Raw genomic sequence first — 57,671 nt, 5'->3', positions numbered from 1 at the left:
TAAGCGATTAGTTTGGTCTTATGTTTCCACTTATAACCGAGCCAGATTGCCAAAAATAGAGGAATACTGATATAGGTAGATAAAACTCCAAGCCAATCAATTTTTCCACCGAGCACAGCCTCATAGTTTTGACCAAGGATGATGATTGAGCAAAGAATAAATGCAAACCACGGTGCAAATGGGAAGAACTTGGCGCGATAGGCGAGGTCTTCCAGCTTGTAGCCTTGTAAAATATATCCTTTACGGAAACGATAGTGTGAAATCGCAATCCCTAACCAGACAATAAAGCCACACATACCTGACATATTGAGCAACCAGTTAAAGACTTGCTTTTCGCCCATAAAGGTTGTCAAAAAACATAATGCAGCAACGGCAGTTGTCGCATACAGTGCATTCATCGGTACGCCACGACGATCAAGTTTGGAGAAGAGTTTAGGCGCTCTTCCTTCACGTGCCATATTCCATAACATACGAGTCGAAGAATACATGCCTGAGTTGCCAGCAGACAAAATCGCACTGAGAATGACCGCATTCATCAAACTGGCTGCAAAAGCAAAGCCTGCTTTTTCATACAGTAAGGTGAAAGGTGATAACGCAATATCTTCACTTGCAGCAGCTTTTAATAGCATTGGATCATCGTAGCTGACCAGTGTACCAATGATGAAAATACATAGAATATAGAATAAGAGGATACGCCAAAAAATCTGTTTGATTGCCAAAGGAATGGTTTTCTTCGGATCTTTTGATTCACCCGCAGCGACCCCGACCATTTCTGTACCTTGGAAAGAGAATCCCGCAATCATTGCCACACCAATCATGGCTTGCAGACCACCTACAAAGGGCGCGTCTTGATAAGTCCAATTGGAAAAAGCAGCAACATTTGGCGTGAGCATGATTTTAACAATCATGGCAATACCAATGATAATAAAGACGATGATTGCAATCACTTTGATCATGGAGAACCAGAACTCGCTCTCACCAAAGCCTTTAACTGTTAACGAGTTGATCCCAAAAATAATCGCAAGGAAAATCGCACTCCAGTAAAAACCAGGAAGATCAGGGAACCAGAATTTCATGATGAATTGTACAGCGACAAGTTCAAAAGCAACGGTAATGGCCCAGTTATACCAATAATTCCAACCTAAGGCGAAACCAAAGCCATGCTCAACATAACGACTACCATAAGTGAAGAATGCACCTGATGTTGGGGTGTGTGTCGCCAATTCGCCTAAACTGGTCATCAAGAAATAAATCATCAGACCAATCAATGCATAGGCCAGCAATGCACCACCGGGGCCAGCATTTGCAATGGTAGAGCCTGAAGCAAGGAATAAGCCAGTACCAATTGATCCACCAATGGCAATCATATTGAGGTGGCGAGCGCCGAGCTTACGCTGAAGGTGTTGGGGAGCAGATGTATCGCTCATAAAAATTCCTTAAACTTTATATTTCGCACTGGCATATAGAACCTTGAACCCTTGTTGGTCAGTTTTGATGACACATTGACCAAAGCTTTGTTCAATAAGTGGCTGATAATTCAAAAAACGATTTGCGACGATCCACAATTCACCTGAACGTTTTAGGTGTGATTTTGCAAGCTTGCATAGCGTTTCACTGGCATCGTAATCGGTATGAATTCCCTGATGAAAAGGTGGATTGCTAACAATCGCAGCCAAATCTTTGGGTGCATCACCAAAGCCCGTTACAGGCTGAAGGTGTAATTGATCTAAATTCAGCCCATTTCGCTGAAACGTCATTTCAGTTGACCGTAATGCAAATGCATCAATATCAAGCGCAAAAATTTGTTGCTGTGGATTTAGTTTGGCCAAATATGCACTAATAATCCCAGCACCGCAGCCAAAGTCGGCAATCTTACCCGATTTTACTTGATCAAGGTAAGGAACTAATACGGCCGTTCCAATATCCAAATGATCTTGGCTAAATACACCGGGCAGTGCGCAAACTTCTAAACGATCTTGATTCACTTGTACGGTATAGGTTTTTAACCAGTGATCTAGTGGTTTCAATTGTTCAGTTTTTTCAATTTTCATGTGCCAAAGTTGACAGTGACGTGCACTATCTAATTTCTGTGTTTGACCATACTGCTGTAATTGTTTTGCTGCACGTTCAACCCCACCTTTTTTCTCACCAACGAGAAAAACGTGCTGACCTTGCTGTAAATGGCTCACCACCACATGCAGAATATAGTTCAACAATTCCTTTGATTTAGGCACAAAAATAATGACTTGTTCAAAGACAGCTTTGGGAAATTCAACTGAGAAATGTGATGAAATTCCAGCATTTAAAAAGCCTTGATGCTCAGCAAAGTTCCAAGTCCATACAGATGCTTGTGCTTGGCTTGGTAGTTCTTTGGCGAGTTGATCATTCGGGGCATTAATCAATAAGATATGCCCATTTAAATAATCTTGTTGACGTAAGACGACTTCACTACGTGGATCCATATTGATCTCTCATCAAAACAAAACCCAGTCGTGAAACTGGGTAAGTGTCGAGGTTGGATGATTATTTATGCGTTTCAGGTAAAACTATATTTAAAATCAAAGCGGCAATACCGCCTGTTGCGACACCAGAACTAAAAATATTTTTAAATAATTCAGGTAGATGTCCAAGAATCTGTGGAACTTGTGCAACCCCTAGGCCCAAGGCTAGAGAAATTGAAATGATCAATAGTGCACGACGATCCAAATGAATCCCTGACAGGATGTTGATGCCAGAAGCCGCCACAGCACCGAACATGACCATCACAGCGCCGCCTAAAACGGCTTGAGGGACTGCTTGGATCACAGCCGAAACGGCAGGGAATAGCCCTAAAATGACCAGCAGAGCAGCAATCCAAAGACCCACATATCGACTCGCGACACCTGTGAGCTGAATCACCCCATTATTTTGGGCAAAAACTGAACTCGGGAAGGTATTGAAGATACCTGCTAAAAATGAATTTGCACCATTGACCAGTACGCCACCTTTAATTCGTTGCATCCAAATCGGACCATCAACAGGTTGATTTGAAATTTTACTGGTTGCAGTGACATCACCAATCGCTTCAAGTGAAGTGACTAAATAGATAAATGCCATTGGAATAAATAAGCTCCAAGAAAAACTTAAACCAAAATGCATCGGGGTAGGAACTTGCACAAGCGGTGCATCATTTAAAACAGAAAAATCTAAATGCCCCATAAATCCTGCAAGAATATAACCGATCACCAAGGCGATCAAAATTGCTGAACTTTTCACCCAAATAATACGAATACGATTCAATAGGATAATTATGCCAAGTACGGTACATGACATAATTAAATTATCAGCATTGGCGAATGTTTGATTCTGCATCGCGGTATAACCACCACCCATGCTAATCAAACCTTCTTTAATCAAGGTTAAACCAATCAGCAGAACCACGATACCCGTAACCAAAGGCGTAATCAGTTTTTTGACCCAAGGTAAAATGCGTGAAACACCCATTTCGATAAATGAACCTGCAATCACAACCCCGAAAATGGCAGCCATCACTTGTTCAACAGGCGTGCCAGCAGCCACCATTGCACTACCAATACCAATGATTGGACCAATAAAATTAAAACTTGTCCCCTGAACAATTAATAATCCCGCACCGAAAGGTCCTACTTTTTTACACTGTAAAAAAGTAGCAATGCCTGAAATGATGAGAGACATCGATAAAATCATATTGGTGTCTTCACGAGAGACACCAAGTGCGAGACAAATCAGTAATCCGGGGGTAATAATCGGGACTAAAATGGCTAAAAGATGTTGCAAAGCGGCTAAAAATGCAACAAAAGGTTTCGGGCGATCATTCAGCCCGTAAACAAGATCGAGCTGTTGCTGAGGTAGGGGTTTCGACATGGGAGCATAAAAAAGCGATAAGCATTAGTGGAATATTCTAATAGAGTTGGACTATTTTACCAACGATTCGATTGCAATTCGTCAGAAAAAAAGTTGTCTGTCAATAAACTGTCACTACTAAAGCGTAATATTTTTCTGTATAATTTGCCCTCAAATTTAAAGCGTATTGAATTATACATGTCAGATATTAAAACTCTCCGTAACATTGCCATTATTGCGCACGTCGATCATGGTAAAACGACTCTTGTAGACAAACTTTTACAACAATCAGGTGCTCTTGGTGATCGCGCAGGCGAGATTGAACGTGTTATGGATTCTAACGCGCTTGAGTCTGAACGTGGTATTACCATTCTTGCAAAAAATACTGCAATCAAATGGTTAGATGCCCGTACAAACACTGAGTATCGCATTAACATCGTCGACACCCCGGGACACGCCGATTTCGGTGGTGAAGTAGAACGTGTTTTGTCGATGGTCGATTGCGTATTACTTTTAGTTGATGCTCAAGAAGGTCCAATGCCGCAAACTCGTTTTGTGACACAAAAAGCCTTTGCGCGTGGTTTGAAACCAATCGTAATCATCAACAAAGTGGACAAGCCAAGTGCACGTTGTGACTGGGTTATTGATCAAGTATTTGATTTATTTGATAACCTTGGCGCAACTGATGAGCAGTTGGATTTCCCAATTGTTTATGCATCTGGTTTACGTGGTGTTGCAGGTCCTGCACCTGAAGAACTTGCAGATGACATGACACCATTATTTGAAACGATTGTAGACATCGTAGAACCACCAAAAGTTGATGCTGATGGTCCATTCCAAATGCAAATTTCATCACTTGACTATAATAGTTTCGTGGGTGTAATTGGTGTTGGTCGTATTCAACGTGGTTCAGTAAAATTAAACACGCAAGTGACTGTGATCGATAAAGAAGGTAAGACGCGTAATGGTCGTATCTTAAAGATCATGGGTTATCACGGTTTAGAGCGTGTTGATGTAGAAGATGCTTCTGCTGGTGATATTATTTGTATTACAGGTATTGATGCTTTAAATATTTCTGACACTATTTGTGATCCGAAAAATGTTGAAGCTTTACCGCCATTGTCTGTCGATGAGCCGACTGTTTCGATGACATTCCAAGTAAACAACTCACCGTTTGCGGGTAAAGAAGGTAAATTTGTAACTTCACGTAACATTCGTGAACGTCTTGACCGTGAGTTGATTCACAACGTAGCACTTCGTGTAGAAGATACTGACAGCCCAGATCGTTTCAAAGTATCTGGTCGTGGTGAGCTTCATCTTTCTGTATTGATTGAAAATATGCGTCGTGAAGGCTTTGAAATGGGCGTTTCACGTCCACAAGTCATCATGAAAGAAATCGATGGTGTGAAACAAGAGCCATTTGAAAACGTGACATTTGACGTTGAAGAACAGCATCAAGGTTCTGTAATGGAGCAAATGGGCTTCCGTAAAGGCGAAATGACCAATATGGAAGTTGACGGCAAAGGTCGTATCCGTATTGAAGCAACTGTACCTTCACGTGGCTTAATTGGTTTCCGTTCTGAATTCCTGACCATGACTTCTGGTACGGGTATCATGACATCTAGCTTCTCGCATTATGGTCCTGCAAAACAAGGTACTGTTGCGAAACGTCAAAATGGTGTATTGATCTCGATGGTTCAAGGAACTTGCTTAGGTTATGCACTATTTACACTTCAAGATCGTGGTCGTTTATTTGCTAAACCACAGTTAGAAGTTTATGAAGGTATGATCATCGGTATTAACTCTCGTTCTGATGATATGGTGGTTAACCCAACTAAAGCAAAACAGTTAACTAACGTACGTGCATCTGGTACAGATGAAGCGTTAACGTTAACACCTGCAATGGAATACACGCTTGAACAAGCGCTTGAATTCATTGAAGATGATGAATTAGTTGAAGTAACACCTAAATCGATTCGTATTCGTAAGCGTTACTTAACTGAAAATGAACGTAAGCGTAACCGTGGTAAATAATTTTTCTTAAGTGAAAAATGAAAAAACCGCTAAATTTATTTAGCGGTTTTTTATTGGATGAAAGAAAACCTATATCATCCTGAAATTCATCTTTTTATTAAAAATAAAATATGTTGTTAAAGTGTGAAATGACTTTCATTTTTTTGAAAAAATATTAAATTATCAACTATATGGCTAGTCGCTTCCTCTGTGTAATAAACAATGCAAAAACAGAACGCGACAAAATTCAACTCTGGAGAGTTATAGATGAGTATTATTCAAGAATTTAAAGAATTTGCAGTAAAAGGTAACGTGATGGATCTCGCCATTGGTGTGATCATCGGTGGGGCTTTTGGTAAAATCATTGACTCATTAGTGAAAGATATTTTAATGCCAATCATTAACTTTGTGATTGGTGGCGAAGTCAATTTCAGTAATAAATTTATTGTATTACGTGGCGAATCAGAAAATATTACGACCTTGGTTCAGGCTCAAGAAGCGGGGCTCACTGTACTATCTTATGGTAATTTTTTAACGATTCTGATTAATTTCTTAATCTTGGCATGGGTGGTTTTCTTATTAGTGAAGGTGATGAACCGTTTACGCAAACAAGAAGAAGCTGCACCAGCAGAGCCAGCTCCAACACCGGAAGATGTTCAATTGTTACGTGAAATTCGTGATGAACTAAAAAAGCAGGGTTAAATTAGCCTTAAACAAAAAACGGCATTTAAGATGCCGTTTTTTATGGCTGATTGTTCAAAAGGCAATAAACATTTAATGGTCGTTTATGCATCTAGAAAAATAGCCAGCTTCATTTTAAGATGCTATACACATTTGAGGGGGGGAGACAAAAAATGAATCGATTGTTCGTCTACGGTACATTATGTCCAAATCGAGAAAATGCGCATATTCTCGGTGAAATTGGGGGAGACTGGCAGCAAGCCTTTGTACATGGCACAGTACATATTTTGGATTGGGGGCCTGATAAAGGCTTACCAGCAATCGTATTAAACCAAAAAGATGCCTTGGTAGAAGGCTACTTATTTAGCACTGAAAAATTACAAGAAAATTGGCAAATGCTGGACGATTTTGAAGGAATGCAATACCAACGGGTACAGACTGAAGTATATCTAATTTCGGGTGAAAAAATACTGACATGGACCTATGTAATGAAAGCGCAAGACTGAAAATGATTTCAGTCTAAACACAATGGAAAATTATTTCAGTTTCTGGGTGCTTAAATTTAAGCCCAATTCTGATTACCTCACCCCATCCATACGGAATTTGATTTCGATCAAGTGGAAACCAAACTGGCTTTTGATGGGTCAATGTAAAATACGTTCCGCAGCAGTAAAAACGAGTTTATCGATCACAGGGACAAGCTGTCCTTTTTTGACTTCGCGGAGCTCACCGCCACGCTTTGCAGAGTTGCAGGTCGAGTATTGTTTGGCAATTTTTGAAAATCAGCACCAGAATGGATACGTTTTTTCAATTGTTCAGCCATGTCTTTATCTTTGACTAAGATATGTCGAATAATAGTTGTTTGTATGTGGTTGAGAGTGCGCCAATATACTTGAAAAATCATCTAGTTTGCTGATCTACATAATATAAAAATTTTTCTAAGAAAAATGGGCTATTTTTTACGTTATAACATTTCAAATTTAATAATAAATTTTTTTGTAACTTTGAGCATTTAAATCAAAGAAAGAAAATCTTTTGTGAGGGCATTCACATTAATAATTTATGCCATATCTAGACAATAAATGGCAGTCGCTGTTTAATTTTTAACTATTGATTGTGTACGGATTGTAAACGCAATTTAATTCAAGCAAATAAATAGAAGTGAACAGAGCTATGAATAATAAGATGAAAGTTATCTTAAGTATTGTCATTGTGTTTGGTTTGGTGATTGCACTGGTTGTTTATTTTAAACCAACTAACGAAACGTCAGTTTCGGTCAATATGTATCCAACAGATACAACATCGCAAAGTGCTCCAAACGATCAAAATGCCTTCGAAAGTCATCCAACTCAGTTAGCTTCTAATGTTGAACAGGCTGCCACTAGTACTTCGGGTGACAATGAATTGGTTGATACTAAAAGTGATATGAGCATTCAACCGATTGATCCAGAAACCGATGTAGGCAACCAAATTATTGAACCAAATTGATCAACATAATTTGTTAAAACAAGCAAAAAAAAAGGAAAATGTTCATGATTTACAAAAAGATTCTGTTAGCGCTATGCATGGGGTTATCCTTTGGGGCTAGTAATGTACAAGCGCAAATTTCACCGCAGGCTGCAAATGCGCAATTGAGTAATGCTGCTAAACAAAAAATTCAACAGGGTAAAATTGACATCAATGCATTATTACAAAATGCATCGAATGACCTGATTATTGAATATTATAACGATGCCGACCAAAATTTGACTGCGGCACAGTTAAGGAAGTATTTCCAACAACAAAAACAAATGATATCTAATCAATTTGCCCAACAAAACTCGGGTGTTCAGTTGTTGCGTGATTACAATGCCTTACCTATTAGTTTTTATCGTATACAAAATCGTAATGCGTTGGTGAATTTATTAAATAATCCAAATGTCAAAGCGGTCTATCCGAACCGTGTATCCAAAGCCACATTGTCACAGAGTTTAAACCAAATTGGTCAACCTGTAGCCAAAAGTAAAGGCTTTACAGGTGCGGGTACAACAGTTGCAGTTTTAGATACAGGTGCAAATTATAGACATCCCGATCTAGGAAGTTGTACTGCACCTGGCACGCCAGCTAGTTGTCGAGTCAGCTATGCACTTGATTTTGCACCAGAAGATAACTCATTGGATGACAATGGTCATGGTTCAAATGTATCTTCAATTGTTGCTGGTGTTGCATCTGAGGCTAAAATTGTTGCTCTTGATGTATTTCGTGGCGGAAGTGCCTATGATAGCGATATTATTTCGGCTTTAAACTGGGTGACGAATCAAGCGGAAACTCTTAATATCAAGTCGGCTAACTTGAGTTTGGGTAATTCAACAAGATATTCATCAACTTGTACTTCTTCATCGTTGACTAATTCATTCCAAAAATTACGTAATGTGGGCGTAATCCCTGTGGTTGCTTCTGGTAATGATGCTTATACCAATGGTATCTCATATCCAGCATGCACAGCTGGTGCAGTCAGTGTTGGCGCTGTTTATGATGCGAATGTTGGAGGGCGGGGTTATCAAAATTGCTCAGATCAGTCGACCTATATGGATAAAGTGACTTGCTTCAGTAATAGTGCATCAAACTTAACCTTATTAGCACCAGGAGCACCGATTACGGCAGGAGGGTATACCCAAAGTGGTACATCCATGGCAGCTCCACATGTTGCGGGCGCAGTTGCTGTGTTGCTTGCAAATAATGCCTTACCAAATGCTAGCTTAGATGACATTGTAAACCGTTTGAAGAATACAGGAACATTGGTGACCGATCATCGTACGAATCAACGTTTTCCACGTCTGAACTTGAGTGCAGCAGTTGATGGTTTAACATCTTCAACACCAACACCAACACCAACACCAACACCAACACCAACACCAACACCAACACCAGCACCAAAGCAGGTGTGTACTAACTATTTCTTCTTTACAATCTGCCAGTATGTATAAATTGAACGAAGTGAAATAGTTGAATGAGTGGCAACTGATATTTTATAAGTTGCCATTTTTTATAGATTCTGGTATCAACTTTTACACGTTCTTTAAACTTGCTTTGAATCGATTGCTTATGGCGATACTACTACAATTGTTCTTTCGGTTAGCCGAGAGTAAAGCATTATACAAGCCTGTGTGTTTTTAGGATTGGTATTGGTTATTGACTCACATTCTAAATTTGATTTCGATCAAGTGGAAACCAAACTGACTTTTAATCGGACCATGTAAGACGCGTTCAGCAGCACTGAAAACCAGTTTATCGATCACAGGAACAAGCTGTCCTTTTTTGACTTCGCCTAACTCGCCACCACGTTTGGCTGAATTACAGGTTGAATATTGCTTCGCAATTTTTGAAAAATCAGCACCAGAATGGATACGTTTTTTCAATTGTTCAGCCATGTCTTTATCTTTGACTAAGATATGTCGAACAATAGCAGTTTTCATGCGCTGTTCTCCTTTAAAAAACTATGCTTTTTTCAGTTTCAATGGTTGGCATTGTGGGCAAAAAACACTTGCACGCTGTCCCAGTTTTAGGTTCTCTAAGATCGTCTCACAGTTAACACACATCTCGCCAGCTCGACCATAGGCCAATAAGGTTTGTTGGAAATAACCGTTTTCACCCATCGCATTGCTATAGTCACGTAAAGTCGAACCGCCTAAATCAATGGCTTGTTGCAAGATTCGTTTGACTTCAACCACCAACTTTTCCACTTGTACTTTGGTTAAGGTTGACGCAGGTTGTGCTGGATGAACGCCGATATTAAATAGGCTTTCAGTCGCATAAATATTGCCTACACCGACCACGATATGATTATCCATTAAAGCAATTTTAATGCCGACATTTTTTTTACTTAGTTTTTCCAAAAGATATGACGAATTAAAATCATCACTTAATGGCTCAGGGCCAAGTGTGTCAATGAGCTTAGTTTGATTGTTTTGATCTAACCAAAGAATACAGCCAAAGCGACGAGGATCATGATAGCGGAGCTGAAAATCTTCAAAATCAATCACCAGATGGTCGTGTTTTCTTAGTTCATCGCTTGGCTGACACAAACGAAAACTTCCAGACATACCGAGATGCCAAAGCATTTGATCATGTTCAAACTCAGCTAAAATATACTTAGAACGACGTGAAAGGTGTATTAGGCGTTGGCCAACCAGCTTATCAATATCATCAGGTATCGTCCAACGTAAACTGGCATTCCAGATTTTCACGGCTTGGACGCGCTGTTCCAATAAAGGTAACAGGCTGGTTTTGGTGGTTTCAACTTCAGGAAGTTCGGGCATAATAAGTTCAAATTGTTTCAACAACAATACAATGAGGGTAAATGTTTAACTTACAATTATGTCGATATTTAATTTTATTTGCCAATATAGATCAGTAACAACTTTGACTGATTTAGCTAAAATTAATGTTTTCAGATAATTATAAAATAAATAGCGGCTTACTTTTAAAAATCATCGTTTCAATTTTTTGAGAAATAAGGAATCTTCATGCCTTTCTGGAAAATTAACCTGTTATACGGTTGTGTCGCAATGAGTATGGGGCTAAACAGCTCCTTACTATGGGCAGCCGAGCCTGATACTCAGCAACCTGTGCAACTCCCAACGATTAAAGTCGAAGCTACACGTACAGATACAAGCTATCTACAGACACCTGCTTCGGTATTTCGTGTTGATGCACCTGAGCAAATACAGTCTACTCAGGTCAATTTAACTGAGCTCGTGAAAGGAATTCCAAGCTTACAGCTAAATAATCGTGAGAACTATGCGCAAGATTTACAGCTTTCAATGCGTGGTTTTGGTGCGCGTTCTAGTTTTGGTGTGCGAGGAATTCGTCTTTATGTCGATGGTATTCCCGCAACGATGCCTGATGGACAGGGGCAAACCTCGAATATTGATTTAAGTAGTTTAGATCACCTTGAAGTTTTGACGGGACCATTTTCCTCACTCTATGGGAACTCCTCTGGTGGGACGATTTTAACCACAAGCAAAGAGGGACAGGGTAAAGATTCAATCGAAATGAGCTATGCGGGTGGTAGTCACAATAAAAATCGTGCAGGTATCGTTCTCCAAGGTGGTTCAAAACATGCCAATGAACCGAGTTATGTGATTAGCTCATCATATTTTGTTACTGATGGCTATCGTGATCATAGTGATGCACGTAAGGTGTTCAACAATGCCAAACTGACATGGGATCTTGACGATGGTTCGAAGATTAATTGGATCACCAATTACGTCAAAATTCATGCAAACGACCCTCAAGGTTTAACGCGTGAACTATGGGATGAAAATCCTAAGCAACAAGTTCCATTTCTTAAGCAATTTGATGTACGTAAAAATATTGAACAAACTCAAACTGGGGTGACATGGTCAAAGCCAATTAATGATCAGCATGAGTTATATTTGATGGGATATTGGGGAAATCGTCAGGTAACACAATATCAGTCTATACCTGCATCAGCTCAGGCCAATCCACGTCATGCGGGTGGAGTGATTGATTTCGATCGTAATTATTATGGTGCTGATTTCCGTTGGACAGGTAAAGAGTTACTACCAAATACGACCTTAAGTGCTGGCGTGGCGCTTGATATGATGGATGAAGATCGTAAGGGCTATGAAAACTTTGTCTTAATGAGTAATCAGCCAAGTTATGGTGTGAAAGGTAATTTACGTCGTAATGAAGACAATAGCTTATGGAATATCGATCCTTATTTACAAGCATCGTGGCAGTTTTTACCGACATGGCGAGTCGATACGGGTCTTCGTTATAGTAATGTACATTACAAATCTAAAGACCATTACATTTCTGGTGTAAACGGTGATGATAGTGGCAAACATGATTATTCTAAGCTACTTCCATCCATTGCATTAAGTTGGCAAGTTATTCCTGAACTTTTGGCTTATGTCAGTTATGCCAAAGGTTTTGAAACACCTACATTTACTGAAATGGCTTATCGCCCTGATGGTGTAGGCGGTTTTAATTTTGATCTTGATGCATCGAGCAGTGATACCTATGAGCTTGGCTTAAAATCACAAAATCAACTTGGTGATTTTACTTTGGCTGTTTTCCAAACCAAGACCAAAGACGACATTGTCTCCGCAGGCGCAAGCAATGGACGCACGACCTTTCGTAACGCTGATAAGACCTTGCGTGAAGGTGTAGAGTTGACATGGAACAAAGCACTTTGGCGTGATTTGGTGGCTAATGCCAGTTATGGTTATTTAGATGCAACTTTTGATTCAACGGTTCCTGCTGTTGGCTCTGTAGCAGAAATTGCCTCAGGAAATCTGATTCCTGGTATTGCGAAGCAACGTGCTTATGCAGCGGTGGCATGGAAACCAAACACTGGTTTTTATGGTGGGGTCGATGCGCAGTATAATGACAAAATTTATGTGAATGATACCAACACTGAAGCAGCGCTAAGTTATACCACTGTTTCAGCCTACACAGGCTATCTCTGGACATTGAATGATTGGAACGTCAATGCGTATGCGCGAGTCGATAATATGTTGGATAAAAATTACGTCGGTTCAGTGATTGTAAATGATGGCAATGGACGCTTCTATGAACCTGCGGATGGGCGCAATTGGGGTGCTGGGATTAAAGTCACTAAACAGTTTTAATCTGTTGACTACCACCAAATATCTGCTAGAAAAGTCGATATTTGGTGGTTACGGGTAAAATAAAATACTACGGTTTTGAAGCTTTGGCTTGTTGTTCTTTGGCTTTTATAATCTGTTCTACTTTTGCCAAAGATTCTTTGGCTTGAGGGATGTCCTGTCTCGCCAGTTCTGTAAAAATCTTTTTCGCCTCTGGTAAGTTTTGTTGAAGAATATCGCCATTCGCCAGCATATTACCTAGTGCCATTAATGATGGTGCATAGCCTTTTTCGGCAAGGGATTGAATCATTTTGATTGCTTGTTGACGCATCGCAGGATTCTTGTTTTTATCACTTTGCGCTAAATCATATAAAGCCCTAATGTGCATAGCAGGATAGTAGTTTTTTTGAATCAATGGTCTGAGTTGGCGAATCGCAATTTGGTCTATTTCTGGTTTGCCTTGGGCAAATAATAGTGTTGCGATTTCCACGATTGCTTCGTCAGAACCTTGTTTTGATGCTCTATCTAAATACTCTTTGAATTTTGACGTATTCGGTGTAATACCCAATCCACCATGACGATAAAGTTGCGCTAAGGTAAAACTAGCTTTGCCGTAGCCTTTATTTGAAGCATCTTGGTAATATTGCAAAGCTCTTTTTTCATCTTTAGTCGTTCCTTGTCCATTTTGGGTCATGTAGCCAAGATTGTAGATGGCTTGAGCATTCCCTGACTCTGCGAGACGTTGCATTTCTGCGAATGCAGCAGGGTAGTTTTTTGCTTCATAGAGTTGGGTTGCTTTTGCAAAAACATCTGTTTTGGCTGAAGCTTTGCTGTCTGCTGCTAGTGTGGCGTGGCTTGCAACAATCATTAAACTAGCTATAAGCAACTTTTTCATTTTTCTTTCCCTTCGCATCGATCTGCTTTAATCCGTTGTATAGCAGAATATTTCGTTGATGTGCACATCATAAAAGTTTGGTAAAAAATGTAAATGATGATTTTGTATATATCATGCCCGAATAATACCTTTAATTTTTGACTGTTGTTAAATAAAAGTTTATGGAAACAATGGGATATATTTTTATTTTGCAGAATTCTTGTGGAGGATTTATGGAGAGAAAGTGAATGAGGTAATAAACGCTAACGTTATGTTATATAACGTTGCATCGTGAGTTGTAGCAATTCAATTAGATCAGAATCCATATATTGATAATTATCAGGGATATCTAAAACAAACACTTTCTTATTCATGAGCTGTTTAGAGAATTTCTCTTTAATTTGTTGCTTATGTCGTATTTCCATCACAAAGATTTGATCAGCCCAAAGTATATCTTTGAGCGAAATTGTATGTTTAGCGTGGCGGCTGGTACCAGCTGATCGGGTATGGAGACCATACCCTTGTGCAAAGATGCGTTCAGCAGTTGGACTACGCCATTGATTACGACTACAGATGAATAAAAAGTTCAGAGTTATAGTGTCCAATAATTAAAACGAGCTTCAATTAAGTTCTTTATTTTAGAAACTCGAGGATATTCAATTCCTAATTTTTTTGAGCGAGCGAGTTTATCTTGACGGGTACACAAGTACTTCCATTTTTTCTGGGGTTTCCACAAAAGAGAAGTATGCCGACAGTCTCGACCTCTGAAATGAAACTTTTTCTTGCGTCTCCAAGCTCGCGTGCGTTGTTGCAGTAAATCATCCATTATTAAAAAACTCATGGGTTAATCGGGTTCAGCAGCCGCGATAACACATGAGTTTTGAATTTTAACTTACAGTCCTGTTTTTAACAATAGATTAACTTGGTCTCGCCACATCACCACTTAGCGCTTCTGGCAAGTCCAACACTGTCAAGTCAAGATCTTCTAGAGCAGTTGGTTTTGCCACCACAAGTGCGATATAGCCATCTTCAATGGCAACACTATTGACCACTTCTATATCTTTACTCAGTTGAGTTGTAGGAGAGGGAGCTTCACCTTTTCCTTGAATTAAATGTAACCAGTGTTTAGGTTTTGCTTTAAACCAAAGACGTGCCACAATTTCCTGTCCCAAGTAACAACCCTTATCAAAATGTACGCCGTCACGTTGATGTAGGCGTAATTCTTGTGGTTGAAACACATGTTCTGTTGTCTGAGTAATCCAAGCTTGTCCAGACTGAATGGCCTGTAATTGCCAAGTCTTCATATCGGTTTCGGTCAGAGAAAACTCAGTGTTATTTCCAACGACCTGTGGGAAAACTGGACCAATTTCTTCTAATTTCATTTTTGAAAAAGCTCCAAACTTTCTGATATGTTTAGAAAATTCTTCTGCTTGATCTTGTGTGGTGACAAGTTCAAAACTTTCTGGATTTAATCTTTTAATCCATAAACCAAAATGAATACGTCCTTTTAAATCACAAATAGCAGTGTATCGACTTTCATTCTCTGGTAAACGTTCAGTGTGAACAGTTACCTGACCCTGTAAAAATTTTTGTGCATCTATACCATTTAAGCTAAAAGCAGTAAAAGCAAGCTGACTCATAGATCGATCCTAAAGCTGCGTTTTGGTCACTAAAATATGGACTATTATTTTGCGCCATTTTTCACAAAAAAGCAGCTTTTGATTGTTGATATTCATGTTGAAATAAAGAGATTGGAAAGATCGCAATGATGATTAAATTGTGATGCTCAATCCATAAATAAAAGAATAGTCTCAAGGGAGAATAACAATGCCAGGTACAGTACGATTACATCGCGTATTTAATGCGCCCCCTGAACGTGTTTTTAACGCTTTTTTAGATCCAGATGCTTTGGTCAAATGGATGGCACCTCATGGATTTACCGCTAAAGTGCATCATTTAGATCCACAAGTTGGCGGAACTTATAAAATGTCGTTTACGAATTTTTCTACAGGGAGCATGCACTCATTTAGTGGAAAGTATATCGAAATTGTTCAAAATGAACTGCTTCGCTATACGGATCAGTTCGATGATCCTCATCTGACAGGTGAGATCCAAATGACCATTCAACTCAAACCTGTGCTTGTGGGTACAGAGGTGAATATTACCCAAGAGGGACTACCAGATGTGATCCCTGTTGAAGCTTGTTATTTGGGGTGGCAAGAGTCACTTCATTTGTTGGGTTTGTTGATTCAAGCTGAAATCCCAGATCAATAAGTGGTTTAATTTTGAAAAATGGTCTCTATCGCTCATAATAAGACTTTTGAGATTTTTTATGTCTTTTCCAAATTGCCCACAATGCCAATCAGAATATACTTACCAAGATGGCGAACTCCTTATTTGTCCTGAATGTTCACATGAATGGAAAGAAGGTGATAGTCTAGCTTCAGAAGCACAAGAAATTATTAAAGATGCCAACGGTAATGTTTTGGTTGACGGTGATAGCGTTACGGTCATTAAAGATTTAAAAATTAAAGGTTCATCATCAGTTGTTAAAGTTGGTACAAAGGTTAAATCAATTCGTCTGGTCGCTGATGCGAGTGATGGCCATAATATTGATTGTAAAATTGATGGTGTTGGTGCAATGAAGCTTAAATCTGAGTTTGTTAAAAAGGTTTAATTCCAACCATCTTATCTAGGAGCATGCAAATGCTCCTTTTTTATGTCAAAAGTGAATTTTAAGCTACCAAAATTGAACAAAAAACAATCTATTTAAACCGTTGTGACTGATTTATATTATGGAAGAAATAAAACAATATGAATTCCAATAATAGAGGTTATTTATGGCTGGATGGTTTGAGGTGAGTCGGGCAAGCGATGGGCAATATCGTTTTGTCTTGAAAGCGGGAAATGGTGAAGTCATTTTAAATAGTGAATTATACAAGACCAAGGCATCGGCATTGAATGGGATTGCATCAGTGCAAAAGAATAGCCCAGATGATGCTCATTATGAGCGATTAATGTCAAAAAATGATAAAGCTTATTTTAATTTAAAGGCTGCAAATCATCAGGTGATTGGAACCAGTCAGCTTTATGCCAGTGAGCAATCTCGTGATAAAGGCATCGATTCAGTCAAAAATAATGGTCCATCAGAAAAACTTAAAGACTTAACGGTTTAAATTTCCCAATAAAGAAGCCGTTTCAATGAAACGGCTTCTTTGATTTCTATGGACTAATATTAGCGTGTCAGTTTAGCCAATAAATCATCTTTACTCAGATTACTTGCTTCTGCATCACGACGACCTTTGTACTCGAAGATACCTGCATCTAAGCCTTTTTCACCAATCACGATACGATGAGGGATACCCATCAATTCAAGATCAGAGAATTTAACCCCTGGGCGTTCATTACGATCATCAAGCAGTACATCATAACCTTGTGCTTGTAACTCTGCATAAAGTGCTTCAGCGGCTTCTACGGTGCGCGGTGATTTATGTGCATTCATTGGAACGATTGCGATGTCAAAAGGTGCAATCGCTTGAGGCCAAATGATGCCTTTGTCATCGTAATTCTGCTCAATGGCAGCAGCAATCACACGTGTAACCCCTATGCCATAACAACCCATGGTGACGGTAAATGGTTTGCCATCTTCACCAAGCACTTTACAGCCTAAAGCTTCTGAATATTTTGTACCGAGTTGGAAGATATGACCGACTTCAATACCGCGTTTGATTTGCAGTGTGCCTTTACCATCTGGAGATGGATCACCCTCTACGACATTACGAAGGTCAAATACTTCAGTGAATTTCGCGTCACGATCCCAGTTCACGCCAGTGGCATGTTTATCCACTTCATTTGCACCAGCAACAAAGTCAGCCAGTATAGATGCAGCACGATCTACAATCACCGTTAAACCTTTTTCAACTAAGCCTTGAGGACCACAGAAACCTGCGGTTAAACCGTGTTGCTGTAGTTGTTCGTCAGTTGCAAAAGTCAAAGGTGCAGCAATAAGTGGATGCTTTTCAGCCTTAATATCATTTAGTTCGTGATCGCCACGTAAGAACAAGGCAACAACAGGTGTATTGCCTTTCTCATCTGCAATCCCTTGTACCAGTAATGCTTTTACCGATTGTTTCGCATCAGCATTTAAGAATGCACAAACATCTGCAATGGTTTTTTGATCTGGTGTATCGACCAATGCAAAAGCTTGCGTAGCAGGTGCGCGTTCACCAACTAAAACAGCTTCAGCCATTTCTACGTTAGCTGCATAGTCTGACTCAGTTGAGAATGCAATATCGTCTTCACCACTGGCTGCAAGTACATGGAACTCATGAGATGCTGAGCCACCAATCGAACCGGTATCCGCTTGTACTGGACGGAAGTCCAAACCAAGACGAGTGAAGATGCGAGTATAAGTGTCATACATCACGTCATACGTTTCTTGCAAAGATGCTTGATTTGCATGGAAAGAGTAAGCATCTTTCATGATGAATTCACGTGAACGCATCACACCGAAACGTGGACGAATTTCATCACGGAATTTGGTTTGAATTTGATAAAAATTCAATGGTAGTTGCTTATAACTTTTTAATTCATTCCGCGCTAAATCGGTGATGACTTCTTCATGCGTAGGGCCTAAAACAAAATCATTGTTATGACGATCTTTGAAACGCAATAATTCTGGGCCGTATTGTTCAAAGCGACCTGATTCTTCCCAAAGTGCGGCAGGTTGCGTCACAGGCATATAAACTTCTAATGCGCCTGAACGGTTCATTTCTTCACGAACAATCGCATCGACTTTCTTTAGTACACGCGTTCCCATGGGCAACCAAGAGTATAAACCAGAAGCTAATTTACGAATCATCCCCGCACGTAACATGAGCTGGTGTGAAATGACTTCAGCATCATTTGGGGTTTCTCTTAACGTTGCAAATAAAAAGCGGCTTGCGCGCATGGAAACTGTCCTAAAGTTAAGTGTTATAAAAAAAGCCAAGTAAGAATGGATGAAATAATACACCCACTTTTCAGCCGTTTGGCATTATGACATGAATCATTCAATTTGGCGCAGTATAACCTATTGTAGAAGGCTTAAATATTGAAGAAATATAAAAGTTAGCCTGCAGTTTTATCGAGATATAGTACTGCTTAAATAATTTTTTACATTGATTTTATTCAAGTTTTTTTAGGCGTTGAATGATGTCCGTATATTCAGTTTCAGTTTTTTGATAAGCGTTGCGTAGACTTTCAACCGTTCTTTTGACGTTATCAATATTTTGGGTATTGTTTGTAAGATTGCTTTTGAGTTGTGCTGGAATCGCTTGTCCTTTGCGATGATATTCCATTTCTTGGCGTTTAAATCTAATTTTATCCGTTTGTAATTGTTGTAATTGTTCCTGTTGATAGCTGAGTTGTTTTTTTAGATTTGCTAAAATTTGATCCCTTTTTACGGTTGCAATCTGAACACTGCCATAAGCGCGTTTCAAGCGCAAATCTTGTTCACGTTGACGTGCAAGCGATTCTCGTTGTGAAGATTGTTGCGCATCTGCTAGAGCGTTGAAAGGTCGATTCCGTTTAATGACTTGCATATTTCGATCAAGCGCTTCATAACCGTAACGGATATGGTCAGGAGACACAGAGGTACTGACGTTGGCAATCCCATTTTTATCATAATAGCGATACCAGACCGCCTTTGCTTGATCGGCTGCTGCGAAAGATGAAGCGTAAGGGGATAACAATAAAAAAAATGAGCAAATGTAAATGCGTGCAATCGTTTTAAAGTGTCTAACGCGGAAACCGCACTTTAACGAATCAGTCATTACATCTCCCGTAAAAAGTCAACTAAATCACTTATTTTTAAATAATAATCAATTGTATATTAGTGGTTATTTATACAATTAAAAATAGTCAGCATGCAAAAAAAATATGAATTTAATTAAAAGTGTGAGCTAATAGCGGTTGTTTGGAAAAACTGATAGATCGGTTCAAAAAACTTCATTGATAATGCAAGTAAAGATATGTTAAAAATATCAAACTGTATAAAATAAATTAAACCAACCATATAGTGTGTATTGAGTGAATGGGGCGGAACAATTAAATGGAAGATAAATTTCAAAACTTAAAGGTGATGGTGATTGACGATTCAAAAACAATTCGTCGTACAGCAGAGACCTTATTGCAACGGGAAGGTTGTGAGGTAATTACTGCGGTTGACGGTTTTGAGGCATTATCAAAAATTGCTGAAGCCAATCCTGATATCGTTTTTGTTGACATTATGATGCCACGTTTAGACGGTTATCAAACCTGTGCATTGATCAAGAATTCATTAAATTATCAAAATATTCCTGTGATTATGCTTTCAAGTAAAGATGGTTTGTTTGATCAGGCGAAAGGGCGTGTTGTGGGGTCTGACGAATATTTGACTAAGCCGTTTAGTAAGGATGAGCTGTTAAGTGCGATCCGTAACCATGTTAGCGCATAAAATTTAAAAATTGAGGACAAAATGGCTCGTATACTTATTGTAGATGATTCACCTACTGAAACATTTCGCTTTAGAGAAATTTTAACGAAGCACGGTTATGATGTATTAGAAGCAACCAATGGTGCGGATGGGGTTACGATGGCACAAGCAGAATTGCCTGACTTGGTGCTTATGGACGTTGTTATGCCAGGGATGAATGGCTTTCAAGCAACACGCCAAATTAGTAAAGCGAAAGAAACACAGCATATTCCTGTTGTGATTGTCAGCACCAAAGATCAAGCAACAGATCGAGTGTGGGGAAAGCGTCAAGGTGCAAGCGATTATTTGACGAAGCCAGTTGATGAACAACAACTTATTGACGTAATCAAAGAATTATTAAGTTAATTGATTGTTGCTCAATATGGTCTTCGCATTACTCAGCTTTTCATGACTCAATATGGGATAGAGTATGGCAGCAAATGGATTTATCGAGTTGCTTCGCTTATCCAAGCGAGGCAATAAACAATATACTTCAAGTCAAAATGAAGTCAGCCGTTGGTCTGGTATCGCATTTGAAATGTTCGGGCAATATTTTGTTGCACCATTGGGGGAAATTTCTGAGGTGATTTATCCTCCGAAATATACGCCGGTACCAAATACTCAAGCATGGGTGCGTGGTCTAGCAAATATCCGCGGACGCTTGCTTTCAGTTTCTGATTTAACTCATTTTATTTCGGGGCAACGAAGTCAATTCTCTCCAATGCAAAAAGTGATTTGTATTAGTCATCAAGACCATTATGTGGGGTTGGTCGTAGATCAGGTCTTGGGAATTCAGCACTTCAATAAAAAGAGTTTTTTCTCTCAAACGGATGAGCTTGACAATAAATTAAAAGACTATTGTCAGGGGTATTTCCACCAACATAATCAGCAATGGCATGTGTTCTTACTGAGTCGATTATTAAAAAATCCGCAGTACATGAATGCATCAATAAAGTTTATAAACTAATTTAATACGCTGTGGAAAATTAACAGGTATTTCGGGGAGAAGCTGGTATGGGCTTTAAACTTAAAAAGAAGAATGGTAGTGATAGTGCGGGATTGAAACGGGGCGGAACTTTTGTAGAAAAAATTCGGACTCAAGTGGATCAGTTTTCTCGTTTATTTGGTGAGACTGAGAAATCAAAACCAATTATCTATTATTCCTTAATTGCTCTGGTCCTTGCAGTTATCCTCTTAATCTATTTATTCGTGAGTCTGCCGCGTTCTAATCAGTTGACTCGAAGTTTAGGTGAGTTGCGTTTGTTGTCGCAGATGATTTCGCGTCAAGCAACTGAGGCAACCGCATCAGGCACATCAGAATCAATGAAAAGTTTGGTTGAGTCGGAAAAGCGATTTGCTGAGAATCTTGAAATTGTAGGTAATCGTTATAATACCAATTCGGATGAATATAAAAAAGTTGATCAGCTTTGGGGGAATGTCGCAAAACATATTGATTTGATTGTGTCTCAAGAAGACGTCATTAATCAACTCTATGAAACCAACATTTCAATCAGTGAAACGATTCCTGAGATTCAGGCTGAATATAACCTGATGGTTGATCAAATGGTTCGTGAAAACATGCCAAGTAGTCAGGTAATTATCACTAAAAACCAAGTGTTCATTGCGGAGCGTATTTTACGTTCTATTAACTCCGTGTTAGTGGGTACAGACAACTCAAATGCTTCTGCCAATGACTTTGGTGCAGATATTGATACCTTTGGTATTTATTTAAATGCGCAATTAAATGGTAGCTCTGAGCTGGGTGTAGATCGTATTGGTTCTCCTGATTTGCGTGAGTCAGTCGATAGCATCAAATCAGACTATGATTCAGTTTTAAGATTAGCCGCAGATACAGTCTTGAAAAATGCCAATCAGATCGTGCATGTACGTCAAGCATCTTCTGAAATTTTCACTCAATCTGATGCACTCCTTTCATCTTTAACGACTTTATCAGATAAAGCTGAAGGTGGTTGGGATAACATTTTTGCGAGTATTGTGCTGATTCTATCTTTAGCGGCGTTGGTATTCTTTGTATTAAAACTCTTAATGTTACGTAGTAACACAGATAAAGAACGTGTGACACGCTTACAAGATGAGTATGACCGTAACCAAAATGCGATTTTGCGTTTACTCGATGAAATTGCTGATTTGGCGGACGGTGATTTACGCTCTTATGCGACGGTATCTGAAGACTTTACAGGGGCAATTGCGGACTCGATTAACTTTGCGATCGATCAGTTACGTGACCTCGTTTCTCGAATTACCGACACCTCGCAAGAAGTTGCACGATATACACAGAATACGCAAAATATTACCAACCAATTGGCTGAGGCATCTGAGCATCAAGCACAAGAGATCGCGGGTGCATCAGCGGCGATGAACGAAATGGCATTGTCGATCGACCAAGTATCGGCCAATGCATCTGAATCAGCTGAGGTTGCACACCGTTCTGTGAAAATTGCGACCAATGGTGCACATGTTGTAAACCGTTCGATTCAAGGTATGGATCATATCCGTGAGCAGATTCAGGAAACCTCAAAACGTATTAAACGTTTGGGTGAATCATCTCAGGAGATCGGTAACATCGTCTCGTTGATTAATGATATTGCCGATCAAACCAACATTTTGGCATTGAATGCTGCGATTCAGGCATCGATGGCAGGAGAGGCAGGTCGTGGTTTCGCAGTTGTAGCAGATGAGGTACAACGTCTTGCAGAACGTTCTGCATCAGCAACCAAGCAGATTGAAAGCTTAGTAAAAACCATTCAAACAGATACCAACGAAGCCGTGATTTCAATGGAACAAACGACTTCCGAGGTTGTGCGTGGTGCGAACTTGGCCAAAGATGCAGGGATTGCACTGGATGAGATTCAGACCGTATCTGGTGACTTGGCGAAACTGATTGCGAGCATTTCTGATGCTGCGAAGCTTCAGTCTGCTTCAGCAAGTCATATTGCGACGACGATGAATGTTGTACAGGAAATTACGTCACAAACAACAACAGCAACGTTTGATACAGCGCGTTCAGTTTCTGAATTGGCAAACATGGCTGAATCTTTACGTGAATCGGTAACTGACTTTAAGTTGCCAGATTAAGCCGGATTGGAAAGACAGATGGGGGTGTCTGTCTTTCCATTTTTTTAGAGATGTAGGATATCTCAACAAGGTGATGGCAAAATGGAACGACATCTTGTGTGATAGATACACGTATTTTTTAGCCACAACTGGTGGATAAAAACGAAAGAAGCCGCTATGAAACAAATATTAAAAACGTTAGTTGAAACGATGACGCTTCCTGAAGACAGTTATCTTGAACAAGATGCAGAAATTCTTGAGATTTTTATTGAAGAATTAGATGAAATCTTTGTTGAGTTAGAGCCATTATTAGTTCAATGGATTGAACAGTCGAGTCAGCAGAATGTGCTCACGGATATTCGTCGACATTTCCATACCCTTAAAGGTTCTGGAAGAATGGTCGGGGCAAAATCTTCTGGGGAGTTAGGTTGGACGGTTGAAGACCTGCTCAATCGTGTCTTAGCTGGAACGATTCCGTTCGATACGGAAATCCAACGGTATGTACAGGCCATTTTTAATGTTTATCGCTTTAAGCTTATTCATGACTTTAAAGCGGTGAAAGCGCATATTATCGATTTAAGGCCACTGGTTTTACTCGGTCAACAATTGCAACAACAGAAAAAACCTGATTCTGTATTGACTGATTTATTGAATCTTGCCAATCAATTAAAGCATGATGATGATCTGACAGGGCTAGAATTGCTTGGTGATTCAGTGAGTGATGACGTACTGGCATTAGAACAGCGCGAATCAGATGCTGAGCTGGTATTCACCAAAGCTGAAATGGAATCAGCCCAAGATGAGATGTTTGCCAAAGAGACATTAGCAATTTTCTTGGAAGAAGCAGAAGAGCATCTGGCAACCATTGATCATTTTTTACAGGATGATCGCCAAACAAATGAACAATACAATACTTTGATTCGAGCTTTGCATACGCTTCGTGGTAGCTCTGCGATGGCGCATGTGGATCACATTTTTGAAGCAAGCTCTAAAGTTGAAAACCTATTTAAAACATTATTACAAGATGAGCTAGATTCAAGTTCAAATGAAACTGCTTTACTAACGCATTATGCTCAATTCGTTCGTGATTATTTGCATAGTTTAAGACAACAAGATACACCGCAGAAATCTGATGAAATCTATGCCACATTCAATGCGGCATGGGATAGCTATGACTTCCAATTAGAAGAACAACATAATGGTTCGGTGCGACCACAAGGTCTGGTTTCTCAGTTGTTGGAACTCAATATCCATGATTTGCTTGATGTGGAATCTGATTTTGAGAAACGAGCACGTGCAGAATTTCCTCAATATCTACAGTTGCTTAGTCAACAAGCTGAAATATTGTTGCAACATACCCATCATCACGCAACGATTGGGATGTATCAATATACAAGTTTGTTGCGTTCAAGCTATCAAGATTTAATTTTTAAGCCAAACTTACTTCATTTAGATTATGCATTTGAGTTATATCACCAAGTCCATCAACAATTTACTCAATTATTTGATACCTTGGCAGCGGGACAGCGTGTCACTTTAACCAAAGTGCATGAGCGTGTTTTAAATGAGCTCAGTTCATTTACCCAACAGAATGTTGAGTCGCTAGATCAGCCTGTTCTAGACATATCTGAAGACTCAACACCAACACCACTCGCGCTAACTGATGATGATAAAGATAATTTACCTACTCAGATGGCTACAACTGATTTAACGGCTCAATTTGCTTTAGACAAACAGCAATTACAATCAGTTGAAGCAAATCGCGATTTTGATCCTGATCTCTTGGATATTTTCCTAGAAGAAGCGGATGAGTTATTGGCTGGGATCGATACAGATCTCAATACTTGGACAGTAGACGGTCAAAATCTCAATGCATTAAAAAACCTGATGCGTTATTTGCACACCTTGAAAGGTGGCGCAAATATGATACAAGCCCCTCATATTGGTCTGATTGCGCATGAGCTAGAAACCATTTATGAAAAGCTTATTAATCAGCAGCTCCAAGTAACACCGACCTTGGTTGCGATGATTCGCTCAGTCCAAGATGATATTTCAGATCGTATTCAAACGATTCGAGATCAGCAAATAGATTATCCTTCGACCCATGTCGTAGACGCTCTCATACAGTTAACAGCATCGACAGCGAAGACTGATGCTGAAAGCAAGGTAGCTACGCAAATTGTTAGCGAACAGAGCGCCGATGAAGAAACAACAGTGCCTGCTACAGATGTTGCTGTTCGGACAGTATCTACTCATGCTGCCGTAGATGTAACCGATCTCGCTGCTCAACTGGTACTGGATAAACAACAATTACAATCCGCAGCCTCCAATCGAAACTTTGATCCAGATTTGCTGGATATTTTCTTAGAAGAAGCCGATGAGTTATTGGTGGGGATCGATGCTGATCTAAATACATGGACGGTTGATCAGCAGAATCTAAATGCACTGAAAAATTTGATGCGCTATTTGCACACCTTAAAAGGGGGTTCAAATATGATTCAAGCCCCTTATATTGGTTTGATTGCGCATGAATTAGAAACGATTTATGAAAAACTCATCAATCAACAACTACAAGCAACACCTCAGCTCATAGCATTGATTCGTTTGGTACAAGATGATATTTCTGATCGTATTCAGACGATTCGTGATCAACACGTTGACTACCCATCAACGCATGTTGTGCAGTTACTCCAGCAAGCAGAGCAATCTGATGGTGGCGTAAGTCATGCGCCAAGCGTTGACGCGGTTGAATCTGTAGTTCAAGTTGAAGACATGCTGCCTGATACACATGAGACGATTGAACAGCAGTCTGCGACAGACGACATTGAGCGAACAACTGAAGAATTGAGTTCAGTTGAGACAGAAGTTGCTGTTGAAGCGGAGTTGCCTGATCAAATCGTAGCGTTGGTTGATGAAGAAACTGCCGAGGATGATGTTCGTTCACTGGTGGAACAGACCTTCCTTGAAGAAGCAGAAGAGTTGTTAGAACAGGCTCAACAGTTATTAAAACAATGGTTCGAGCAACGTAGTAATCGTAGTGTGTTATTACAACTACAACGTAATGCCCATAGTTTAAAGGGCGGCGCGCGGATGGCTGAGCTAGATGCAGTTGCCGTCATTGCCTATCATTTAGAAAATGCGTTTGAACAATTTGGTGTGCATCATTTTAATTCAAATGTATACGACAACTTACTCAATACCGCGCTTGCATGGCTCAATGATGCTGTCTTTAAACGTCAATATGCGAATTTTGATGGTTTAAAACATAATTTAGAAAAAATGGACTTTGTTGACGTTTCAGCACAACTGCCACAAAAACTGTCTGCACGAGATATTTTTACACCTGAATACACCATGGAGTTTGTTCAGGGTGATGGAACTGAGCCACCATCTATGCAAGGTGAGTGGGAAACAACTGAGCGGGTAGAACAGAATAATGAGATGATACGTGTTTCTGCTGAGGTCATCGAGAAGATGATTGATTTATCAGGAGAAAATGCGATTAACCGTTCACGTATCGAGATGGACTTAGGTCAGTTGGGCGGTACGTTGACGGAAATGGAGCTTGCGATTAAGCGTTTGGCGGATCAATTGCGTCGAATGGAAGGTGAGTTAGAAAGTCAAATTATTGCACGACATGGTGGCGAAGATGCGCGTTATGCTGATTTTGACCCTTTAGAGATGGATCAATATTCATCTTTAAATCAGTTGTCAAAATCTCTTGCAGAGTCAGCATCTGACTTGGTTGACTTTAAAACGACACTCTCTGAGAAGATCCGTGATACTGAAGGTCTATTGTTACAACAGTCACGTATCCAAGCAGAAATTCAAGAAAGTTTGATGCGTACCCGTTTGGTTCCATTTTCACGGCTGTTGCCACGTTTACAACGTATTGTTCGTCAAACGGCCTCAACCTTGAACCGACCGACGGAACTGGTTGTTAACAATACCGAAGGTGAATTAGACCGTAGTATTTTGGAGCGTCTAGTTTCACCATTTGAGCATATGTTACGAAATGCGATTGATCATGGTATTGAAGACCGTGAGCAACGCTTACAAGCGAAAAAGCCTGAAACAGGACATATTGTTTTAAATATCGGTCGTCAAGGGACAGATGTTGTTGTTAGCTTTAGTGATGATGGTAAAGGTATTGATGTAAATCGTATTAAAGATAAGGCGATTCAAACGGGGTTAATGACCAAAGAACAAAAACTTGATCAAGATGAGATTTTACAGTTTATCTTCCATCCTGGTTTTAGTACCGCGGCGCAAGTGACTCAGATTTCTGGGCGTGGTGTTGGTTTAGACGTTGTTCAAAGTGATATTAAAGCTTTGGGTGGTCATGTCAGTGTTAGTTCTGTTTTCGGTAAAGGCACAACCTTTACCATTCGAGTACCGACGACAGTGACCGTCAGCGATGCACTTATGGTGAAAGCGGGCGACCAACAATTTGCTTTCCCACTGGCACAAATTGATCGTATTGTGCGTATTTCACCGATGGCGTTAGAGCAATACTTTGATAGCCAAGAAGACTACTTCGATATTGATCAAGAGCGCTATCGTTTGCGTTATTTATCCGAGTTTGTGGCAGGGCAGCCGATTCCACGCTTAAGCGGTATTGTGCATTCTCTGCCTGTATTGTTGATTAAAGGGGCACAAGGTCAAACAACCGCATTATTGATCGACCAGCTCATTGGTTCACGTGGTCAAATTGTTGTAAAACCAGTTGGGCAACAATTCTCCAGTATTGGTGTGATTGCTGGGGCAACCATTCTCGGTGATGGTCAGGTCTGCTTGATTTTAGATGGTCAAAATATTGCTCGCCAAGCTCAGTCAACGCCACGTGCGAAACAAGCAGATGAGACATACACCAAACAGCGTTATGACGAACGTCGTTTGATTATGATTGTGGATGACTCAGTCACCGTACGTAAGGTTACGTCACGCTTGTTGGAACGTCAGGGCTATGATGTTGTGACAGCGAAAGACGGTGTAGATGCGATAGAGCAACTGGAAACCATTAAACCTGATTTAATGTTACTGGATATCGAAATGCCGCGAATGGATGGTTTTGAAGTCACGAATCTGATTCGACATCATGAAATCCATCGAAATCTACCGATCATAATGATTACTTCGCGGACAGGTGAGAAGCATCGTGAACGTGCCCTATCATTAGGGGTAAACCAATACATGGGTAAACCATTCCAAGAGGAAACACTTTTGGAAAATATAGATAGCTTACTTGTTGTGCGCTGAGGAGTGAATAATTATGGTGAAAAAAGGCGCAAACGCGATATTGGGTCAAATTGACCAGCAAGAGTTGCAGCATTTAATTACGGTTTCGACAGGATTTATTGACGCATACATTATCGAATGTCATCAAAAAGTTCCAATGCTGCTACCGCAAAATATCGTGTTATCTGCGATGGATACACAGACACGGGTTGATCATATTGAGTGGCATGATTTAAAACTGCCGATTTATGCGGTAAATGATCCAACCCAGAAACAGGGTGTTGCCTTGGTGGTTGAAGGTGATGATGTTTCAGAACGCTTTGCTTTGATCTGTAATGAAATGCCTTCATCGATTCGTTTACGTATCTCAGAGATCGTTGATGATGAATGTGAAATTGATGATGCCAATGTTTTTAAGTATGTGAAAATTGGCGGCAATACATTTTATGTTCCCAATTTGCAGAATATACAAACCCAATTGGGTTTATAAAGAACATAAAAAGGAGGAACTCAGTCGATGATTGAGTTCCTCCTTTTTTGTCTGTGTCGTTATCACTTTGCTAGCAGTTGTTCTAGAATCTGCTCGTAGATCTCTGCCAAAGGTTCAAGGTCAGCAACATTTACATGCTCATTAATTTGATGAATCGTCGCATTTAACACGCCAAGCTCCAATACTTGAGCGCCAGTCGGGGCGATAAAGCGTCCGTCAGATGTTCCGCCACTGGTTGAAAGTTTGGTTTCTACACCTGTTACATTTTTAATGGCGACTTTTGCGGCATTGACCAATTCCCCGACTGGGGTTAGAAATGGTAAGCCTGAAAAGGTCCACTGAATGCTGTAATTTAGTTGATGCTTATCTAAGATGTCGAGAACACGTTGTTGAAGGATTTCGGCAGTAACTTCTGTTGAATAACGGAAGTTAAATGTCACTTTCAATGAACCAGGAATGACATTGGTCGCACCTGTACCTGCTTGGATATTTGAAATTTGGAAAGAGGTCGCAGGGAAGTATTCATTGCCATTGTCCCAAACGGTTTCACATAACTCATTGAGCGCTTTAGATGAGGCGTGAATTGGGTTTTCTGCAAGATGAGGGTAAGCAACATGCCCCTGCTTACCATGAACAGTTAAAACAGCATTTAACGAACCACGACGCCCATTTTTTACAATATCACCCAGTTGATGGGTACTCGAAGGTTCGCCAACCAAACACCACGTCATTTTCTCTTGACGTGCTTCTAGGGTTTCCACAACTTTAACTGTACCGTTAATCGATGGACCTTCTTCATCAGAGGTAATCAAAAAGGCTATAGAACCTTTATGGTTAGGATGCTTTGCAACAAAGCGTTCAGAAGCAACCACCATCGCGGCTAAAGCTGTTTTCATATCAGCAGTACCACGACCATATAATTTACCATCTCTGATCGATGGTAAAAATGGATCTGAATTCCAAGCATCTAGTTGTCCAGTAGGAACAACATCTGTATGTCCTGCAAAACAAAAAACTGGACTTTCCGTGCCACGACGAGCCCACAAGTTATCAACATCTTCAAAACGTAAGTTTTCGATATTAAAACCAATCTTTGCCAATCGTTCAGCCATGATATTCTGGCAATCATGGTCAACAGGGGTAACAGACGGTTGGCGGAGGAGTTGTAAACTAAGTTCAAGCGTATCGGAATGGTTCATGCGAGATGTAGATAAATCTGGTGAAATTTGAACCGATATAATAGGGGAATATTGCCAAGAAAGGTATGTTAAAAAAAACCTTATCTTTTCAAAGATAAGGTTTTATGGTCTATTTTTTTACAAATTACATTTTATCTTGGGTTTTTTCAGCAGACTGCGTTACTTTTTCTCCAGCTTTAGATACATCTTTACCGAAACCTTTGAAGGTATTACAGCCAGTTAAAACAAAAGTGGCCATGATAGACGCAACTAAGATTTTTTTCATGCTTGTCTCCGACTCAATTTAATTATGGTGTATGTAAGAGGCTAAAGAAATAAGATGAAAATGAACATAATTGTTTGACGGTAGAAGTGTTATAAAGTGTTACTTACTGAAATTTAATGAAATCAGCGCCGCTTAAATAGCAGAGAAGGCTGACGAAACATATAGAAGAAGGGTTCGGCTGTTGTATTGTGGTACAGGCCATCAGTCCACCAATCCGCTGTTGATGAAGATGCAAGTTGGTTTGGGCAAAGCCATTCTTGGCGCTGTAAACGATAATAAGAAAGTTGTGGAATGTGAGTTCCCCATTGCCCTAAACGTCTAGAGGCATTCACCCATGTTGGGAGTGTTAATTCATCTTGTGAGCTAGGCAAAAAAAGCTGCCCTTTCATCACTGCAAATTTACGCTGGATTTGAATATTATTCGCTTCTGAAAACTGAAATTGGCGTTCGGTAAAATGCTTTAATTTTCGATGTAAGGTATCTTCTCGATTCAGCCCGAACCATTGTGACAAACTTAATTCGCTCTCACCTAGATAATATTTGAGAGCAACTTCCCAATGTTCAACTTCCTGCGTTTGTTGATTGAGCACAAGGAAATCGATTTCGCCTAAAGTGATTGCCCCTGAAATTTTTTGGATACTATGTCCAAGCAATTGATAGGGATGGTAAGCATCATCCAACAGCCAAAACCACAATAAATTTTCAAAACGTAAGCCTAAACGAGTGCTTTTAAGGCGTGCGAGAAAATCAAGTAGAGGTTGTGGTTGCTGATCAAGTTGTTTCAATCGTGGTTCATATTGCTGGTACAACGTTTGCCAAGTCTGGTCGTTGTGAATGCTGAATTTATTTTTCAGATTTAGTTCATTTGGGATTTGAGCCAAAATATTGGGACTGGCAATGGAAAAAGCCAACTGTCGTACAATAGGATGCTTAAACTGTAACCACGGTTCAAATAAAGCGGGGCGGGTCATTATTTTAAGCATGAAGCAAACTCAATCATGGAAATAATACGCTAAGTTTAAGAAACGACAATGAAAACACTTTATACTAGCACGGTTGTTTTGACGCGTTGGTTAAATACGAAATGAAAATATTGTTTTGGCGTAGTTTAGTCATCATTTTTATTACCTTAGGGATAATTGGTGCGATTCTACCGGGTATGCCAACGACGGTATTTTTGATTATCGCGGCGTGGGCAGCATCGAAAGGATGGCCGCAAATGGATGCATGGTTACTCAATCATCCTAAATATGGCCCAACATTGCGTAACTGGCGTGAAAATGGCACTGTACCACGTAAGGCAAAATGGCTTGCCAGTATCATGATGTTGATTAGCGGTATCATCATGCTCTTTACCAATGCGCCGTTTTTAGTCAAAGTTTTTACCAATGTCACCATGTTTACGGTCGCTGTTTGGCTATGGCTCCGCCCTGAACCTGAGCAGCGTTAATAAAAGCGGAGCTTTTTAGCTGCGCAAGACGAGAGCTATGCTCGAGTGGCGGGTTAATAAAAGCGAAGCTCTTGCGGAATATATTCCTCATGCGCAAGACCTTACGGAACGTTGTTCCTCATACGCTCGAGTGGCGAGTTAATAAAAGCAACGCTTTGCCCTGAGAAGCGTTTAAAGCTTCGCAAGAAGAAGAGCACCTACGCTCGAGTGGCGAGTTAAAAAAAGCGAAGCTCATACGGATCCCCCTACTTTAAACACTGCTTTAAGGATTTCCTTGAGAAACGTCTAAAGCTTCGCAAGAACACGAAGGCTATACGCGTGAGGTATAGAATAATTAAAGTCACTCGATGCACAGGTCGTGGTGAACACTCGAAAAATTGAAAATCATCTTTCACTACAAATCAAAACTACAGAAATCGCAGCATTTTTATGTTGAAATAAAGCAATAGAATGAAAGATAGAGATTGAAAATGCCCTATACACTTGAACAGGCTGATATTTTAATTGATTTGGCACAGCAAACTTTACGACTGCCAAAACATAACAAATTTTATGTTATTTCTTCAGGCAAGAATGGAATCGGCGAACAAGAAAATAGTGGCAAAACGCCAAGAGGGTGGCATCAAGTCGCACAAAAGATTGGTGCTGATGCAGAAAGAAATACGGTATTTATTGGTAGACAGCCGACAGGTGAAGTCTATGATCAACAACTTGCACAACAATTCCCACAACGGGATTGGATTTTATCGCGAATCTTATGGCTAGATGGTTTAGAAGCTGGATTTAATCAGGGTGAGGGCTGCGATACTTTTAAGCGTTATATTTATATTCATGGCACACCGGAGACAGAACCAATGGGCATTCCAATGTCGCATGGTTGTATCCGAATGAAGAATGATGAAATTATCGAGCTGTTTGAGCTGATCTCAGAACAGGCTTTGGTTTATATTTCAGAGCAGACTTTAGAAAACCAAGATTTAAAATGTGAATAAGTGTTTAAATAAAATACGAAAATACCGCATTTATCAAAGAATTACTTATTTTTTAATCACTCACACGGTTTTTTCGGGAAAGTGTGTCAAAAGCGTTTGACACGCTGTAAAGATTCTCTATAATGCACCTCACAAACGATAAAGACGTTAAGGGCGCTTAGCTCAGTTGGTAGAGCGTCTGCCTTACAAGCAGAATGTCGGCGGTTCGATCCCGTCAGCGCCCACCAAGCCTTTACGTTAAAACTTCAAGTGCAGCGGTAGTTCAGTTGGTTAGAATATCGGCCTGTCACGCCGAGGGTCGCGGGTTCGAGCCCCGTCCGCTGCGCCACTTAAGTTTTAACATCGTTTTACCCATAATTGCAAAATTATAGTGCAGCGGTAGTTCAGTTGGTTAGAATATCGGCCTGTCACGCCGAGGGTCGCGGGTTCGAGTCCCGTCCGCTGCGCCACTTTAAATTTGTGAGGTTGGGAATAGTATGAAGTTGGATAATTTTTTTATCTACTTCACTGAAACGAGAGTTAATTAGAAAAATCAAAGATTTTTCTCTTGCACTCGGACAAAGCTTCGCTTTGTTTGGCCTCGTTCAGGGCGCTTAGCTCAGTTGGTAGAGCGTCTGCCTTACAAGCAGAATGTCGGCGGTTCGATCCCGTCAGCGCCCACCATAGTTTGTGATACTTACTTCGTAAAGAAGTATACCGATGCAGCGGTAGTTCAGTTGGTTAGAATATCGGCCTGTCACGCCGAGGGTCGCGGGTTCGAGCCCCGTCCGCTGCGCCATTCTCTTGATATCGCTTTAAGGGAATAATTGTTTTGACAAGTATTTTATACTTGATCTCTGAAACGAGAGTTAATTAGAAAAATCAAAGATTTTTCTCTTGCACTCGGACAAAGCTTCGCTTTGTCTTGTGTCATAAAAATTGATTATCAATCAATTTTACCTTGCGCTTCGTAAAAAGTGATACTTTTTACTTGCTCAGGGCGCTTAGCTCAGTTGGTAGAGCGTCTGCCTTACAAGCAGAATGTCGGCGGTTCGATCCCGTCAGCGCCCACCATATCTCCTTTCTAGACACTCAAATCATTGTAATCAATATCCAATTATTTTATGATTAGCCTCAATAATGATTCTAATATTGAAGTAATTTATGAGAAATCCTTATCAACGTAAGGCCGCGTCGAAATCTCAAACAACAACATCTAACTCTTCATCCAAAGATGCTTATCGCCAATTTATTCAAAATATTATTCTGCAACGTGAAGTGATTGCGCTATATCACGATGGTTGGGCTTTGTGTTCTACACCTTCGGGTCAGCATGCGCTGTCGGTTTGGCAGAATAAAGGTCTAGCAAAATTATTAATTAAAGACAATTGGGCGCAATATAGTATTCAAGAAGTCTCGTTAAAGGATTTCATTGAAAAGATGATTCCATTTCTAAAAGAAAATAATACGATTTTATCTTTAGACTTAACCCCAGAGGGGAATAATCTGTTGGTGACGCCAGATACATTATTATTGGATATCAAGAACTTTTTATACCAAATCTATTTGCAACGTCCTGATATTTTTGAAGAGCTAAATTTGCCATTACCGCGTGACATCCGAATCCATCAATAAGTAGGGTCTGTTGAGATTTACAGACCCATAATTTTATACTTGATGGATGGGGTAAACCTTAATCAGTATTCATTGAGTAGCCAACCACTGACATAAGCAAAATACTCTCTTAACCATGCGTTATATCGCGTGGCTAATGGTGTTGTTGAGCCGACCATCGTGAAATTTGTGTAGCCTTGTTTTTTCGCAATTGCCGCGGCGCGTGGGGTATGGAAATCACTTGTGACAATAACTATTGGCTGTTGAATCGTAATATTCTGTGCCTTTAACAGCGGTTGGCTATTCTTTAGATTTAGTTCGGTGCTGGTGCTTCGATCTTCTAAGATAATTTGTGCTGTGGGAATGTGATAGGTCTGTTGCAAATAACGTGACATGACCAAAGCTTCACTCTCAGTTTCACCAAAATCCAATCCACCTGAAAGGATTAATTTTGCATTGGGTTGAGCTAAAGCGACTGGCGCTGCACGATCTAAACGTTTGGCAAGTGTGGCAGATGGTTGTCCATTTTCAACACCACTACCTAAAACAATGATTGCAGCCACAGGTGATGTGTCTTGTATGTTCGTTGTATTGTTTGCAAGATAATGGAAGAAATAGCCTAAGCTGACCAACCAGACCCAAAAGCATAACCAGCCGAATCGCCAGATTGAATGTAAGCGGAAATGATAAAAAAAGAAGCGTTCAATATGGTAATAAAAGAGCGAATATAAACAGAAAAAAAGACCAAGTAGAAGAGGGAGTACCGTCCCAATATGAATCTTTTTAAATGCGATCAATATTGCACCATCTAAAAATAACAGAATACCAATAACGGCAAAAAAAATACGAAGCCATAAACTCAGTTGCATAATCTTAATCGAAGTCGATTTGAATCAGCTCAGTGTATGTAAAATGAATTGAAAGGCAAACTTTTTTTAATCATCAAATTTAATCTTCAAACAATAAAACGAGTGATTCAACACCCGTTTTATTGCTTTGGATTTAGTACACATCTCGACGGTAACGCCCAGTTTGACGTAATTCATCAACCTGATCTTCACCCAATATCTCGATGAGAGCTTGATCCACACCTGCTGCCATACCATCAATGCTACCGCAGACGTAAATCACAGCCCCTTGCTTGATCCAGTTGATTAACTCATCAGCATTGTCGCGCAAGATATCTTGTACATAGATCCTTTGTTCTTGATCTCTAGAAAAGGCGAGGTCTAGGCGTTGTAGTGTGCCCATGTTTTTCCAAGCTTGAAGGGTTTCTTGGTAAAAGAAATCATGGTCGCGCTGACGTTCTCCAAAAATAAGCCAATTCGCTGAATAATCTTGACGATTGCGCTGCTGCAATAAACTCATTAAACCTGCGATACCAGTACCATTGCCGATACAAATAATAGGGCGGTTGTCATCAATGAGATGGAATGATTCGTTGGTACGGATGCGCAAAGCAATATCTTGTTTAAGCTGTGCAAACGTCGTTAACCAGCCTGATCCTAAGCCGTGTTGCCCCTGTTCATCTAACTGCTGACGCACCACAAGTCTTAATACTTGTTGCGATGGAATACTGGCAATTGAGTATTCACGAGTCGGTAGAGTGGGTAATTGTTCTAGCAATTGTTCGAGATCACTAAAAGGCTGAATTTCAACCCGCAAGTTTTTGTCCCAAAGTGCGTGCTCGATATTTTGATTACGTGATTTTATGATTGCTTGTGCTGGAATTTGCTGTTTGTCTAAGAAGGCTTGAATCTCAACCAAACTATTGGCAGGTTGAATCTCTGCGATATCACCTGCATGCCAAGTCATATCATGTGTTGCAGTGAGTTCGATATTATAAGCCGCTTGTCCCAGACTATTTGGGTTCAGCACATTACGTTGGCTTAATGTCCATTGATCAAAGGTTTTTTCGATATTCATTGCATGCAATTCATGCTGAGTCACAACCGATAAAGCTTGATTCCAGCGTTGAATATCATGAGGATTTGCATTATCCACTTCGATCAATTCAAACAATGGCTGTGCGTGGCATTGCTGTAACCATGTATTCACTGCATGACCAAAGCTGCAATAACTGTCTACATATTCTTTAGAGCCAAGTGCGAGAACTGCATATTGCATTTGACTAAGATCAAGGCGTTGTTGCATCAGCTTTTTGTTAAAGCCTGTCGCCAAGTCTGGTGCTTCACCTGTACCGTAGGTACTCACAACAAATAAAACCTGTTGAGTGTGTTGCAGATCTTGTTCTGTCAGCTGTTGAATGGGTTTCACAGTTGTTGGTTGTTGTGCCTCTTGTAAGCTTGTTGCAGTACGCCAAGCCAGTTGTTCAGCCACGCCCGTTTGCGATGCATAAGTAATGAGCCAGGGCGTTGCATTTGGATCAATCTGTTGGCCGATCAGAGATTGGCGAGCTGCGAGTGTTAATCTCTTTTGTTTACGTCGTTTAAGGTAAAGCATCCAGCCTGTCACAAAAAATAATGGCATCGCCAATGATGCAAGCATAGCAATGAATTGATAGGTTGATCCAAAAAAGCTACCCCGATGTACAGGCAGCATGCTGCTCATGATTTTTTCATTGAGCTTTTTATCTTCGTATAATTCAAACTTTTCGAATTTGTGCTCTTGGTAGTTGTATACCGCTTGGTTACGTGCGCGTTCATGTTGTGCAATTGCATCAACAAATGTTAGCTCAACTTTTTGATCGTCCTGTTTCGGTATATTTAGCGTCAAACTCGAGTATTCGCGTCCGATGTTGGCGTTCACACCTGTCCAAGTTTGGGTCAGAACCATGTCGATCTGTTGATTGGATAAATCTGGTTGTTCATTTTTATGTTGTTCAGGGTTGTGTTGATTACGTTGTGGTTGTTCTACCCCCATGACTTTGAACATACCTGAACGCCACCAATCATAAGACCAGTACAAGCCCGTACATGCAAACAAGAGGTAAAAAACAATCACCCATGTGCCCACGACCGCATGTAAGTCCCAAATAAAATTACGGCCTTTCAATTTAGGTTTGATCAAGAACCATTGCTTGAAGGTATGTTTCTTTGGAAAGCGTAGATAAATACCACTTAATACAAAGAAAATAAGGATCAGTGTTGATGCACCTGTGATTTGTGCACCATATTCTCCAGCCGTTAGGTTGCGATGTAATCGCTGGATAAACTGGAAAAACTCACGTCCTTTTACTTCGGGTAGCACCTCAGCCGTATAGGGATTTACCATCATGTTATAGCCACGACGTGCGCCTTCTTTTTTAATATTGACGGTGGAGGATGCTGTCGGGTCAGTCGCAATGGTAATGCTATTGATTTCAATCTCGGGTTGCTGTTGATTGAAATGTAAGTAGAGCTGAGCAGGGGTTAATTTGGTTACAACCGCAGCTTCGACGACATAGCTATCATGGTTGATCCATTTTAGAATTTGTTGATCGTATGAGTAAATTGCGCCTGTAACACCCATTAAAGACAGGATGAGACCAGCGGTGATCCCTAAAAACCAATGGATCTGAAAGAAAGCTTTTTTAAACATGGCTTTGACGGTATGCAGGTGGGAGAACAAATATGGGCAAATTATAGCGGAAGGCATTCGTTTTGATAAGAATAATATTGATTTTCATTCTCATTTGATTCTTGCAGGCGTAAAAAACCTCTCATAAAGAGAGGTTGGTTACATCAATATTCATATTAAATAGGTTTTGCCGCACCAACAGTTTCATTCAAGTGTTTACGAATTGTTTTGAATGCAAAGTTTTTAGAATCCATGCGTTTTGGCAGGATATAAGCACCTTGTTGTTGTTCACCTTTTGGTGTTTTCACTTTGAAGTTTACAAGAATAAAGTCTGGTGAGTTATACCACTCGTAAATATCTTTCCAACCAATCGTAGCAGTACCTTCTTGCAGGCCTACTTTTTGACGCATCACGATACCGTGAGGCTGTACACCTAAACGGATTCCTTTAATATCTTGGACAGGGAACTCTTTCATTTTACGTTTTACGTACCATTCAAGACCGAATCTTTTAATGATGTAGAAAAGCGCAACCCCGATAATCACAACCCAACAAATCACTGTTGAGTAAGTAGAATAATACTTGATGAGTCCTGCAGAAACTAAAGAAAGTACCACAAGTGCGATCATGATGATCCATGCTTTGCGGCTGAACTTGTTGGTACTGCGCCAAATCATAAGTTGAGCTTGACGTTGTTCAACTTCAGAAACTTCGTAAGGAACAGGTTGTAGCGTATAAGCGTATAAATTTTTGGCGGTCATAGTTTAAAAATTGAGTCTAGAACTGGATTAAGTTTAGCATTAATTAGAGCGTGTTGGCACGACATAAACGCTCTCAATCAAAGATATATAGGCGTAATAGGCGATTGGCATTGCCCCACACTTGGTTACAGTGACGCAAACTCGGTACCATCCTCATTAGGTTCATGTCTCAGACTTTGTTTGAGCATACTTAAACGTGTCAGAATACTGAACATGAGTGAGAGTTGCTGCAAAATGATCAATGACTTTGGATCATTATCTTCATCACGATTCAAGCGTTGTCGGATGTTTTGCAGCATATTTTGTGCTGATAAATCAGGCACTTCATCTCTGAGTAGCGCACCTTGAATATCATCGAGAGCTTGATCAAGCAGCGTTAAAATATCTTGATCCTGAATTTGTTCGCGGTGTGCGCCCAACGCGGCGATATAGCTCAAAAAGGTATGGCTGAGGCATAAAAACTCAAAAGCCTGTGTTTTTCGCGTGCTATCAATATTCGGTTCTGTGGCGAGTGTGGAAATCAATGAAGCGACTTCTGCATCGGTATTGTGTGCGGTACGTCGAACCACACGATAGTTCAATGCATTATTGCGACCTTGGTGATATTGTTCAACCACTTCGGCTAAATATTTGCATTGTGCTTGTAACGAACGTTGAATCGAGCGAGGCAGTCTACGAAACTTCCAATCTGGCCAAATGAAGCTGACCCCAAACCACGCCAAGGCACAGCCAATAACGGTATCAATCAAGCGAGGCAGACCTGCGGCAAATGCAGAACCATCTAAGTTAAAGTTGATTAACGCCAGAATCGTAATGAACGCGGTGGCTTGTGCATATTGTTTACTCCGCAGCTCGAAAAATAAAATTCCACTGAGTATCAACATGACCAATTGTCCTTCGATTGAAGGAATAAAATAGATGATTGCTAGACCAACAATAATCCCCACTAAAGTACCGACAATCCGTAAGTATAAGCGTCGTTTAGTGGCATTAAAGTTAGGCTGGCAGACAAACAATGCGGTCATCAGAATCCAATAACCATATTCAATATTGGTGAGTTGAATAAATAGATAACCGATAAAGAGAACGATAGATAAGCGGACAGCATGACGGAATAAAACAGATTCAGGACTTAGATGCTGTTTTACACGCACGACCATGTCATTTATACCTTTAAGGTCATCATCTTTGAGTTGGTTCTCGAGTTGTTGGGTATTGTCTAATTGAAGATTTCGTTCTGTCTCTAGATTTTGTAATTGTGCATCAATCGATTTTAGATTTTGATAAAGCGCAAATAAGGCATTAATCCGTACCTGATCATAAATGCCATCTTCACGCATTTTTTCTAAGGATAGTCTTAAATTTTCAAAGCTATGTTTAAAGCGTTTGTTATGTACATAACGTGTGCGGCTTAAAATAGATTGTGCCAAGTCCTGACAAGCCTTACCTTGGATCGACAAAATCCGTTGGAAGCGGAACAAGATATCGCTGTGTTGGAAAACTTTTGCCAGTTTTTGATAGTCAATGTGGGCGGAGTCTGCACGTTCGTGAATATCTTGAACCACAAAATAATACTGTAGACTGCGCCGCGTATCTTTTTGCCCTCGGTCACCTTTGAGCCGAGTCAGTAATGCCACGCGTAAATTATTAAAAATCGCAATCAGTTTGCTATTTTCCATCGACAAATCAATCATGCTTTGCTGATAACTTGAAGGCGTCATATCGACATCAAACAAATTTGATTTGGCATATAAGAAACTTCCTAATGCGCTATATGAGGCTGAGAGTTGATCTTGTAACTGTCGAACAGGAAATAACAGAAAACTAATTGTTGAAATGAGACCATACCAAGCTGCGCCAGCCACTAATAAAGCGGGCTGTAGATACCATTGCTCAAATAGATGCACTCCTAACATGGTGTATACGGAAATAACCAAACATCCGTAAGCAATCGTGGCATAACGACGACCGAGCGAACCCAACAGAATCCAGCCAATGCATGAGGCAATCAGTCCAATCGCAAAAACCATTGGATAGGGGAATAACAATTGAACCGAGGCAGCGGTGATAAAGAAACCAATATAGGTATATATCAGGTTCATGATGCGAACGGAAAAGCGATCATCAATGTCACTAATTCCCGCCGCAACCACACCTAAAGTCAATGGAATCGTAGCAAGTTGGTAACCCATCAAATAAGGAACAAATGCTGTTCCCGTAAAAGCGATTAACATACGCACGTTGTACATAAACGTGGTGTTATAGGTTGCTTGTTTTAAACGTTTGAACCAAGGATTCAAGAGCTGTCCTTTTTGTATTGTGCCGTCGATTTTATTCTTCATATTATGCACAAATTAAGGTGAGGATGCTAAGCTTACAATCTCATTAAACATGAAAAGTACAGCATTATGCAGGCGGAGCAATCTCAAAAGCGTCAGTATTCCACAGCATGGATTATGTTACTTGCCCTATTAACGGCATTGGGGCCGCTTTCGATCGACATGTATTTACCTGCATTGCCGCAAATGGCAGACGAGTTCGGGGTCAGCACGCAAATGGTGGCCAACAGTTTGCCTGCATATTTCTTGGGGCTTGCCATCGGTCAACTTTTTTATGGACCGATCAGTGATCGTATTGGGCGTAAGACACCGTTATATTTTGGGCTGGCTTTATATGCTATTGCCAGTTTGGCTTGCGTTTTTGTCACCAATGAATGGAGCTTAATAGCCGCGCGTATTTTTCAAGCTTTAGGTGGTTGCGTGGGGGTGGTGATTGCTAGAGCAGCGATTCGAGATCGTTTGGATGTCGCAGGTTCAGCACAGGCTTTTTCTAGCATGATGATCGTGATGGGACTGGCACCGATTTTGTCACCGATCTTTGGCGCTTGGATTTTAATTTTCTTTCCTTGGCAGGTTATTTTTGTCTGCTTAGCCATCATTGGTGTGATTTGTTGGTTGTGCGTGCACTTTTTCTTTAAAGAGTCGTTGCCTGTAGAGCGTCGTTTAAAACTATCGGTTTATCAAGTCACTACGCTCTATGCTGCAATTTTAAAAGATGAAAGCTTTAGAGTGCCGATGTTGGCAGGTTGTCTGACAGGCGCTGCATTATTTTGTTATATCAGCTCAGCTTCTGCTGTTTTTATGGGGCAATATGGACTGTCTCAACAGCAATTCTCATACGCATTTGCACTAAATGCAGCGGGCATTATGTTGATGTCGTCATTGAATAAGCATTTGAATACGCGAATGGGTATTTTTCCGCGCTTACGTTTAGGTGGTTCTATTCAATGCTTTGGTGCTTTGATTGTGGTGAGTGCAGGCTTGATGGTAAATGCACCTTTGTGGTTTTTAATGGTTGGCTTGTTCTTAGTGGTATCAGGTATCGGTTTAACAGGTCCAAATGCGATGGCACTGGCAATGTCTCAGCAAGGTGCACGAGCGGGAACTGCGAGCGCAATCATGGGCAGTACCCAGTTTGCATTTGGTTTACTCGGTGGTGTGATTCTCAATTTCTTGATTTGGAAAGCATCGCTTAATATGGGCTTGATGATGTTGATGTTTACCAGTGTCGGTTTATTCACAATTTTTAAGGTCGGGAAACAGCAAAACAGTATCTCCGTTTAGAGATACTGCTGAAAGTTTGAATTATTCATCTACAAATACAGTGAAGTTTTCTACGGGTTCACGCGGCGTAATAAACGTATTCACTATATGGTCTGGGTCGGCATAGCCCAATGCGACGGCACAGACCAGATCTTCATCTTCAGGCGCGCCAAGCACTTCTAAAACGATGGGGTGAAAATGGTTCCAAGCCGCTTGTGGACACGTATCTAAACCACGTGCTTTTGCTGCAATCATGACGTTTTGGATCATCATGGAAATATCCATTTTTGCACCGATGCCCATGATTTTATTTACAGTAAAGTATAAAGCGACAGGCGCATCGAACAATTGAAAGTTCCGTAATTGTTGTGCAGCCATTCGGTCTTTTTCACCTTTTTGAATGCCAAGTAAGCCATACAGTCCCCAGCCATTTTCACGGCGACGATCAATAAAGGGTGAAATCCACGTTTCAGGATAGTAAGCAAAAGTCTCTTGATAGTGTTGTGCCAGCTCTGGTTTTTGAAAAAGCTCAACTTGCGCCGTACAAACACGGTCAATCATTTCCGCTCGTTTTTTCCCTGTGACCACATAGACTTTCCATGGTTGTGTGTTTGTACCAGATGGGGCACGACTGGCTACAGCGAGAATGTCTTTAATGGTTTGGGTATCAACAGGGGTGTCCAAAAATGCACGTACTGAATGACGTGATGTAATGGCGTCATCAACGTAGCGGACTTGATCCATGTTCATAAAATTTCCTCATGTTTCTTTGATCTTTCTCATATGATGAGACTATAAAGCAATCATGACCTTTTGCGGATGATTTTTAAACCACCAATCAAGATTTGTTTGAAAAATAATCGACCGCGTTGGGGTTGGTGAAAATAGAATCAGTTTTTTTCTATTCGATTTCTTTTTGTGAAAAAGAAATTTATTTATAACACAATGAAATAGAAATAATATTTAGATAGATATGTTCCAAGTATTCTTGTTCTTCTCATAAAAAAATACACACAATATTCTAAATTTATGCATAATACGCCCTTTTTAAAAATTGATTAGGCTTTCCTTGCTGATAAAGGTGAGGGGGATTTTCCATGTTAAGTGTATTAAATTTACCCAATTTTATACTTATGGAAAATGTTGAAATATACACCAGACAAAGGAGCTTCTTATGAGTTCAACTCTCATCCGCAAGCCGTTCGCAGTGCAAGGTTTGGCAATGATCGTTGCAGCCTTGATGATGAACAATGCACACGCAAGCAGTGAGCAAGAGCAGATTCAACAGCTTCGCGCTGAAGTAAATGAGTTAAGGGCTTTATTAGAACAATATCTACCTCCAATAAAACAACAAAGTGATGCCCCAAAAGTTGTAGAAACACCAACTACAGTTATCGCAAATAATGACAATGCTCAGACGGTTACAACAGAGGCGACGCAAAAATCTCCTCTAGGCTTTAGAACTGCTTCAGGTGCTCAAGTGCAACTTTATGGTTTCCTACGTGGTGATGCTTCCTATCAAGTAAAAGGTGGTGATGGCATATTCAACCGTATTAACAAAGTTGATTTGGAAGGCCAAGAAAAAAATAGCGATCGTTTTTATAGCACAGCTACCGTGACCCGATTTGGTCTTGATTTTAAAGCACCTGTCGAAGGCGCAAAAGTTGGTGCTAAGTTAGAAGTCGATTTTCGTGGTGGTAGTAGTAATGATACGATACGGATTCGGCATGCGTATTTGACTTATAACGACTGGTTATTTGGTCAAACCACTTCAACGTTCTTGGCAACTGATGTACAGCCAGAAATGCTGGATTTTAACTCACCATTAGGTATTGGAACCTTCCGCACCCCGATGGTACGCTACAGCGGTAAATTGGATTCAGATATAAGTTATGCCATTGCTTTGGAAAAGAGCAATGATGATAATCGAGTACCCGCATTCACCTCTAAACTGAAATATGACTTTGCAGAAGGTAAAGGTACCAGCTCAGCACGCGTTTTATTGACTGAAGCACGCAGCAAGGCCGCTTTTAACAAAGATCATAAACAAATCAGTGCCAATGATTCAGACTTGGGTTGGGGTGTTGCTGTTGGTGCAAAATATAAGTTCACTGATGCATTACAGGCAATGATTGACTATTCACATGTCAAAGGTGACAGCAAGTTTTTGCTGTATAGCAATAATGCCTTTAATGTAAATCCAAATAATTTGGATATACATCTCAATGAGTTTGATGCATTTACAGCGGGTGTAAGCTATCAAATTACGCCGAAACTGCGTAGTACTTTAGCTTATGGCGCAATGTTTGCAGATGATAGCAATGAATTTGCTAAACAGGCTGTGACCGATGCAACACAAAACAAAACTTTGCAACAAGGTTGGTGGAACGTCATGTATTCACCAGTAACACCAATTACGTTTGGTTTAGAGTATATCTATGGTGAACGTAAGACCTTTGATGGACAAAAAGGTAAGGATAGCCGTGTAGGAGCGATGGCGCGCTATAACTTCTAACCTATCCTGCGGTGTAATCATCCGTGAAAATGAGTTGATTTGATAAACGCAGGGTTCTTACAAAGAACTGTATGCTTTTTATTAAGTTGATTGAGTTTTCACTCATTTTGAGAGTTACTATTTCATTGTTTTATTAGATGGAAAAACGTCGAAAAAACGAATGAAATAAACGGAAGAAGATATGGAATTTACTTTTAATGGTTTTTATACCTTAATTTCGGCGGTTATCGTTTTGTTATTAGGGCGTCTGCTCGTTAATAAAATTGATTTTTTAAGACGTTATAACATTCCAGAGCCAGTCGCTGGTGGTTTGGTTGCAGCAGTATTGTCATTACTGGTTCATTCTTTTTTAGGATACAGTATTATTTTTAGTAGCCAATTACAGACCAGCTTCATGTTGATCTTCTTTGCTTCGATTGGTTTAAGTGCCAATTTTATGAAGCTAAAAGAAGGCGGTATTGGACTGGTATTGTTCTTAGGCTGTATCGCTGCCTATATCGTCGTTCAAAATGCCGTGGGTATGAGCTTGGCTTCATTGCTTGGTGTTGATCCTTTGATTGGTTTGATTGCAGGTTCTGTGACCTTGACCGGTGGTCATGGTACTGCGGGTGCTTGGGGTGAAATCCTAGAAACTCAATATGGTATCCAAGGTGCATTGACCTTAGGTATGGCAAGTGCGACTTTCGGTTTGATTATCGGTGGGATCGTCGGTGGTCCGTTAGCCAAGTTATTGATCAACCGTCATAGTTTGGCACGTGCCAAGACACCTGCTCAAATCCAAGATCGTGATACTCATCCAGATCCGCACCCTGATGATTTGGCACCCTTTGAAAACCCACACCAAGTTCGTTTGATTACTGCTGATAACGCGATTACGACCTTAGGTATGTTTGCGGCTTGTCTTGCATTTGCAGAATTTATGACAGGGTATAGCAAAGGCACATGGTTTGAGTTGCCAACGTTCGTATGGGCACTTGGCGGCGGTGTGATCTTACGTAATATCTTAGAAAGTGTGTTGAAGGTCGATATCTTTGATCGTGCAATCGATGTATTTGGTAATGCGTCGCTTTCGTTATATTTAGCAATGGCACTGTTATCACTGAAACTGTGGCAATTGGCAGATTTGGCTGGTCCATTGGTTATCATTTTAACCGCACAAACATTGGTTATGGCATTGTATGCTGCATTTATCACCTTCCGCGTCATGGGCAAAAACTATGATGCTGCGGTACTGGCAGCAGGTCATTGTGGCTTCGGTATGGGGGCAACACCAACCGCTGTTGCAAACATGCAGGCGATTACCAATATGTATGGACCGTCACATAAAGCATTCTTAATTGTTCCTTTGTGTGGTGCGTTCTTTGTTGATTTAATTAACGCAACAGTGATTCAAGTGATCTTGAAATTCTTTGCCTAAGTCGAATTAAAAAGCCCCTTGTGGGGCTTTTTTGATTTATCCATTGTTAATCGGCTATGTCCATTGATACATAGCATCTGCAAAAGCGAATAAGTGATGAATGAAAAATTAAATGCCACGCTGATGTCGTGGGTACAATTCTTGAATGATCCACTTTGGAATTTCTTGGTTATTTTACTGGTTGCTGTTGGACTGTTTTATACCTTAATTACAGGTGCAGTTCAGCTACGGTTATTCTTGCAAAGTATCCGTGTGATGAAGGGTAGCCGTAAAGAGTGCAAAGATGATCATGGAATTACCCCTTTTCAGGCTTTTGTAACTGGACTCGCCAGTCGTGTTGGCGTGGGGAATATTGCAGGTGTTGCGATTGCGATTGCGATTGGTGGACCGGGTGCTGTTTTTTGGATGTGGTTGACTGCCTTTTTGGGGATGAGTTCAGCATTTGTTGAGTCATCATTGGCCCAGCTGTTCAAAGTCCGAGATCATCAAAATAAGCAATTCCGTGGTGGACCTGCATACTATATTACTCAGGGTTTAAAGCAAAAATGGCTCGGGGTAGTGTTTGCACTTTCACTTATTCTCGCTTATGGCTTTGTCTTTAACGCTGTTCAAGCAAATGCAATTATCGGTGCGACTTCCCACGCTTGGGGATGGGATAAAGCCAATGTTATCTTGGGTTTAGGTGGTCTTGATTTAGAGGTTTCTTGGCTCGGGATCGTGCTGGTGATCATGACTGCGCTGGTGATTTTTGGTGGTATTAAGCGTATTGCGAAGGTTGCAGAGAAGATTGTGCCTTTCATGGCACTTTTATACATCGGGGTTGCTTTGTACATCGCGATGATTAATTTCCCAATGCTACCTGAAATTTTTAAATTGATTTTCACCAAAGCATTCGAGTTTGAAGCAGCGGCAGGTGGTTTCTTTGGTGCCATGATCTCTATGGCGATGATGTTGGGAATTAAACGTGGTTTGTTCTCAAACGAAGCAGGTATGGGTTCTGCACCAAATGCCGCAGCTGCATCTGATGTGAAGCATCCTGTAAACCAAGGTTTGGTGCAAATGCTCGGTGTATTTGTTGATACCTTTGTGGTCTGCTCGTGTACAGCTATTATTATTATGGTTTCAGGTTTGTACCATGAAGCTGGTTTTGAAGGTGTGACCTTAACTCAAAAAGCATTAGAAAGTCAGATCGGTGCTTGGGGTGGTGGTTTCCTTGCAGTTTTACTTTTCTTGTTTGCCTTCTCATCAATCATTGGTAACTATGCTTATGCAGAAAGTAACGTCAGATTTATCAATAACAATGCAAAACTGATGTTTATTTTCCGTGTCATGGTGTTAATGATGGTCTACTTCGGCGCGATCACCAGTGTACCATTGGTGTGGTCGATGGCTGATTTGTCGATGGGCTTGATGGCAACCATTAACTTGATTGCGATTGTGTTATTGACACCAATCTTCTTGATCCTATTGAAAGATTATACCGCTCAACTTAAAAAAGGTATTAAAGATCCTGAATTTAAGATTGATAACTATCCTGAGTTGAAGAAGAAAGTCGATTCAGATATTTGGTAATGTTTAGGGGCTGTTGACATTTCAGCCATGCATTGCGTTATAGGCAAAAACGACTCAAACAAGGCATGAAACGCAGGCAATGGCGATCCCCTTGTCAAGTTTCGTAACGAAGTTTGGGGAAGTTTTAGCCATAACCCTATGGGACAGGGACATTTTTTGCTGTTACTACGTTATGTCTTTCTCATTTAGAATGACTAAATTTCGAAAAACATGTCTTGTACCATCTAAAAAAATGTCCACTGTCGCAAGCATCTGTGAAATGTCAACAGACCCTAAGCTCAAATAGCCCCTTTCGAGGGGCTTTTTTATGAAGTTTTATTGAGAAAATACAAAAAAATGCTACATCTTTTTTTCAATGCAGTCGTTAGAATCCGACCAGAAATTAAATAAAGATGGCAAATGTCGCGTATGAAACAACTTGGGTTATGGACACTTGGACTTTCAGTCATGATGTTAACGGGCTGTCAAACCACCAAACATCTATCGCCAATTGTTGAAGATGCTCAGGCGCATGTGGTCAGTCAACCTTTCGCTCAGATCAAAAAGCAAAAACGCCCTGTGATTGCATTGGTGCTGGGGAGTGGCGGTGCGCGTGGCTATGCGCATATTGGTGTGATTGAAGTTTTAGAGCAGCAGGGGATTCGTCCCGATTTTATTGTGGGCACAAGTGCTGGGAGTATTGTCGGTTCAATCTATGCCAGTGGAAAAAGTGCAGCTGAATTGCGTGATATTGCTTTGAAGTTGAAAGCCAATGATGTACGCGATGTCAGTGTTAGCCTAAAGGGTTTTTTTGATGGGAAAAAGGTCGAAGATTATGTCAATGAGCAAGTGCATAATACCCCACTTCAAAAACTTAAGATTCCAATGTATGTGGTTGCAACAGAATTAAAAGAAGGCGGTAAGACGGTCTTTAATTATGGCAATACAGGGCAGGCGGTACGAGCGTCGGCTTCTATTCCAAGTATGTTTGTCCCGATCAAAATTGGTCATAGTGAATATGTCGATGGGGGACTAGTCAGTCCAGTGCCTGTACAGGTCGCACGTGATTTGGGTGCCGATGTGGTGATTGCCGTTGATATTTTGGCACAACCTGTACATACCGAAACCACCAATGTTTGGGGGCTATTCAATCAAAACATTAATATTATGCAAGGGCGTTTGGCGGAAGAAGAACTTAAATATGCGGATATCGTGATTCAGCCTGATCTCCGTGAAAAGGTGCATATCTTTGATGTCAAAGGACGTGAAATGACCATGCAGGCAGGCGCGGACGCTGCCAAAGAAAAGCTCTCAGATATTCAGTTAGCGATTCAAACCAAGATGCGTCCTAGTTCTAAAACTCAGCAAAACCTCACTTTAAAGTTGAATGACTTAGCGCCATAACTTTGATTGTTTTTAGCAAAGGATTGCTTTTATCTAAACAAATAAAAAATGTCTTACAAAATGCTATGAAAAGTTTGAAAAAACAGGTAAATAACTACATTAGCAATCCATCAGACTAATTTAAGTTTGAGGTTATGGCATACAACCATCCGTCTATTGCAGTACCACAAGGATCGTTCAGTAAGATGTTTAAATCTTTTTTCCCAAATCCACGTTATTTTTTTGCTTCATTGTTATTGTGGGTCATCATTAACATGTTGTTATGGTATTCAGGTGGAAAAGAATGGGGGACATATCTTGGCTTTTCAGAGGGATACCATGAGACAGCTTTACCCATTGATGTGAGCCGTTTTTGGTCTCCAACATTTCTATGGTTCTACCTTTGGTTTTTTGCGGCAACAGCATTATTTGCGATTTTTTGGCGATTTTTCTCCGACAATAAATGGCAGCGTTGGTCAGTTTGGGGTTCAGCATTTATTCTGTTTAATATCTGGTTTGGGGTACAAGTCAGTGTCGTGATTAATGCGTGGTATAACCCATTTTATAATCTCATCCAAACCATGCTATCTAGTGGCGGTGGCGATGTACAAGATCTCTATTCAGGTGTCATGACCTTCCTATACATAGCGATGGTCTACGTGACTTTTGCTGTGTTTAACTTGTTCTTTGTGAGCCATTATGTTTTTCGTTGGCGTACAGCCATGAATGATTTTTATACATCACATTGGGAGCGATTAAGACATATTGAGGGAGCTTCACAGCGTATTCAAGAGGATACGATGCGTTTTGCGAAGACGACGGAAACACTTGGGGTTAACCTCGTCGAAGCACTTTTAACCTTGATTGCTTTTTTGCCCATCTTGGTACAATTATCGGTACATGTAAAAGAATTACCTATAGTAGGTGAAATTCCACACGCCCTTATGATTGCTGCAATTGGTTGGGCAGTGTTGGGTACAGTTGTATTGATGGTTGTTGGTTATAAGTTGCCGGGATTGGAGTTTAATAATCAAAAAGTAGAAGCGGCCTTCCGTAAAGAATTAGTTTATGGCGAAGATCAGCATGATAGGGCACAACCACAAACACTTAAGCAGCTTTTTTCCCAAGTACGCCAAAATTATTTTCGTTTATATTTTCATTATGCCTACTTTAATTTAGTGCGTATTTGGTATTTGCAGTTAGATAATATTTATGGGCTTTTTATTTTATTCCCATCGATTGCTGCGGGTGCTATTACCTTAGGATTGATGATGCAAATCTTAAATGTCTTTAATCAGGTACGTAGTTCATTCCAATATCTGATTAGTTCATGGCCAACGATTATTGAGTTAATGTCGATTCATAAACGTTTAAGAGCATTTGAAAAAACGCTGGGCTAAATCAGACCTTACACAAAATAGAGCTGTATCTTGAAAGCTAGAGAATCTAACTTTTGGGATACAGTTCAAATCGCGGTAGTGGATAAGATCTTATTATAAAAAACAGATCCCTAATCCAGCGCCAAAAGTCATGACCCATAATGGATGTATTTTCTTAAATAAGCCCAGTATTGCGGTCAAAATTACAATCAAAACCAGCAAAACGTTTTGAGTAGAAGCATCGGCGATTAGCCACGCACTGACCAAAACTAAGCCGACTGTGATGGGTTTAAGTGCTTTTTCAAAACGAGCACGTAAAGGGTGATGTTTGAATCGTTGCCAAAACTTGAGCGCATAAATGGTAATAATAGATGATGGTCCAAACTTAGCGATGGATGTCACAATGAGTCCCGCTGGACCTGCAACATGCCACCCAACTAATGGAACGACCATCATATTGGGTCCAGGAGCCGCCTGTGCCATCGCAAACAATGAACTAAACTGTTCGGCTGTCATCCATTGATGTACCGTTACAACTTGATGCTGCATTTCAGGCAAGATCGCATTGCCTCCACCAAAAGCAACCAGCGACAATTGTGTGAATACCATTGCAAGCGTGAGCAATATCATGATTTTTTCACTCCCAATACCAACATATTTATCGCCAGTAAAATAATCAAGATCAGCAGCAACGGCAGCTTGAGCCACAACATAAAGATAAAGGTCAGCAAAATCGTGACAATGGTTAAACGTTTCTTAAAAATAGGTTTCAACATTTTTATGCCTGTTGCAAAAAGTAAGCCTGCAGCGGCAGCGGCTAAACCTTGGATCAGATGCTTAACGCTCGATAAATGTTGAAAATGCACGTAGGTCTGATAGATCAGTAACACAATGATGGTTGGAGCAGAGATCAAACCAAGTACAGAACTGACTGCACCTTTAATACCTTGAAACTCCATGCCGATCGCTACTGCCATATTGATAATATTGCCACCGGGTAGCACCTGACAAATCCCCAGCAGATCTGTGAATTTAGCCTCATCTAACCATTTTTGTTCTTCTACGATGACGCGATATGCCAGTGGCAAAACACCGCCAAAGCCAATCAATCCCAATTTCATAAACCCCATAAACAGCGCCTTACTATCAGGTGTTGTAGATGATGATTCATGTGCTATTGAAATGGCTTGAGCTTTCATTAGGAGTTTTTCCTCATTGACCTTACTGGTAATAGGATGGTGGAATAGTGGTATATTTACAAATGCTTTATTTTTCATTATCTATACTTTTAAGGTATGTATGATCGACATCCATAAACTCAAAGCCTTTATTGCAGTTGTTGAGGAAAGCAATATTTCCAAGGCAGCTGTTCGCTTGCATATACAACAACCGCCACTGACGCGTCTGATTAAAAGTCTAGAGAAAGATTTAGATACCGTGTTGTTAAAACGATTGCCGCGTGGTGTTGAAGTGACTGAAGCAGGCAAGGCCTTATACCAAGAGGCGCTGACGATTTTGGATCATGCGGAATCTATTCCCCGAAGAGTGCGTAATATTGCGCAAGGAAAGGAAGGTCAGATTAATATTGGATTTACCCACTCTATTGGTTTGCACCCTTTTTTACCTGCTTTATTGCGCCAATATCGAGAGCAATTTTCTGCTGTTGCCATTCACTTAGAAGAGGACAGTAGTAGTGCTTTGGTGGATGCGGTGATCAATGAAAAATTAGATATTGCCTTTCTGCGAAAACCAGCACCGATACACGCCGATTTGCACAGTTTGTATGTCTTAGATGAACCTTTAATGGTGGCTTTGCCGAGCAACCATCCTTTGGTCGAGCAGCAAGGAGCAATTCATTTACCTGACTTAGAAGCTTATGAGTTCGTGTTATATCGCCGTCTAGGCGGGCAAGACTTATTTGATAATATTTTGGCAAATTGCTATCAGGCAGGCTTTAGTCCAAATATTGTCCAAGAGGCGCCACGTTTAACCTCAAGTCTTAATCTGATTGCAGCAGGGATTGGGCTCTCGATCGTACCAGCCTCTATTCAAGAGTTTTGGAACAAGCAGATTGTCTATCGTCCTTTAGAAGCGGCTCAACCATGTATTGCACCCATTTATGCAATTTACCGAATGAAAGAAAAGAGTGTGCGAGTTAATCATTTTCTGAGGTTATTAAATACGAGTAGGTTAAGTGCTTAAGCATCAGCTTCGATTGTAATTAGAAAAAGCGTTAAACTGCTGTTGAGATGAATAATAAATAAACCAAATAGAGAAAAGCCATGAAAAATTTGCTGTCAGGTTGTTGTTTAGTTGCGATGAGCTCCGTTGCTGTTGCCCAAGAGATAAAAGGAATTGCTTTTTTCCATCAAAATTGGGAAATGTATTGCAGCAATACAGGTACTTGTCGTGCGGCTGGCTATCAAGCAGATGCGGCTGGTGATAACCCAGCGTCATTACTTTTGACACGCCAAGCAGGTGCGAAGCAAGCGGTGACAGCCAAGTTTGCTTTAGCGCTATATGATGAACAAAGTATTCCAGCCAATAAACTGAAAAATATTCGATTCTATCTCAATGGAAAAGACTTGGGACAGGTGACGGTAGATGGCAATGAATCGCCCTTAATGGGAAAACTATCTGCATCGCAAGTCACGGCTTTATTGCAACAGGCGCAACAAAAATCGGAAATTGTAATTAAAAATGCGTCTTTCCAATGGCAAATCTCGGACGCTGGTATGACGGCGACTTTATTGAAAATGGATGATTTTCAGAAGCGTGTCGGAACGGTAGGCGCATTGGTGAAAAAAGGTAAGGGTGATGAATCCAAAGTCTTAAAGGCTCAGCCTAAGCGAGTGATCAAGCGGGTCAACACCGCAACTGAGCCTTATTTGACCTTACAACCGAGTAACAAGCAGTACCCATCTATTTATCAGCGTTTAATGGCAGCACAACCGACTCCAAAAGAGGAGGGTTTCTGTGAAGGGATTTATGATTATGCTCGTGATGGTGCACAATCTCAGCCGATCCAACTTTATAAGTTAAGTAATCATAAAGTGTTAGCGATGAGCTTATGCTGGCGTGCTGCTTATAACGAAGGTTATGGTGCGTGGGTGATGGATGAGTCATTAAAGGGTAAAGCGACTTTTGTGACTGAACATGCTTCTGATTTTGGTGCTGGCGTGATTGGTAGTGCGCAAAAAGGTCGAGGAATTGGTGATTGTTGGTCAAGTTCGGAGTGGGTTTGGGATGGTCAAAAGTTTGTTCAAAGTAGAGACATGTGGACGGGAATGTGTAAAGGTTTAGCTGCTGGTGGTGTGTGGGAATTAGATTTGATCGAAGCAGTTGTGAAATGATACCTGTGGTTACACAGTCTCACAGATGATTGTATTGGCTCTATGGTACAAAGAGACAGATTGCATTTTGGAACTGCGCTTATGTCTCGTGTTTATATTTCTCCTCGTCGTAAATTTTCTCATTTGAGTCGTTCTATATTGATGGCTGCGGCTGTGCTAGGAACAACTCAAGTGGCAATGGCAGGACCTACAGTTGATCAACTCAGTGATTGTTTAGTTAAAGCGACCACGGCCGCCGATAAAACCACGGTATTGCAATGGACCTATAGTGCTTTAGCGGCACATCCTGATTTAAAAACGTTTAGTAGTGTCACGCCTGAGCAGAAAACTCAGCTTGATCAAAAGTTGGCACAAGTTTTACAGCGTGTGATTGTGGAGCAGTGTTCGGCTCAGACTAAAGCGGTGATTCAGGCAGAGGGGATTCAGGCAGTTGGTGAGGCTTTTCAGCAGTTAGGTCAGAGCGCGGGTGAGGATATTGTCAAAGATCCTGCGGTCAGACAGCAGTTGCAAGGTACATTGCGTTATATTGATTTAAATAAATTGGTCACGACTTTTTTAACACCTGATATTTGGAATAAGTTGGGTGTGTTAAGAGGGGAGTGATTTTTATAACCTTGTTTAATTTGTATTTGAGCCTTTACTTTAAAATTCTCTTAAAAATGGGGGTAATCATTTAGTCTAGAGCTAAATAAGAATTTCATTATTTTAATAGACTGTGGCAGCTTGTGAGGTGGAAGCTATCGGGGAGATTTTATAAATGCAAGTGATAATAAGAAATTAATTTATTGTAATAAAATTCTTTTTTGTTAGAATTCTAAAAAAACTAACATTAAGAGGGTGTTATGGAGTGGTATTACTGGGCGTTTTCAGGCATTGGTGGTGTGGTATTAACCTTATATTTTACTTTTTTTAGAAGTCCAAAAGATGCAGTAACTCAACAAAATACCAATAAGAATGGTACTCAAACTAATAACAATGGGAGTAACAATACTACTCAAGTTGTTAATATAGGGGCGGTTCAAGTGAAAGATGTAGAGGAAGAAAAACAAGTTCAGAAAATGGATATTAGTACATTGAAGTCCAAAGTTAGAATATTGTTTATTGATGATCAGGACTTTCCAGTTATTAAGAATTTAAAAAGATCAGGTTGGAGTGTTGATCATCTTTATAAGGTTGATGATATTGATCACCCTTATATTATAGCAAGTCATATTCTTTTTGTGGATATTAATGGTGTAGCTAAAGATTTATCAGATGAAGATGGAATTGGATTGGTTAAAGCTTTAAAGAAAAAATATGCAAGTGAAAAAAAAGTTATTATTTACTCTGCTGAATCTGATGGAGATAGATTTAATGAGGCTTTTAGATTGTGTGATGATTTTTTGCCCAAGCAATCTGACTATTTTGAATTTTCGGGGATAGTTGAGAAATATTCGCAAGAGATTATTAAGTGAAAGATATAGTTTTTTATACGTATTGTAAAAATAGTCATGATAATGTTTTAATTAATACATTAGACTTCCGTCATAAATCAAAAAACGTACAATTTATTTGATCTTAAATTAATCAGCAAAATTATTTAATTCAAGAGATAATCCTTGGATGAAATTCAAAGATATTCAAAAATTATCAAACGTTAAGTTTCGTAGGCTTACCGGTGTTAGTTGGGCTACATTTAACCTCATGTTGGCCGAGCTAAATAAGCATTTACCTCGTCATATTGGTAAAGGACGACCGCATAAATTACCGTTGGAAGATCGTTTGCTCTTATGTATAGAATATTGGAGAGAATATCGAACATTTTTCCATCTTGGTATGAGTTACGGTGTATCTGAAACGAGTGCAATTCGTATCACACGTGTTATTGAAGATACCTTAATCCGTTCTGGAAAATTCAACTTGCCAAAACAACTTCCTAATCGAGATGAAGTGGATTGGGAAGTTGTTGTGATTGATGCCACTGAAATATTAGTTCAACGTCCAAAAAAAACAGAAGAAATGGTATAGCGGTAAAAAAAAGCGACATACCTTTAAATTTCAGCTATCTATGCACTATATAACAGGTGAAATACTGAGTGTATGTGGAAGTCATGGAAGCATGCATGATTTTAAAATATTTAAAAAAAGCATGAGGAAATTAAAATTTAAGCCCTTTTTTATCGTTGATAAGGGTTATTTAGGGATAAAGAAATTGGGTTTTGGATGCCTCATGCCATCTAAAGCAAAGAAAACTGAAAAACTAGATTCTGAATTAAAAAAGTTAAATAAAGAGATTGGTCGTAGACGAATTCAAGTAGAGCATGTATTTGGAAGGATGAAATGTTTTAAGATTTTATCTTGTGTATATAGAAATCGTCGTAAAAGATTAAACCTGCGGTTTAATTTACTTGCTGGCATATACAATTTAGATTGGGTGAAAGATAAACAATTAAATTGATTGAAAAATGATTTATGAAGGAAGTCTATTACCTTGCAGTGAAATGGATAGGCTTAATACATATTTGGTCACTGGAAATGATAATGATTTAAAATGTATTAATTCAAAATATAAAATTATTGATATAGAAGGCTATTTTATTTATGTAGTTGCAAAAAATAAAGGAAGATTTCCAGTTTCTAGAAACTCTTTGGATTTATATTTAGAATTATTGATTGAAGTTTTGTCTAATATTGATGAGGCTGTGGATAAAATTAAAAATGATACAAGACGTATTTTACATAATGTTGTTTCATTAAATAGTTTTAATAATCAAGAGTTTGATAGTATTTTTTCTCCAGAGGAAATGGTTGGGTTATCTCATAAGAAAACGATAACTTTCATGGAAGATGAAGTTAAGAAAAAGCCAAAAAGTGTGGCAAAATCTATTCTTAAGATTAATAAAAATAGTAGTGAAATAAATTATGAGCTAGATATTTTTAAATATATTTTAAACCCAAATTATGTCTTAAGAAAAAGTAATCAAAATATTCATCGTGTTACGAAAAGAATATTGGATACTTTTTTCTTGGATTTTTTGGATAAAGGGGTTGTTGTTGAACTTAATACGGAAAATGATGAGAAAATTGAGTGTGAATTGAATTTTGATTGTCTTCGTTATGCTATTTATAATATATTTCATAATTCTTTAAAGTATTCAAAAAAAGATAGTAGTATTGCTGTTGATATTTATAAGGAACTAGATTCAATATGTATTGAATTTAATATGATTAGTCTTAAAATAAAAGATAATGAAGTGGATAGAATATTTTATGATGGATATTGAACCGTACCAGGTTTGTCGGAGACTCAATATTCTGAGAGACTATTCCGATGAAAAAACCAAACTATACCCCCGAAATTAGAGAAAGAGCGG

General features: G+C 40.0%; 51 protein-coding genes, 6 tRNA genes and 2 pseudogenes (1 of these 59 cut by a window edge). 37 read left to right on the top strand and 22 right to left on the bottom strand.

Features of this window, described 5'->3' with window-relative positions; translation table 11 throughout:
* The 3 genes from F991_RS05005 to F991_RS04995 form a co-directional block, all read right to left on the bottom strand.
* Positions 1 to 1,427: the 5' portion of an amino acid permease gene (locus F991_RS05005; protein ID WP_004669468.1), read on the bottom strand. The gene continues 31 nt to the left of window position 1, outside the view; only the first 1,427 of its 1,458 coding nucleotides appear in the window; it begins with the start codon at positions 1,425 to 1,427; the stop codon falls past the left edge of the window.
* Between the two features lie 9 nt (positions 1,428 to 1,436).
* Positions 1,437 to 2,462, bottom strand: a complete 1,026-nt coding sequence (locus tag F991_RS05000; RefSeq protein WP_004669466.1) for a methyltransferase — start codon at positions 2,460 to 2,462, stop codon at positions 1,437 to 1,439.
* A gap of 61 nt (positions 2,463 to 2,523) precedes the next feature.
* The gene (locus F991_RS04995) at positions 2,524 to 3,882 is read right to left on the bottom strand and encodes a uracil-xanthine permease family protein (protein ID WP_004669464.1); all 1,359 of its coding nucleotides are present in this window, start codon (positions 3,880 to 3,882) and stop codon (positions 2,524 to 2,526) included.
* A gap of 177 nt (positions 3,883 to 4,059) precedes the next feature.
* Here F991_RS04995 and typA point away from each other — a divergent pair, with 177 nt between their 5' ends.
* The 3 genes from typA (at position 4,060) to F991_RS04980 (ending at position 7,061) form a co-directional block, all read left to right on the top strand.
* Positions 4,060 to 5,895, top strand: coding sequence for a translational GTPase TypA (gene typA / locus F991_RS04990; protein ID WP_004669462.1), 1,836 nt, complete (start codon positions 4,060 to 4,062; stop codon positions 5,893 to 5,895).
* A 246-nt stretch (positions 5,896 to 6,141) separates the two neighbouring features.
* A complete protein-coding gene (gene mscL / locus F991_RS04985; RefSeq protein WP_004669460.1) occupies positions 6,142 to 6,576 on the top strand; it encodes a large conductance mechanosensitive channel protein MscL in 435 nt (144 codons plus the stop codon).
* A 152-nt stretch (positions 6,577 to 6,728) separates the two neighbouring features.
* Positions 6,729 to 7,061, top strand: a complete 333-nt coding sequence (locus F991_RS04980; RefSeq protein ID WP_004669458.1) for a gamma-glutamylcyclotransferase family protein — start codon at positions 6,729 to 6,731, stop codon at positions 7,059 to 7,061.
* A gap of 72 nt (positions 7,062 to 7,133) precedes the next feature.
* On the opposite strand, the pseudogene F991_RS17090 reads toward F991_RS04980, so the two are convergent.
* Positions 7,134 to 7,423: pseudogene (locus F991_RS17090) on the bottom strand (peptidylprolyl isomerase).
* 317 nt (positions 7,424 to 7,740) lie between these two features.
* Between F991_RS17090 and F991_RS04975 the strand changes: the two are divergent.
* Complete coding sequence (locus F991_RS04975) at positions 7,741 to 8,043, top strand: hypothetical protein (protein WP_228127766.1); 303 nt, start codon at positions 7,741 to 7,743, stop codon at positions 8,041 to 8,043.
* A 44-nt stretch (positions 8,044 to 8,087) separates the two neighbouring features.
* Positions 8,088 to 9,521, top strand: a complete 1,434-nt coding sequence (locus tag F991_RS04970; RefSeq protein WP_004669454.1) for a S8 family peptidase — start codon at positions 8,088 to 8,090, stop codon at positions 9,519 to 9,521.
* Between the two features lie 210 nt (positions 9,522 to 9,731).
* Here the strand turns inward: F991_RS04970 and F991_RS04965 are convergent, their stop codons facing one another.
* Positions 9,732 to 10,010, bottom strand: coding sequence for a peptidylprolyl isomerase (locus F991_RS04965; protein WP_004669452.1), 279 nt, complete (start codon positions 10,008 to 10,010; stop codon positions 9,732 to 9,734).
* A 21-nt stretch (positions 10,011 to 10,031) separates the two neighbouring features.
* Positions 10,032 to 10,853, bottom strand: coding sequence for a bifunctional DNA-formamidopyrimidine glycosylase/DNA-(apurinic or apyrimidinic site) lyase (gene mutM, locus F991_RS04960; protein ID WP_004669450.1), 822 nt, complete (start codon positions 10,851 to 10,853; stop codon positions 10,032 to 10,034).
* Positions 10,854 to 11,060: 207 nt separating this feature from the next.
* Between mutM and F991_RS04955 the strand changes: the two genes are divergently transcribed.
* Entirely contained in the window at positions 11,061 to 13,193 is a 2,133-nt protein-coding gene (locus tag F991_RS04955) for a TonB-dependent receptor (RefSeq protein WP_004669449.1), read from the top strand.
* A 67-nt stretch (positions 13,194 to 13,260) separates the two neighbouring features.
* Here F991_RS04955 and F991_RS04950 read toward each other — a convergent pair whose 3' ends face one another.
* The 4 genes from F991_RS04950 to F991_RS04935 all read right to left on the bottom strand — a co-directional run bounded on the left by F991_RS04950 (position 13,261) and on the right by F991_RS04935 (position 15,683).
* A complete protein-coding gene (locus F991_RS04950) occupies positions 13,261 to 14,064 on the bottom strand; it encodes a tetratricopeptide repeat protein (RefSeq protein ID WP_004669447.1) in 804 nt (267 codons plus the stop codon).
* Between the two features lie 248 nt (positions 14,065 to 14,312).
* Positions 14,313 to 14,633, bottom strand: a complete 321-nt coding sequence (locus tag F991_RS04945; protein ID WP_034595439.1) for a low molecular weight protein tyrosine phosphatase family protein — start codon at positions 14,631 to 14,633, stop codon at positions 14,313 to 14,315.
* A gap of 2 nt (positions 14,634 to 14,635) precedes the next feature.
* Entirely contained in the window at positions 14,636 to 14,869 is a 234-nt protein-coding gene (locus tag F991_RS17915) for a hypothetical protein (RefSeq protein ID WP_004669443.1), read from the bottom strand.
* 91 nt (positions 14,870 to 14,960) lie between these two features.
* Positions 14,961 to 15,683, bottom strand: a complete 723-nt coding sequence (locus F991_RS04935) for a CAF17-like 4Fe-4S cluster assembly/insertion protein YgfZ (RefSeq protein ID WP_004669441.1) — start codon at positions 15,681 to 15,683, stop codon at positions 14,961 to 14,963.
* Positions 15,684 to 15,870: 187 nt separating this feature from the next.
* On the opposite strand from F991_RS04935, the gene F991_RS04930 reads away from it, so the two are divergent.
* The 3 genes from F991_RS04930 (at position 15,871) to F991_RS04920 (ending at position 17,219) form a co-directional block, all read left to right on the top strand.
* Entirely contained in the window at positions 15,871 to 16,317 is a 447-nt protein-coding gene (locus F991_RS04930) for an SRPBCC family protein (protein ID WP_004669439.1), read from the top strand.
* 58 nt (positions 16,318 to 16,375) lie between these two features.
* On the top strand, positions 16,376 to 16,720 hold the full coding sequence (locus tag F991_RS04925; RefSeq protein WP_004669437.1) for a zinc ribbon domain-containing protein YjdM: 345 nt from the start codon (positions 16,376 to 16,378) through the stop codon (positions 16,718 to 16,720).
* A 163-nt stretch (positions 16,721 to 16,883) separates the two neighbouring features.
* The gene (locus tag F991_RS04920; RefSeq protein ID WP_004669436.1) at positions 16,884 to 17,219 is read left to right on the top strand and encodes a YegP family protein; all 336 of its coding nucleotides are present in this window, start codon (positions 16,884 to 16,886) and stop codon (positions 17,217 to 17,219) included.
* 59 nt (positions 17,220 to 17,278) lie between these two features.
* Here F991_RS04920 and F991_RS04915 read toward each other — a convergent pair whose 3' ends face one another.
* Complete coding sequence (locus F991_RS04915; protein ID WP_004669434.1) at positions 17,279 to 18,994, bottom strand: proline--tRNA ligase; 1,716 nt, start codon at positions 18,992 to 18,994, stop codon at positions 17,279 to 17,281.
* Between the two features lie 214 nt (positions 18,995 to 19,208).
* Entirely contained in the window at positions 19,209 to 19,856 is a 648-nt protein-coding gene (locus tag F991_RS04910) for a hypothetical protein (protein WP_004669432.1), read from the bottom strand.
* A 278-nt stretch (positions 19,857 to 20,134) separates the two neighbouring features.
* Between F991_RS04910 and pilG the strand changes: the two genes are divergently transcribed.
* From pilG to F991_RS04880, 6 genes are all read left to right on the top strand, one after another.
* Positions 20,135 to 20,518, top strand: coding sequence for a twitching motility response regulator PilG (gene pilG / locus F991_RS04905; RefSeq protein WP_004640629.1), 384 nt, complete (start codon positions 20,135 to 20,137; stop codon positions 20,516 to 20,518).
* Between the two features lie 21 nt (positions 20,519 to 20,539).
* The gene (locus F991_RS04900; protein WP_004669429.1) at positions 20,540 to 20,902 is read left to right on the top strand and encodes a response regulator; all 363 of its coding nucleotides are present in this window, start codon (positions 20,540 to 20,542) and stop codon (positions 20,900 to 20,902) included.
* Positions 20,903 to 20,966: 64 nt separating this feature from the next.
* A complete protein-coding gene (locus F991_RS04895; RefSeq protein ID WP_004669427.1) occupies positions 20,967 to 21,503 on the top strand; it encodes a chemotaxis protein CheW in 537 nt (178 codons plus the stop codon).
* A 47-nt stretch (positions 21,504 to 21,550) separates the two neighbouring features.
* A complete protein-coding gene (locus F991_RS04890) occupies positions 21,551 to 23,632 on the top strand; it encodes a methyl-accepting chemotaxis protein (RefSeq protein ID WP_004669425.1) in 2,082 nt (693 codons plus the stop codon).
* Positions 23,633 to 23,788: 156 nt separating this feature from the next.
* Positions 23,789 to 28,870 (top strand): Hpt domain-containing protein, encoded by a 5,082-nt coding sequence (locus F991_RS04885; protein WP_004669423.1) that lies wholly within the window; start codon positions 23,789 to 23,791, stop codon positions 28,868 to 28,870.
* A 13-nt stretch (positions 28,871 to 28,883) separates the two neighbouring features.
* Entirely contained in the window at positions 28,884 to 29,339 is a 456-nt protein-coding gene (locus F991_RS04880) for a hypothetical protein (RefSeq protein WP_004669421.1), read from the top strand.
* A 62-nt stretch (positions 29,340 to 29,401) separates the two neighbouring features.
* Here F991_RS04880 and dapE read toward each other — a convergent pair whose 3' ends face one another.
* The 3 genes from dapE to F991_RS04865 form a co-directional block, all read right to left on the bottom strand.
* Positions 29,402 to 30,538: a succinyl-diaminopimelate desuccinylase gene (gene dapE, locus F991_RS04875; RefSeq protein WP_004669419.1), complete on the bottom strand. Its 1,137-nt coding sequence runs from the start codon at positions 30,536 to 30,538 to the stop codon at positions 29,402 to 29,404.
* Positions 30,539 to 30,662: 124 nt separating this feature from the next.
* Entirely contained in the window at positions 30,663 to 30,803 is a 141-nt protein-coding gene (locus F991_RS04870; protein ID WP_004669417.1) for an entericidin A/B family lipoprotein, read from the bottom strand.
* Positions 30,804 to 30,925: 122 nt separating this feature from the next.
* A complete protein-coding gene (locus F991_RS04865; protein ID WP_004669415.1) occupies positions 30,926 to 31,786 on the bottom strand; it encodes a DUF1853 family protein in 861 nt (286 codons plus the stop codon).
* 101 nt (positions 31,787 to 31,887) lie between these two features.
* Between F991_RS04865 and F991_RS04860 the strand changes: the two genes are divergently transcribed.
* From F991_RS04860 to F991_RS04820, 9 genes are all read left to right on the top strand, one after another.
* Positions 31,888 to 32,253: a YbaN family protein gene (locus F991_RS04860; protein ID WP_004669414.1), complete on the top strand. Its 366-nt coding sequence runs from the start codon at positions 31,888 to 31,890 to the stop codon at positions 32,251 to 32,253.
* A gap of 470 nt (positions 32,254 to 32,723) precedes the next feature.
* Positions 32,724 to 33,245 (top strand): cell wall-recycling L,D-carboxypeptidase ElsL, encoded by a 522-nt coding sequence (gene elsL / locus F991_RS04855; protein ID WP_004669411.1) that lies wholly within the window; start codon positions 32,724 to 32,726, stop codon positions 33,243 to 33,245.
* 151 nt (positions 33,246 to 33,396) lie between these two features.
* Positions 33,397 to 33,472: transfer RNA gene (locus F991_RS04850), tRNA-Val, on the top strand.
* A gap of 24 nt (positions 33,473 to 33,496) precedes the next feature.
* Positions 33,497 to 33,573: transfer RNA gene (locus F991_RS04845), tRNA-Asp, on the top strand.
* A 44-nt stretch (positions 33,574 to 33,617) separates the two neighbouring features.
* A tRNA-Asp gene (locus F991_RS04840) sits at positions 33,618 to 33,694 on the top strand.
* 138 nt (positions 33,695 to 33,832) lie between these two features.
* Positions 33,833 to 33,908: transfer RNA gene (locus F991_RS04835), tRNA-Val, on the top strand.
* A gap of 38 nt (positions 33,909 to 33,946) precedes the next feature.
* Positions 33,947 to 34,023: transfer RNA gene (locus tag F991_RS04830), tRNA-Asp, on the top strand.
* A 199-nt stretch (positions 34,024 to 34,222) separates the two neighbouring features.
* A tRNA-Val gene (locus F991_RS04825) sits at positions 34,223 to 34,298 on the top strand.
* 90 nt (positions 34,299 to 34,388) lie between these two features.
* On the top strand, positions 34,389 to 34,859 hold the full coding sequence (locus tag F991_RS04820; protein WP_004669408.1) for a DUF2750 domain-containing protein: 471 nt from the start codon (positions 34,389 to 34,391) through the stop codon (positions 34,857 to 34,859).
* A gap of 62 nt (positions 34,860 to 34,921) precedes the next feature.
* Here the strand turns inward: F991_RS04820 and F991_RS04815 are convergent, their stop codons facing one another.
* The 4 genes from F991_RS04815 to yccS all read right to left on the bottom strand — a co-directional run bounded on the left by F991_RS04815 (position 34,922) and on the right by yccS (position 41,418).
* Entirely contained in the window at positions 34,922 to 35,707 is a 786-nt protein-coding gene (locus F991_RS04815; protein WP_004669406.1) for a YdcF family protein, read from the bottom strand.
* 133 nt (positions 35,708 to 35,840) lie between these two features.
* Entirely contained in the window at positions 35,841 to 38,378 is a 2,538-nt protein-coding gene (locus tag F991_RS04810) for a PepSY domain-containing protein (RefSeq protein ID WP_004669405.1), read from the bottom strand.
* A 155-nt stretch (positions 38,379 to 38,533) separates the two neighbouring features.
* Positions 38,534 to 39,118, bottom strand: coding sequence for a YcxB family protein (locus F991_RS04805; RefSeq protein ID WP_004669402.1), 585 nt, complete (start codon positions 39,116 to 39,118; stop codon positions 38,534 to 38,536).
* Between the two features lie 125 nt (positions 39,119 to 39,243).
* Positions 39,244 to 41,418 carry a YccS family putative transporter gene (yccS, locus tag F991_RS04800; RefSeq protein ID WP_034595438.1) on the bottom strand — a complete coding sequence of 725 codons (2,175 nt, stop codon included), beginning with the start codon at positions 41,416 to 41,418 and terminating at the stop codon, positions 39,244 to 39,246.
* Positions 41,419 to 41,526: 108 nt separating this feature from the next.
* On the opposite strand from yccS, the gene F991_RS04795 reads away from it, so the two are divergent.
* Positions 41,527 to 42,741, top strand: a complete 1,215-nt coding sequence (locus F991_RS04795) for a multidrug effflux MFS transporter (protein WP_004669397.1) — start codon at positions 41,527 to 41,529, stop codon at positions 42,739 to 42,741.
* A gap of 21 nt (positions 42,742 to 42,762) precedes the next feature.
* On the opposite strand, the gene F991_RS04790 is transcribed toward F991_RS04795, so the two are convergent.
* Complete coding sequence (locus tag F991_RS04790; RefSeq protein WP_004669395.1) at positions 42,763 to 43,470, bottom strand: nitroreductase; 708 nt, start codon at positions 43,468 to 43,470, stop codon at positions 42,763 to 42,765.
* Between the two features lie 424 nt (positions 43,471 to 43,894).
* On the opposite strand from F991_RS04790, the gene F991_RS04785 reads away from it, so the two are divergent.
* From F991_RS04785 to sbmA, 5 genes are all read left to right on the top strand, one after another.
* Positions 43,895 to 45,235, top strand: coding sequence for a DcaP family trimeric outer membrane transporter (locus F991_RS04785; RefSeq protein WP_004669393.1), 1,341 nt, complete (start codon positions 43,895 to 43,897; stop codon positions 45,233 to 45,235).
* A gap of 181 nt (positions 45,236 to 45,416) precedes the next feature.
* Positions 45,417 to 46,652 carry a sodium/glutamate symporter gene (gene gltS, locus F991_RS04780; RefSeq protein ID WP_004669392.1) on the top strand — a complete coding sequence of 412 codons (1,236 nt, stop codon included), beginning with the start codon at positions 45,417 to 45,419 and terminating at the stop codon, positions 46,650 to 46,652.
* Positions 46,653 to 46,748: 96 nt separating this feature from the next.
* The gene (locus F991_RS04775; RefSeq protein WP_004669389.1) at positions 46,749 to 48,224 is read left to right on the top strand and encodes an alanine/glycine:cation symporter family protein; all 1,476 of its coding nucleotides are present in this window, start codon (positions 46,749 to 46,751) and stop codon (positions 48,222 to 48,224) included.
* Between the two features lie 408 nt (positions 48,225 to 48,632).
* Positions 48,633 to 49,607 (top strand): patatin-like phospholipase family protein, encoded by a 975-nt coding sequence (locus F991_RS04770; RefSeq protein ID WP_212749347.1) that lies wholly within the window; start codon positions 48,633 to 48,635, stop codon positions 49,605 to 49,607.
* Between the two features lie 185 nt (positions 49,608 to 49,792).
* A complete protein-coding gene (sbmA, locus tag F991_RS04765) occupies positions 49,793 to 50,986 on the top strand; it encodes a peptide antibiotic transporter SbmA (protein WP_004669385.1) in 1,194 nt (397 codons plus the stop codon).
* Between the two features lie 93 nt (positions 50,987 to 51,079).
* On the opposite strand, the gene F991_RS04760 is transcribed toward sbmA, so the two are convergent.
* Complete coding sequence (locus F991_RS04760) at positions 51,080 to 51,595, bottom strand: chromate transporter (RefSeq protein WP_004669381.1); 516 nt, start codon at positions 51,593 to 51,595, stop codon at positions 51,080 to 51,082.
* The gene (locus tag F991_RS04755) at positions 51,592 to 52,164 is read right to left on the bottom strand and encodes a chromate transporter (protein ID WP_004669379.1); all 573 of its coding nucleotides are present in this window, start codon (positions 52,162 to 52,164) and stop codon (positions 51,592 to 51,594) included. The genes F991_RS04760 and F991_RS04755 overlap by 4 nt, the downstream gene beginning before the upstream one ends.
* Positions 52,165 to 52,264: 100 nt before the next feature.
* On the opposite strand from F991_RS04755, the gene F991_RS04750 reads away from it, so the two are divergent.
* From F991_RS04750 to F991_RS04715, 7 genes and pseudogenes are all read left to right on the top strand, one after another.
* Positions 52,265 to 53,167: a LysR family transcriptional regulator gene (locus F991_RS04750; RefSeq protein WP_004669378.1), complete on the top strand. Its 903-nt coding sequence runs from the start codon at positions 52,265 to 52,267 to the stop codon at positions 53,165 to 53,167.
* 80 nt (positions 53,168 to 53,247) lie between these two features.
* Complete coding sequence (locus F991_RS04745) at positions 53,248 to 54,318, top strand: DUF1176 domain-containing protein (protein ID WP_004669376.1); 1,071 nt, start codon at positions 53,248 to 53,250, stop codon at positions 54,316 to 54,318.
* An 81-nt stretch (positions 54,319 to 54,399) separates the two neighbouring features.
* Positions 54,400 to 54,921, top strand: a complete 522-nt coding sequence (locus F991_RS04740; protein WP_004669374.1) for a hypothetical protein — start codon at positions 54,400 to 54,402, stop codon at positions 54,919 to 54,921.
* Positions 54,922 to 55,160: 239 nt separating this feature from the next.
* The gene (locus F991_RS04735) at positions 55,161 to 55,772 is read left to right on the top strand and encodes a DNA-binding transcriptional response regulator (RefSeq protein WP_004669372.1); all 612 of its coding nucleotides are present in this window, start codon (positions 55,161 to 55,163) and stop codon (positions 55,770 to 55,772) included.
* Positions 55,773 to 55,920: 148 nt separating this feature from the next.
* Complete coding sequence (locus tag F991_RS04730) at positions 55,921 to 56,325, top strand: transposase family protein (RefSeq protein ID WP_000669095.1); 405 nt, start codon at positions 55,921 to 55,923, stop codon at positions 56,323 to 56,325.
* Between the two features lie 37 nt (positions 56,326 to 56,362).
* Positions 56,363 to 56,755, top strand: a pseudogene (locus F991_RS17085) (transposase family protein); the annotation flags it as partial.
* A gap of 7 nt (positions 56,756 to 56,762) precedes the next feature.
* Complete coding sequence (locus F991_RS04715; protein ID WP_004669369.1) at positions 56,763 to 57,581, top strand: ATP-binding protein; 819 nt, start codon at positions 56,763 to 56,765, stop codon at positions 57,579 to 57,581.
* Positions 57,582 to 57,671: the final 90 nt, after the last annotated feature.

It is taken from the genome of Acinetobacter sp. CIP-A165, assembly GCF_000367985.1.
GTDB lineage: Bacteria > Pseudomonadota > Gammaproteobacteria > Pseudomonadales > Moraxellaceae > Acinetobacter.
The sequence above is the reverse complement of the archived record's forward strand: the minus strand, read 5'-3'. Positions and strand labels throughout refer to the sequence as shown.

Coding starts and splice junctions, on each gene's coding strand:
- F991_RS04965 (WP_004669452.1), bottom strand. CDS start 10,010: ATGAAAACTGCTATTGTTCGACATATCTTAGTCAAAGATAAAGACATG.
- F991_RS04970 (WP_004669454.1), top strand. CDS start 8,088: ATGATTTACAAAAAGATTCTGTTAGCGCTATGCATGGGGTTATCCTTT.
- F991_RS04715 (WP_004669369.1), top strand. CDS start 56,763: ATGATTTATGAAGGAAGTCTATTACCTTGCAGTGAAATGGATAGGCTT.
- F991_RS04895 (WP_004669427.1), top strand. CDS start 20,967: ATGGCAGCAAATGGATTTATCGAGTTGCTTCGCTTATCCAAGCGAGGC.
- F991_RS04860 (WP_004669414.1), top strand. CDS start 31,888: ATGAAAATATTGTTTTGGCGTAGTTTAGTCATCATTTTTATTACCTTA.
- mscL (WP_004669460.1), top strand. CDS start 6,142: ATGAGTATTATTCAAGAATTTAAAGAATTTGCAGTAAAAGGTAACGTG.
- F991_RS04730 (WP_000669095.1), top strand. CDS start 55,921: ATGAAATTCAAAGATATTCAAAAATTATCAAACGTTAAGTTTCGTAGG.
- mutM (WP_004669450.1), bottom strand. CDS start 10,853: ATGCCCGAACTTCCTGAAGTTGAAACCACCAAAACCAGCCTGTTACCT.
- F991_RS04735 (WP_004669372.1), top strand. CDS start 55,161: ATGGAGTGGTATTACTGGGCGTTTTCAGGCATTGGTGGTGTGGTATTA.
- F991_RS04955 (WP_004669449.1), top strand. CDS start 11,061: ATGCCTTTCTGGAAAATTAACCTGTTATACGGTTGTGTCGCAATGAGT.
- F991_RS04785 (WP_004669393.1), top strand. CDS start 43,895: ATGAGTTCAACTCTCATCCGCAAGCCGTTCGCAGTGCAAGGTTTGGCA.
- F991_RS04740 (WP_004669374.1), top strand. CDS start 54,400: ATGTCTCGTGTTTATATTTCTCCTCGTCGTAAATTTTCTCATTTGAGT.
- F991_RS04910 (WP_004669432.1), bottom strand. CDS start 19,856: ATGACTGATTCGTTAAAGTGCGGTTTCCGCGTTAGACACTTTAAAACG.
- F991_RS04865 (WP_004669415.1), bottom strand. CDS start 31,786: ATGCTTAAAATAATGACCCGCCCCGCTTTATTTGAACCGTGGTTACAG.
- F991_RS04815 (WP_004669406.1), bottom strand. CDS start 35,707: ATGCAACTGAGTTTATGGCTTCGTATTTTTTTTGCCGTTATTGGTATT.
- F991_RS04755 (WP_004669379.1), bottom strand. CDS start 52,164: ATGAAAGCTCAAGCCATTTCAATAGCACATGAATCATCATCTACAACA.
- F991_RS04920 (WP_004669436.1), top strand. CDS start 16,884: ATGGCTGGATGGTTTGAGGTGAGTCGGGCAAGCGATGGGCAATATCGT.
- F991_RS04885 (WP_004669423.1), top strand. CDS start 23,789: ATGAAACAAATATTAAAAACGTTAGTTGAAACGATGACGCTTCCTGAA.
- F991_RS04935 (WP_004669441.1), bottom strand. CDS start 15,683: ATGAGTCAGCTTGCTTTTACTGCTTTTAGCTTAAATGGTATAGATGCA.
- F991_RS04870 (WP_004669417.1), bottom strand. CDS start 30,803: ATGAAAAAAATCTTAGTTGCGTCTATCATGGCCACTTTTGTTTTAACT.
- F991_RS04925 (WP_004669437.1), top strand. CDS start 16,376: ATGTCTTTTCCAAATTGCCCACAATGCCAATCAGAATATACTTACCAA.
- F991_RS04975 (WP_228127766.1), top strand. CDS start 7,741: ATGAAAGTTATCTTAAGTATTGTCATTGTGTTTGGTTTGGTGATTGCA.
- F991_RS04750 (WP_004669378.1), top strand. CDS start 52,265: ATGATCGACATCCATAAACTCAAAGCCTTTATTGCAGTTGTTGAGGAA.
- F991_RS04880 (WP_004669421.1), top strand. CDS start 28,884: ATGGTGAAAAAAGGCGCAAACGCGATATTGGGTCAAATTGACCAGCAA.
- F991_RS04775 (WP_004669389.1), top strand. CDS start 46,749: ATGAATGAAAAATTAAATGCCACGCTGATGTCGTGGGTACAATTCTTG.
- F991_RS04810 (WP_004669405.1), bottom strand. CDS start 38,378: ATGTTTAAAAAAGCTTTCTTTCAGATCCATTGGTTTTTAGGGATCACC.
- pilG (WP_004640629.1), top strand. CDS start 20,135: ATGGAAGATAAATTTCAAAACTTAAAGGTGATGGTGATTGACGATTCA.
- F991_RS04930 (WP_004669439.1), top strand. CDS start 15,871: ATGCCAGGTACAGTACGATTACATCGCGTATTTAATGCGCCCCCTGAA.
- F991_RS05000 (WP_004669466.1), bottom strand. CDS start 2,462: ATGGATCCACGTAGTGAAGTCGTCTTACGTCAACAAGATTATTTAAAT.
- F991_RS04900 (WP_004669429.1), top strand. CDS start 20,540: ATGGCTCGTATACTTATTGTAGATGATTCACCTACTGAAACATTTCGC.
- F991_RS04770 (WP_212749347.1), top strand. CDS start 48,633: ATGAAACAACTTGGGTTATGGACACTTGGACTTTCAGTCATGATGTTA.
- sbmA (WP_004669385.1), top strand. CDS start 49,793: ATGTTTAAATCTTTTTTCCCAAATCCACGTTATTTTTTTGCTTCATTG.
- F991_RS04950 (WP_004669447.1), bottom strand. CDS start 14,064: ATGAAAAAGTTGCTTATAGCTAGTTTAATGATTGTTGCAAGCCACGCC.
- elsL (WP_004669411.1), top strand. CDS start 32,724: ATGCCCTATACACTTGAACAGGCTGATATTTTAATTGATTTGGCACAG.
- F991_RS04915 (WP_004669434.1), bottom strand. CDS start 18,994: ATGCGCGCAAGCCGCTTTTTATTTGCAACGTTAAGAGAAACCCCAAAT.
- F991_RS04745 (WP_004669376.1), top strand. CDS start 53,248: ATGAAAAATTTGCTGTCAGGTTGTTGTTTAGTTGCGATGAGCTCCGTT.
- F991_RS04795 (WP_004669397.1), top strand. CDS start 41,527: ATGCAGGCGGAGCAATCTCAAAAGCGTCAGTATTCCACAGCATGGATT.
- F991_RS04820 (WP_004669408.1), top strand. CDS start 34,389: ATGAGAAATCCTTATCAACGTAAGGCCGCGTCGAAATCTCAAACAACA.
- F991_RS04760 (WP_004669381.1), bottom strand. CDS start 51,595: ATGATATTGCTCACGCTTGCAATGGTATTCACACAATTGTCGCTGGTT.
- typA (WP_004669462.1), top strand. CDS start 4,060: ATGTCAGATATTAAAACTCTCCGTAACATTGCCATTATTGCGCACGTC.
- gltS (WP_004669392.1), top strand. CDS start 45,417: ATGGAATTTACTTTTAATGGTTTTTATACCTTAATTTCGGCGGTTATC.
- F991_RS04790 (WP_004669395.1), bottom strand. CDS start 43,470: ATGAACATGGATCAAGTCCGCTACGTTGATGACGCCATTACATCACGT.
- F991_RS04995 (WP_004669464.1), bottom strand. CDS start 3,882: ATGTCGAAACCCCTACCTCAGCAACAGCTCGATCTTGTTTACGGGCTG.
- F991_RS04980 (WP_004669458.1), top strand. CDS start 6,729: ATGAATCGATTGTTCGTCTACGGTACATTATGTCCAAATCGAGAAAAT.
- dapE (WP_004669419.1), bottom strand. CDS start 30,538: ATGAACCATTCCGATACGCTTGAACTTAGTTTACAACTCCTCCGCCAA.
- F991_RS04890 (WP_004669425.1), top strand. CDS start 21,551: ATGGGCTTTAAACTTAAAAAGAAGAATGGTAGTGATAGTGCGGGATTG.
- F991_RS04805 (WP_004669402.1), bottom strand. CDS start 39,118: ATGACCGCCAAAAATTTATACGCTTATACGCTACAACCTGTTCCTTAC.
- F991_RS17915 (WP_004669443.1), bottom strand. CDS start 14,869: ATGGATGATTTACTGCAACAACGCACGCGAGCTTGGAGACGCAAGAAA.